The organism is Variovorax stachyos, assembly GCF_051400855.1.
Taxonomy (GTDB): Bacteria; Pseudomonadota; Gammaproteobacteria; order Burkholderiales; family Burkholderiaceae_C; genus Variovorax.
In genome coordinates, this window is the sequence record NZ_JBLFFN010000004.1 from 283,153 (window position 1) to 323,935 (window position 40,783).

Below are 40,783 nucleotides of genomic sequence, written 5' to 3' on the forward strand. Positions count from 1 at the left end.
CAACCCGGCGAACCGGACGGACCCTTCCGGGATGATCGCAAGCCAGACGGCGGCCCTGGCTGCTGGTGTGGGAGGAACCACGTCATCGAACATGCTGGCGGGCGACATCAGCTGGATCGATGGAGGCCGTCCGGCAGTGAATTCGGGAGGCGCTTCATACCAAGTAGCTGCAACGACGCCCCTGGAAATGCTCAATGCCAGGAGAAACAGCCTACTTGAAGGCGGCGGGGGCGGCAATGGAGGCGCAGGGGGAGCCGGTGGTCCAACGTACAGTACCGGAGGAGCAGGAACGAATTACATCGTCACACCCGGCGGAACTGTGTTTCCTGTACCGCGCGGGTCTGTCGGACCCACGCCAAGCACGAATTCGGCGGGACTTCAGACCGGGTCAGCATTCACCGGCGGAGCGGGAGGCGCAAATGGGCAGGTATCTACCATGCGAATAATGGATGCCACCCGAGCAGGGGGAGGAAACCCGGGAAATCCCACTGGATACATAAAATATAAAAACTCCGCCAGACAACCGGTGAATCCATACACCGGTCGCACCATTCCAAACGCTGAAGCGCACCACCCAATCGACAGGTGAAAAATGACAGATATTTCTAGACCGTTGAAAAGGCTTCTTGGAAGAAAAATAGAAAAAATTGACCATGCAGTCGATTACTTAAATGCAAAATTCGCAGGCGGAGGTGATTTGACAATATACAACTCGGTCACCATTATTCAGCCTAAAGATGCTAATTTTGAGGTTATTGAAAATTGCAGAATCATCAAGATCGTGGAAGACCCACAGTCTGTAGAGTTTCACTTTGATAATGGATCAATACTGGGCGTGAGTTTGATATTCGATCCGTCGGTCGGCGTCGAATCAATGCAATTGGTAATGCCGGGAGAGCCAATTGTGGTGTGGAATTAGTCAGAAAAATCGGCATTTTGACTATGTTGATACGTTCTTTTGCGGATGCAAAGTGGAATCTAAGTGTTGTTACGAGACTACATACGTACGACTGCGAGAGGCTTGAGATTCTCTCGCCCGCTATAGGCAGGCCGATCGCGAATGCGGCGGCTTTTGCGGAGGTCACTGCTCGAATCGAGAGGGTCTTTTCTAGCGCGGAATACTGGATGCTCTCCGGGCATGAAGTTCCACAGCCGAAGACCAGAATTGTCAGCTATCGCAAGTTTTGGAGATCGGTGAACATGAATCTGCCGGGCTCTTCAGATGATCTGGCAGAGTGGTGCATCTCAGGGGCAGAAGGTCCCAGATATTTCGTTGTGGCCAAATTGTCTGTGCTCAAAAAGGAAGATTTGTTTTGTTTGTTAAACAACTTCCGGACAAGTTGGCTGGTAGCATTGAATGGTATGCATGTCGCGTCAGATTTGGTGGGAGATATACATGTCGGTTGGGAGAGCTTTCACGCTCAGGTCCCCGATATTCTGCTGAAATTTGCCCAAGACCATGACGCGGTCTTAATTCGAAATTTTGAGAAAACGATGCTTTGGAAAATGGCGTGCTGGCAATAGCAAGAGCGACAACAAACCAACGCCTGCTCCAGGGTGGAGATTAAATTTCAACGACATTACGGGCTCTTGGTGCCAGCTTTCGACGCATCGCTGTTGGAACAATCCGTCAGCGGTGCCATGCCAACCGAAGAGTTTTAGCAAGCTGATTGACTCGGCCCAAGTGCGAGAGGCGTTCACGGCTGATTGAGTGACTGTGCAAACCTGCGATGCACTTTTCTCTCTGTTATCTGGCGGAATCAGCCTGAATATCCAGCAGCTGCAGCACCACCTCCGGTTCCGGCGGCCAGCACGCCGTCCGCGGAATTCCATCATGCGCAGCAGCAAGCGGCCACCACAAGCTGGCCGGCTGCGGCGGCCACGCTTCGGCGGCCTGGAATTCCTCCGTGGCGCGCGGCGGCAGGGCGGCGATTGCCGCCTCGAGCGCTTCGGGCCCTTCAGTTGCCGCGCCCAGCAAAGACGCGAGCCGCGCGGCGCTCTCAGCCGGCGACGCCGGCTCGGTCAACCGTTCCGCCAACGTCAACGGAAACGCACGTCCCACACGATCGTGCGAAGGCACGACGATCCCGCACCAGATCTCGCCGGGCGCCGGCAGCGCCAAGTAGCGCCACGGCGCAAAGGTGCCAAGCCGTTCGCGCAGCGCCGCGCCGTCCAGCCTCGTGGCGGCGAGGGCCAGGCCTCGCTGCAGCCAGCCGTCCCACTCGCTGCGCCAGCGCGCCGGCAGGCCGCGGCCGACGAAGTCTCCGCGGGTGGGCAGCTTGCCGTACCAGCACACGCGACGCGACGGCTGCTTCACCATGTGGCGTGCGGGCAGCGAAACCGTGCCAGCTCCCGGAGGGTCCAGATGTCGGCCTCGGGTGCGCCGGATGCGCTCGCCTCGACGTCGAGGGTGCGACTCTCGACGGCCAGGGCCAGGTGCGCCGGAGCACCTGGCCCGCCCTTCCAGTCGCTGCGCAACAGCACCCGCAGCCAGGCGAAGGCGCCTTCATGGACTTCGGCGCCGACGCCGGTGGGGCCCGGCGGCAGGATGCGCATCAGCACTTTCTGGGTCGAAGCCGGTCCCGGCCAGACCAGCTCTTTCGCGCGCGGCGGGCCGTTCTCGAAGCGCAGCAGCTGACCATCGACATCGACGCTGAACTGCAGCAGCTCGGCATCCATCCGCTGCGGCGTGAGGCGCAGCTTGAGTTCGGGCATCGGCACCCCGCCGGGGAAGAACAGCGCGCCGATCGCCGCCGCCCGCTCGAAGGCGTCCGGCATGCCTGCATCGCCCGGTGCGCTGCGGGCCTTCCATGGCCGGCTCGACGTATCGACGCGTTCGCTCAACTGGTTGCGCCGGAACTCGTCGAACAGGCCGCCGGGTCCGAACAGGCGTGCGAAGTCGGACGGCGCCATGTCGCGCAGCGTTATGGCGCCGAAGGGGAAGCGCTCGCGCGTCAATGCGCTGCAGGTCTGCGCGAGTTCGGCCAGCGCGGCGTCGAAGCCGCGCTTGGCGCCACCGTGCGATCGCATCAAGATTCCGAGCCCGCCGTAGACCTTGCGCAGCGCGGGCGGCGCACGGGCGGCCTCGGCGCGCAAGGTTGCGTCGAGCTCGGCGTTGGCGGCTTCGTCGCGCCTGGCCGCGGCCAGGGCCTGAAGACGGTCGAGGGCTTGCGGCCCAGCTCCCGCGGCGTAGTCACCGAGTGCGCCGAAGCGTGCCCGCAGCGTGCCATCGAAGGCACCCTCGGCCGCGCTGGCGCCCTGGGGCGTCGCGCTGAACTCGTCGGCCAGCCGTGTCAGGAGGCGGCGCAGCGGCGAATCGGGCGCGGTGAGGGCCAAGGCCTGGCGCGAGGCGCTTTCCGCATCGCTGCCGGGCGCCAGCGCGAGCGCATCGAGCTGGCGCGACCAGGCCGCGATCACGCGCTGGGCGTGGCGCTTGCCGACCTGCGTGGCGATTTCGTCGCGCCAGGCGCGGTCTTTCTGGAGGCGCCGTACTTCGCCGCCGGTGTCGCCGAGCACCCAGTCGGCCTCGTTCGCGAGCTCGTCGAGCGTTGTATCGAGCGCCGGCATCAGATTGCGCCGCCAGTCGCTGGCGCTCGAATGTTCCGGCATCGGCCCGGCGTTGGACGCAGCGAACACCAGGGCGCCGGCCGCGCCGAGGCGCGTGGGCAGGTCCTGCGGCGGCTCGGGGTCGGCAACGCGCCGCAGCAGGCGCTCGTGCACGCGCTGCGCCAGCGGCAATGCGGCGAGCGCGCTGCGCGCCGCGCGCACCCCGGCCTCGTCGGAGCGCATCGCTTCGGGCAGCCCGCTGCGTTCGAGCAGGGTCCCGACATGGCGCGCCCATTCCGCGCGTTCCGCAGCGCCGCCCGCATGGGCCAGCGTCTGCTCGGCCCAGGGCCTCAACTCTCCGCGGACCAGCCGCGCCGGGTTGGCGAGCATCAATGAAGCGCGCAAGGCCTCGTAGCGCGTCGCGCTGTCCTCGGCCTCGCGCAGGTCGCGGCGCAAGCGCTCGATGAGCAGCGGCGCCAGGCTGCGATCGAGCATCTCGCGGTACGCCTGTTCCGCCGAGCGCGCCAGCCGCGGCCCCTGGAACAGCCCGAATCCGAAGCCCGCGGGTGCGACGTTCGGATCGATGCCGTCGTTCGCGGCCAGGCGCTCGAGCAGCGAATAGAGCGGCAGCACCTGCTCGAGGCTGGCCGATTCCAGCGAGCCGATGCGCTGGGTCAACTGCTCGACGCGCGTGCGCACGCTGTCGACATAGTCGAGGTTGCGCCGGTAGCTCTGCCACCACAGGGCCGAGGCGGCGAGCAGCGCGGCGCCCGCAAACCCCGCCCCGAAGATGGCGGCGCGCCGGCGCCAACGCATGCGCTGCAGCCGCTGGCCTGCCAGCGGCGCTTCGGCGATCACCAGTCGCTTCAGCAGCGCAGTCAGGAAGAAGGACTTGCCGCCGGCATCGGGCCGCACCAGCGGCTTCAGCGCCAGGCCGTGGCTGCGTGCAAGTTCGCCGATGACCCGGTCGATCGGGTTGCCCTCCTGCGTGCCGCTCGTCAGCGCGATTGCGCGCAGGCGCTGCGCCGGTTCGGCGGCAATGCCGGCGAAGGCCTTGCGCACGAATCTTTCGAGAGGTGCGAGCAGGGCATCGAACTGTGCCGCGAAGGCGTAGATCGGCAGCCGTCGCTGTGGCGTGTGCTCCTGCTGCAGCAGCTCGCGGCTGCGCCGCGCCAGGCGCTGCCCGAGGTCCGACAGGCGCGGCCCGAGATCGGCCGGGATGCCTGCTACGTCGGCGTCGAACACCAGGCCCCAGAGCTGCTCGCGTTGCGCGGCGTCGAGGTCGCCGAAGGTTTCGACGAAGCCCGCCAGCAGGTCGGCCTTGGTCACCAGCAGGTAGACCGGAAAGGCGAGGTCGAGCTCGCGGCGCAGTTCGTCCAGCCGCGCCGCGACCGCTTGCGCCTGGCGCGCGAGTTCCGCGCCGCCGTGCAGCAGGTCGGGCACGCTGACGCTGACGATCACGCCGTTGATCGGCTGCACCGGCCGGTGGCGGCGCAGCAGCGCGAGGAACTCCTGCCATTCGCGGGCGTCGGCCGCGGCGTCGCTGTCCTGGGTGGTGTAGCGTCCTGCCGTGTCGATGAACACGGCGTCCTGGCTGAACCACCAGTCGCATTGACGCGTGCCGCCGGTCCCCGCGAGCGGGTCGCGCCCGAGCTGTTCGGCGAGCGGAAAGCGCAGGCCCGAATGCAGCAGCGCCGTGGTCTTGCCGCCCCCGGGCGCGCCGATGATCAGGTACCAGGGCATCTGCTGCACCTGCCGCCGCCCTTGCCACCAGCGCCGGCGGCCCTTCGCCTCGATGCCCTGGCGCAGCATCGCGAGGGCCTGCCGGAACCGCTGGCTCAGCTCGGGCCCGGCGTCGCCGGCTTCGAGGCCCTTCAGCAGGCGCTCGTTGCGCCGCCGGGCCAGCAGCAGACGCAATGCGCGTACCCCGAGGAGCAGGAGCGCGGCCAGCGCCAGCAAGCCGATGCGCGCGCGCACGTCGTCGAAGGGATGCCAGGTGCCGAAGGCGAGCAGCGGTGCCGCGAACCACAGCAGGACGCCTGCCGCTCCGAGGTTCACGGCGCCTTGCGCGAAGCGGGTCGACGGCTTCATTCCGGGAACAGGACGATCTCGACTCGGCGCGGTGGCTTGCCGCCCGAGGCGTCGACGCGGGCTTCGACCGCCAGCCGCGCATCGCCGAGTTGGGGCCGCAACACATCGGCGGCGCTGCGAGCCCATTCCATCGCCTGGTGCCAGGCCGAGGGCGTGCGCGCCGTGGGCGGATCGCTGCCATCGGTGTAGCCGACGACGACGACCTTGCCCGGCAGCTTCGCCAGCACGGCGCCGAGGCGCGTCAAGGGGCCGGTGGCGTCGCCCAGTGCATCGGCACCGAGCACGGCCACGCTGCGCAGCGCCTCGTCGCGCACCGACAGGCGGCCGGCCGCGATGTCGTCGCGCAGCTTCGAGGCCAGCCGTGGCGGCACTTCCGGCGCGGCCGCCGCGGGCGCCGCCGTGGCGCTGCTGGGCGGGACGATTTTCTGCAAGGACGCCAGCACGCCGTCGACGCGCGCCGCAAGCTGCAGCTGGCTGGCGCTGTAGATGCCCAGGGCCAGCACGCCCAGCAACAGGACCGCCGGCAACGCGACGCGGGGCGCTCGGGGCGGGCTGGCGGCTGCCGCCGCGCATTGCCAAGGAGCCACCAGCGCCGGCACCGGCGCCACCTGCTGCAGCGCAAGGTGCACGCGCGAGCGCAAGGCTTCGTGGTCGCGGTTGCCGAGCACGCTGCGCCCGCGCAGCCCGAGACTGAGGCAGGTATGGAAGAGCTCGAGCAGCGCGCGGTGCTCGCGTGGCTTCTCCGCCAGGCGCGCCAGCAGGCGCAGCAGCTTGTCGCCGGCCTGGGCCTCGCCGTGAAAGCAGCGCAGCAGCCCGGCGCCTTCGCCGCCCCACGGCGCCGCGTCGAACTGCTCGTCGCCCCAGGCGCACAGCACGTAGCTCGCGGCCGCGATGTCGGGCTCGGCGATGCCCGCTGCGCGCGCATCCGCTTCGAAGCGGTTCACCGCTTCGGCCAGCGTGCGGCGCAGCGCGGCCGGGTCGGCGGGCGTCGCATCCCGCAGGCCGGCCATCAATGCGACCAGCGGCAGCGCATGGGCGCGAAGCGCCCGCGCAGTGGCCGGCTCGTCGGCGCCCTCCGGCTGGGCGCAGACCGGCGGCGCGGAGGCGGCGACCGGCCGTTTCACTTGGCCCACCCCAGCTGCAGCTGGCGCGCCTGCGCGTCGACACGCACGCGTGCCAGCGTCCCGACAGGCAAGGGCAGGGTGGCACGCCACTGCGAGCGCTCGATCTCCCGGAACGCGCCGAAAACGGCGAGGGCACGCGCATCGCCGCTCAGCTCCAGGGCCAGCTCGCGCGCTTCGCCGGGGCGCAGGTGCAGGCTTTCGCGCACGAGCACGTTCGAGCCGAGGGTCGCCTCGTCGTCGTCGTAGAGGCTGTCGAAGCTCGCCTTCTCAAATCCGCTCGCATCGCGCAGCACATAGACCCGCAGCGCCAGCGAGGCCGATGCGTTGCGCGCATCGGTGTTCAAACTGCGCTGCGCCTGCACGAGCAGCTGCAGATGGCGCTTGGGGCTGGCCAGTGTCGGCGCCGCGCCGGGGTTGAACATGAAGTTCACGACCATCGAGGTGTTGACCCAGGGGATCTGGCGCTGGCCGGTGTCGCGCAGCACCTTGACGCGGACCGCCTTCATCATTTCCTCGACTTCGACGCCGACCGAACGCAGCTCGGTGGCAAGGTGCCTGGTGTAGACGCTGTTGCCGCCGACCGGGCCGTCTTCCGCCACGCCGCCTGGGGCTGCGGAGAAAGCGATGAGGGCACCCGGCGCCGCCATCTCGGCCAGGCCGTTGGCGTTGCGCGATCGCCCGCGCGCGGCAAAGGGGTCGTTGCGGCAGGCGTCGATGATGAAGATGCGCGCGCGCGGACGGACCCGGTCGACGTGCGCGAGCAGCGCTTCCTGCAGGTCGATCGCCTCGTCGCGCACTTCGGCCTCGTCGCGCAGCGCGATGTCGACCGGCAGCAGGTAGTTGCGCCCGCCGATCTGCACGCCGTGGCCGGCGTAGTAGAAGACCGATGCAACCTGGTCGTCGTCCATGCGGCGCGCGAACTCCCGCAGCACGCGCTTGAAGTCGCGGGCCTTGAGGTTGAGGTGCTCGCCGACTTCGAAGTCGAGGGAGCGCAGGGTCTGGGCGACGAGGCGGGCGTCGTGCTCGGGGTTGTTCAGCGGGATCTCGGGGTAGCGGCCGTTGCCGATGACGAGTGCGATGCGGCGCTGTCTGGAGACTTCGACCTTGGGCTGGGGCTGGGCTAGGGGTGTCGGGGTCCACAGCGCCGGGCTCAAGGCGATGCAGGCGAGGAGGGGGCGGCGGCGCACTCCGATGGGGTCGAGGACCTTGGGGAGGCTCATGGTCTTGCTCCCTTCCCCTCTCTGGCTCCCTCCCCCTCCGGGGGAGGGTTGGGGTGGGGGCACGCTGCTATCGATTCGTACGTTGCTGTTGTGTTGAGCCCGGGGCCGGGAATTCGCCCCGGCGGGCGAGTCACTTTCTTTGTCTCGCCAAAGAAAGTAACCAAAGAAAGGCGACCCCACTGCGCGCGACCCTCCGCTTCGCTGCGGGCAACCTGCGGTGCTCGCTTTTCGCGGGGTCCGCGCAAACTCGCCTTCGGCTCAAACACGCGCGGCCCTTTATCCGCGAAAAGCTGCGCTCCTCGGCACGCGCAGAGGGGACTTGGAGTCCAACGCGCCGTGGCGCGTCCTTGTATGGTGTGCAGGTTGGCATGAGCTCCGGGTCTTCGCTCACATTGGCTCTCGCGCACACGCTCACGCTCGTGCTGGTGCTGGTGCTGGTGCTCGCAGCCATGCTCATGCTCATGTCCGAGCGCACACGCATGCACCTGTTCCAGGCCTCGCGCAGCGAGGCCGCTGTTGGCCGAGCGAAGCAATGGCCCGACCGGTCCCCAATCCCCTCTGCGCGTGCCGAGGAGCGCAGCTTCAGGCGGATTAAGGGCCGCGCGTGTTTGAGCGAAGCGAGTTTGCGCGGACCCCGCCTGAAGCGAGCACCGCAGGTTGCCCGTAGCGAAGCGAAGGGACACGCGCAGTGGGGTCGCCTTTCTTTGGTTACTTTCTTTGGCGAGACAAAGAAAGTAACTCGCCCGCCGGGGCGAATTCCCGGCTCCGCACTCAACACACCAGCAACGTACGAACAGAACGCCCGGTGCCCCCACCCCATCCCTCCCCCGGAGGGAAAGGGAGCAAAACAGAGATGCAAGGTTCGACACAGTCTGAAGCACCTCCACGGACGACCGCATTCCATTCTCCGTGCAGCTCATCCGAGGCACAAGGGGAAGGGTGTCGGCCAGCGCACCCGAGCGCCCGTTCACCCGCCGCGAAACTGCACGCGGCGGTTGACGGCGGCATGCGGATCCGCGTCCTCCACCAGCCGGCCTTCGCCGAACCCGACCGTCTTCAGCCGCGCGCCGTCGATCCCGTGCCGCTGCACCAGGTAGTCACGCACGGCACGCGCGCGGCTGCGCGACAGCTCCAGGTTGTAGGCATCGCTCCCGACCGCATCGGTATGCCCTTCGACCGTGACGACACGCGTCGGCTCGAGCAGCTTGATGCCATCCGCCAGCGCGTCGAGCTGGGTCCGTGCCGCGGGAAGGATGTCCGCGGAGTCGAAGGCGAAGCGCACCGGCAGGGACAAGGCCGAGGCGTCGTCGTCGTTCGAATCGCGGGGCGCAGCGGGCGCGGAGGCCTGGGCACGGGTAGAGGTCTTCGCCAGTGCGACGGCAGCCGCCGCAACGTACTTCGTCGTCGCCGGAGTCGCGGGCGCATCGTCGAGCAGGCGGATCGAGCGGGTCTTGTTGCCGAGCACGGCTGCGACGTCGTGCGGGTTCACGAGCTGCCCCTCGCGATACATGATCACCTTCTCGGCCTTGACCTGGGGGGTCAGGAAGGCGGCGGCAATGGCGAGGGCGAGGGTGCTGAGGTAGCGGGTCATGGCAGGACTCCTTGAGCGTGGCGTTGGATTCGTCGATGCCCATGGGTTGCGAGCGCCGCCTGCGCGGTTCAATCTTTCTCGATCGTCCCGATGCCGCGGATGGAGCGCGTCACCGCCGGGTTGCCGCGATAGCGCACGTGGCCGACCCCGCCGATGCGCACCGCCAGCGTGGTGCTGGCGGCAAGCCGCACCTCGCCGTTGCCGTCGATCGCGACTTCGGCGCGCTCGCTGGCGAGTTGGGGCGCCGAATAGCGGCCCATGCCGGTGATGGCCAGTTGCTGCGCGACCACCTTGCCGCCGCCGACCGCGATGTCGCCGGCACCGGTGATCCGCACGTCCAGGCTGCGTGCATCCTCCAGGCGATCGAGGCGGATCGAGCCGCCGCCCGCCAGCACCAGCGAGAGCGCCTCGCTGCGCAGCGGCCCGATGCTGATCTCGCCGGCCGTGCGCGACTCGAAGGCGCGCAGCGCCCGGACGCCGAGCTTCATCCGGATCGGCTGCTGGGTCTCGACCCGGCCCGGCGCCAGGCCGATGAGCAGGCGCCGACCCTGGACCTCGGTGGTGATCTTGCGCAGCACCGCGGGTTCGGCATCCAGCGTCAGCGTCTCGCTGGAGCCCTGCTCGACGCTGACTTCGCCGGCGACGGCGAACACCACCTGGTCGAAGCCGGCGACGCTGCGGGTCTCGGTGGCCGCCTGGGCCGGCTCTGCCAAGGCCGCGGCGAGTACCGCGGCCGAGCCTGCGGCCAGGGCCGAGGCGCGGAGCGCCCGCCGCGCCGCGAACACACGGCTGAACCAGTTCATGGACAGCTCCTGGGTTGCTCCGGGCCTTGCCTCAACGCGGCAGCGCGAGGTTGGGCTCCGGGGGGTAGGGGCGCGCCTGGCAGGTGGTCCAGCCGGAGTCGGTGACGATCACCGATCCGCCGTTGCGGTCGGTCGCCACCAGCTTCGCGCCCTGCCGCGCCTCGGGGCCCAGGGTGACCGGCCCCTCGTCGAACAACAGGCGGCCGTACTGCCAGCAGCGCAGCCGGTAGGTGCCCTGGCCCTTCTGCCTCGGTGCCGGCGCCGACGCTGGAGGCGGGGGCGCCGACGGTAGCCCGGAGACGCGATCATCGGTGGCAGCGGTGACGGTCGCGACGCCTGCCGTCGCGCCGGAGGGCAGTTGCAGGATCCCGACCACCGCGGCCAGGGCGACCCCGCTCACGGCGGCCAGGCGGATGCCGAGCCACTTCGCACGGCCGGGGAGGGATTCATTTGGCTTGGACACGGAAGTTCTCCTGGGCGAGCGTGCCGCCGCTGGCTTTGACGAAGGCGCCGCGGATCGATTCGAGCGTGGCGCCGGGAAGGGGTTCGAAGTCGGTGCCGACGAGGGCTTGCGGCAGGGAAGCCATCACATCGCGCGGCGTTGCGAAGCAGGAGATGGTTTCGGGCACGCCCTTCGTATTCATCGTGAGCTGGAAGCGCATGGCGCCGGGCAGCGCGAGCGGCTGGGCCGCGGGAATGCGCGAGTCGCGGGAGAAGCGGTTCGGGAAGAAGCGGATGACCTTGGACTCTTCGTCCTGCAGATAGCAGTAGACATGCGCGTCCTGCGAGGGTGCGAGCGAGAGGTTGATCGGCTCCCCGCGGGCGAAGCGGGTCTGCTGCTTGGGAGTCGTCACCGACAGTTTCAGCGGCGCCGGCGCTGAAGCGGCTGGCGCGGCTGATGCGGCTGACGCGGCTGATGCGGACGAGGCGGATGCTGCGCTTGCCACCGCCGGGGTTGCTGCGGGCGCCGCTGCAACCTGGGCCGGCGCGACATAGCGTGCCGGCTGCTCCGGCCGCTTGATCCTGGTGTGGTCGGCGGCGAGAAAAGCGTAGAAGAACTCCTCGTTGAGCACGGCCTCGCGGCTGAGCCCCAGTGCGGCGCGGTAGTTCGCGATCGCCTCGTCGATGGCGGGGTTGAACTCGCCGTCGATCGGGCCGTCGTAGAAGGCGCGCCGGCGCAGCTGGTTCTGGAAGTAGGCGATCAGCTCGATGCGGGTCGCGGCCATCGCGTGGTACCAGTCGAACATCTCGAGCCGCGTTTCGTCGTTCTTCTTCGGATCGGTCACGCCCAGGCAGCTCCAGTAGGGCGTCTTGGTGAGCTTGCCGATGAGTTCGACCGCCGCCAGCTCGACCAGTCCGCGCAGCGCCTGCGTCTGGCCTTCGGCCTTCGCCAGGTTCATGCTGTAGTTGATGCCGAACTTGTGGTACGCGGCATCGCCGTCGATGCCGCTGCCCTGCTTCAGGATCATCACGGAGTTGCGCGAGGTGACGCCCGCGAGCACCGCCATGTCGCTGGTGGTCAGCACGCTCAGGTCGAGCGCCAGCATGCTGGAGCCTGCATCCTTCGCCGCGCCGAGGTTGATGAAGGGCGCGAAGCCGATGCCGATGTCCTTCTGGTTCTTGACCAGGTTCTCGTCGAACTGCGAGACGGAGCCCTTGATGTCGTACAGCGGGATCGCCTGGTAGGCCGCCGCGTTCTGCGCCGACGCGAGATAGCTGATGACGTTGGCGGTGTCCTTGCCGAAGGCGACCAGGCGCACTGCGCGGCTGCGACGCGACATGTCCGACACCGACGAGATCAGCATGTCGCGGGTGCCGGCGTTCAGCTTCTTCGTTTCGTCGGTGATCTCCTCGGTCAGCATCGTGATGTCACGCACGCCGTAGTCGAGCAACAGCGTGTCCATGCAGCGCAGCGCATGCGAGAAGCCGGTGATCGAGCGCTGGGGCCGGTCTTCCGGGCCCTTGCGGATCTCGTTGGTCTGCTCGATGGTGGGTTGCCTGACCTCGAGCGTCTGGCAGCCGGCCAGTGCTGCGAGGGTGGCGGAAAGCGCGAGGAGTCGCGCGATCTTGGGCGTTTTCATGACATCTCCCTTTCTTCGCGAGGCGCTCAGCGGCATCCGCCGCGGCCGACGATGTTGATCGCGTTGGGCGCGAACACGAACACCTCGCGCGGCGAGGCGCCGATGCGTCCGCCGGTGTCGATGTTGCCGATGTTCTGGCTCCCGCAGGTGCTGGAGTCCGAGGAGTTTCCCTGTGACTTTCCCTGCTCGTCGGCCTTGCGCTCCTGGGCGGCAATGCGGATCTTTTCCTTCGCGATCTTCGCGCGGAAGCGCGTGTCGACGCCCATCAGCTCCTGACCCGCGAATGCGTGGGCACCGGCGCCCAGCGTGAGGGCGGCGAGAACGATGCGGGCGGTGAGGGCGAGGCTTGCATTCATGGTGGTCTCCTGGGTGGGGAAGCGCCGGCGGGGAGCCGCCGGCGCGGGGGAAAGAACAAGGACGAGCTCTTACTTCGCGACGCCGACGCTCTGGTCGGCGGTGGACAGGAAGCCGGCGGCGGTGTTGACCTGCGCCGTGGCGAGCACCGTCGAGTTCGTCAGCTTGCCGCTGCCTTGGGCGCCGCCGATCTGCTGGCGCGCCGAAGACAGGAAGCCGCCGGCCACGTTGCTCACGCCGGTGGCGCCGACGAAGCTGCTCTGGACCTTGCCGTCGTCCTTCGCAAAGCCGACTTCCTGGTTCGCGCTGCTCAGGAAGCCGGCGGCGGTGTTGTTCACGCCTTGCGCCACGATGGCCGTCTGGCTGATCTGGCCGTTCTGGGTCGCGCGGGCGATGCTCTGGTTGGCCGTCGACAGGAAACCCGTCGAGGTATTGACCGCGCCGTTGACGATCACGGCGGTGTTCTTGATCTTGCCGTTCTGCTCGGCCACGCCGACGTTCTGCCGTGCGGTGGACAGGAAGCCGGCCGAGGTGTTGACGGCACCGGTCGAGAACACGCCGGAGTCGGCGATCTCGCCGGCCATGGCGGCACCGAAGACGAGGCCGAGCGCGGCGAGGACGGAAAGTTTGGGAGCGGCTTTCATGGTGGATCTCCTGAAGGGTTGGCGGTTGAGGGTGGGCGGCATGCGCTTGCTTGCCTTCCGCTCCATGGGTTGCTGTGCGTTCGGAAACGGTTCAAGCGAATTCGCCTTTGCAGCAGCAGTGCCGGGTGCGGCTTCCGAAATGAAAAGACCCGCCGGCGCAGTGCGCGGGCGGGTCGGGGCCGAGGAGGCCGAAGGAAAGCCGGCAGCGGCTTACTTCGCGACGCCGATGCTCTGGTCGGCGGTGGACAGGAAGCCGGCGGCGGTATTGACCGAGCCGGTGGCGATCACCGTCGAGTTCGTCAGCTTGCCGTTGCCTTGCGCGCCGCCGATCTGCTGGCGTGCCGTGGACAGGAAGCCGGCGGCCGTGTTGCTGGCGCCGTTGGCGATGACCGTCGAGTTCACGACCTCGCCGCTGTCCTTGGCGAAGCCCACTTCCTGCGTGGCGGTGCTGAGGAAGCCGGCAGCCACGTTGTTCAGGCCATTGCCGATGACCGTGCTGTTGGTGATCTTGCCGTTCTGCGTGGCGCGGCCCACGCTCTGTGTCGCCGTCGAGAGGAAGCCGGCTGCGGTGTTGTTGGCGCCGTTGACGATCACGGTGCTGTTCGTGATCTTGCCGTTCTGCTCGGCCACGCCGATGTTCTGGCGCGCGGTGGACAGGAAGCCGGCCGAGGTGTTGACGGCGCCGGTGGACAGTACCGTGGAACCCGTGATTTCGCCGGCCATGGCGCCACCGAAGACGAGACCGAGGGCGACAAGGACGGAAGCTTTGCGGACGATTTGCATGATGATCTCCTGAGAGTGATGGAACGAGGGTGAGTGGTGGGGCTTGCCGATTTGCCTGCCTTCCCGCTCCATGGGTTGCGCCCCTTTCCGATTCGGTTCAAACGAATTTCGCGACGATCAGGCCCAGAAGGGTTCGAGCCGATTTCGGACGGGCTGCACCCCAGCGTAGGATGGCCCGCCATGCTCGACAGGGCTCCGCCAGACCCGCCTCCACAACCGCCACACCCGCCGCGCCTGACGGGCTTGCGCGGCACCTTGAACGCGCTGCGCAACTTCGGGCTGGTGAATCTCGGCACGCCCGCCGCCGGCGAATTCGACAGCTTTACTGCCAGCGATGGCCAGGTCGTTCCCGTGTTCGTGCTCGGCAAGGGCCCGCCGATGGTGCTGGTGCACGGCGTCGGGTGCTCGCATCGAGACTGGATGCCGGTCGCACGGCGGCTGGCGCGGCGCCATTGCGTGCTCGCCTGGGACGCCCGCGGCCATGGCCATTGCCGACCGGTGCGCGGCAGCATCACGCTGGCCCGGCTGGCGACGGACCTGGCCGAGATGCTCGATCACTTCGGGCTGCAGCGAGCGGTGCTGGTCGGGCACTCCATGGGCGCGTTGACGCTGATGCAGTACCTGCATCTGCATGGCACGCAGCGCGTCGCCGCAGTGGCGCTGGTCGACCAGTCGCCGCGCATCGTGACGGACGACAGCTGGCGTCTCGGGCTGTTCGGCGGCTGCAGCGCGGCCATGCTGTCGGGGCTGATCGCGGGCGCGCGCCAGGACCTCGCAGAGGCGCTGCTGAACGAGGTCGGCGCGCTCGGAGGCGCCTGGCTCAGGCGCCAGCTGGGCGCGGACACACCGCTCGGACGGATGCTGCGCCGGCGCCTGGGAAGCATCGACATCCGGCCGCTGCTCGACCTTGCCGAGTCGATGGCGCAGGCCGACTTCCGCGCTTCGCTCTCGCGCCTGGACGCGCCGCTGCTGGTCGTGCTCGGGGCGCGCAGCCCGCACTATGCCGGCCTGCCGCTCGATGCCTGGTATCGCGAGACGGTGAAGCATGCGCAGGTCTCGGTCTATCCGCGTGCCGGCCATTCGCCGCATGTCAGCGAGCCGCTGCGCTTTGCGCGGGAGCTCGAGCGCTTCCTTGACGACCACGCGTGAGTGGCTGGGGTGCGCGGGATGGACTACCCGCACCGCCCCTTGTCATCCGGCCTGAAGCAGAAGTCCGCCGTCAGGCTCGACGACTCCCAGGGCACCTGCACGCGGCCGGTGTCTTCGGCCACGGCGATGCGCACCCGCTTGAAGAGCTGCTCGATCTGCAGCCCCGGCGTCGGCAGGTTGGCCAGCAGGTGACGTGCATAGACGCTGTGCTTGCCGCTGGCGCCGTCGAGCGCCACGCCGTTGGGCGCGGTCGAGAAGGCCACCAGGGTGCCGACGGGCGCATCGAGCGCCGCCAGGCCGCCCGGCGTCGCACCACGGAATTTCAGGCGCCGTCCATCGGGGCCGACGATGACGCCGCCGGCGAACGGGTTCACGCGGCAGGCGTCGAGCACCACGATGTTGATGCCGGTGCGCATGGCGCTGAGCCGGTCGACGAACTCGCCGACGTCCGCGCTTTGCCGCTGGATGTCCTCTTCGGTCAGCGGGTCGGCATCGATCGGCACCAGGTAGTTGCGGCCCTTCACCTGGACGCCGTGGCCTGCATAGAACAGCATGCGGACCGACGCCTTCGTGGCGCGAATCGAGAACTCGCGCAGGGACTCGATCAGCTCCGGCAGCCGCGTGTCCTGGCGCAGGGTCACGTCGTAGCCAAGACCACGCAATGCGGCCGCGACAGCGGCGGCGTCGCCGGGCGGGTTCTTCAGCGGTGCGGCGCGATAGGCGCCGTTGCCGATCACCAGCGCGATGCGCGACTCGGCGCCGCTGGCTTTCGCGTTGGCAGGGCCGCCCATGGCGGGAGCGACAAAAGGCAGCGCCGCGGCACCCAAGGCGCCTTGCAGCAGCGTTCGGCGGGTCAGCAGCGTGGCCATGATGGCTACTCCCGAGGCGGCACGCCGGGCGCCAGCGCGGCGGCCTGGACGATCGGGGCGGCCTGCACCTTGGCGAGCGCCGCCGCTTCGCTGCCGGCCGGCACGCGCAGGTAATAGTCGCCGAGCTGGCCCGGCCCACCGGCCAGCTCGCCTCCGACCTGGACCACCAGCATGCGGATGTCGGCTTCCTTGGCGTCGGGTGCGAAGCTGATCTTCAGCATCGGGCCTTCTTCGACGCGAACCGCGTTCAGGGCGCGGATCTGGTCGGCGTCCTCGCGGGCGTTGCCCAGCAGGTTCAGGATCACGCCGCCTTGCACCATCACCAGCGCCAGCCCGGCCAGCGCATAGCTCGGGCGCATGCCCAGGTTGCCGAAGAAGGCGCCGATGCGCTCGGCCACCGTCGGGCGGTCGCCCTGGATCAGGCGCATGGCGCGGGCCAGGCCGATGGTCGGCGGCACGGCCGGGGCGCTTTCCTGGACCCGTGCCTGCAGCGAGCGGTACCAGTCCAGCTCGCTCTTGGCCTCGGGGTGCTGTTGCAGGTAGGCATCGACCCAGGCACGGTCTTCGGCTCCCAGCGAACCGTTGGCGTACCAGGGGAGCAATTCTTCGAAGCGTTTGTTCATGATGCCGCTGGGTTGCACGAGCCTTGCGGATGGTTCAGTTTATTTTTGCGCGCATGCCGGATGGACCGCAAGCGTCGTTCAGGAGGCGAGGGCGCCCTTGGCTTCGGGGGCGCTCCCCTCGCTGCGCAGCAGGGACTGCAGGCACTTCTTGATCTTCTGGCGGGCGTGGAACAGGCGGGTCTTGACGGTGCCTTCGGGGCAGTTCTGTATCTCCGCCACTTCTGCCAGGCCCATGCCCTCGTAGAACACCAGGTGCAGGCATTCGCGGTGCTCGTCCGACAGCTTGCCCATGCAGTACTGCACGCCTTCGCGCCGCTGCTTGCCCGCCAGCTCCGCGTAGCCGTCGGGCGTGTCCGAAGCGGTGACTTCGGCGATGTCCTCGAGATCGGCATGCACCTCGTCGGGCCGGCGCGCACGGTAGACCATCAGCGCCTTTCTTCGCGCGATCCCGATGAGCCAGGTGGAGAACTGCGAATCGCCCCGAAAGCGGTCGGGGTGGCGCCAGACCTCGTAGAGCGTGTCCACCAGCACTTCCTCGGCCCGGGCGTGGTCGCTCAGCATGTTCAGCGCGTAGGCGTAGACCCGTTGGCTGAACGCCTTGTACAGCTGGCGAAACGCCGCCTGGTCTTCGCGGCCGATGCGTACGAGCAGCTGGTTGACCTCGTCGTTGTCCATGCAGGGTGACGGTGGCGCTGGCGGTGGGGGTGACGCAATATAGCGTCTCTACCCGCCTTTCCGGCGTCCATGTCACGCCTGCTTCGCCAGCGTGCCCTCGATGTCGGCGGCCAGCGCGAGCAGCGCGCCCGAGAGCTCCTGCTCGACGCTGCGCACCGTCTCCGCCGTGGAGACGCTCAGGTTGAGCGCATAGCGGGGCTGCCCCTCCCAGCGCAGCGGCACCGCGAGCGCGACCACCTCGGGCTGCCAGGCAGCGGCGCAGAAGCCGCGCTGCCACACGCTCTGCATCGCGAGCTCGATTTCCTCGGCCAGCGTGGGCCACTGGCCCCTGCGACGTTTCCTGAAGAGCGCGAGCAGCGCCTTGCGCTTCGGCTCCGGCGCGGCGGCCAGGTACGCGCGCCCGAGCGAGGTGAGCTCCATCGGCACGCGCTGGCCCGACACCACGCTGCGCAGCGAGACGCGCCGGTTGTACCGGATCGACTCGAGGTAGACCATCTCGTCCCGGTCCGGGGCCGCCAGGCCGACGTTGATCTTGCGCGCCTCGGCCAGCGCGCGCATCCTGGGCGCGGCGATGCCCAGGATGGTGGAGCCCGAGCGCATCGCGTGCGCCAGGCTCAGCACCGCCGGGGCCAGCCGGTAGGCGCGGCGGCGCGCATCCAGGTGCAGCAGGCCGGTGCCCACCAGCGTCTGCGTGAGCCGGCTCACGGTGGAGCGCGACAGCCCGGTGCGGTCCGCGAGCTCGGCATTGCCCAGCAGCTCGGAGCCGGGCCTGAAGGCGCGCAGGATCTCCACGCCGCGCTCCAGCGAGCGGTTGGCGGGGGAGCGTCCCGGCTTCTCGTCGAGGGCGTCCGTCATGCGCTTCTTCTGCCTTCTGCCTGTTCTAGAGAGAGCGCTTCATCTCGATCTGGCGCATCACCGACACCAGGCCGCGCGCACGCGCCGCGCCGAAGAAGGGGCTGCTGCCGGGCTCGTCGACCAGCCGCCAGCGGGTGCCGGGGCGCGCGGAGGAGAGCACGTCCAGGAGCGAATGCGCGGCCGCCTCGTCCACCGCCGCGGCATCGAGGAGCGTGCCGTCATGCCGGGCCTGCTCGGGCAGCACGGCGTAGCCGACGATGGTGTCGCCGCGCCGCACGCCGATTGCCAAAGCGTTCTCCTGCGTGAGGGCATCCAGCAAGGTCGGCAGCTCGCGGCGCCAGGTCGGCAGCGCGATTGCGCTGCACTGTGCGTGCACGGCGGCGAGATCGGCCGGGCCGAGCGCGACGGGCTCGGCGGTCTGCGCGTCCAGCGTGCCCGACAGAAGCTCCAGCGGCCGGAGCGCCTCGAAACCGGCGTGGCGATAGAGGGTGCGCGCCGGGTTCTGCTCGATGACCTCCAGCACCACCTCGCGCACGCCGGCGGCCGGAAGGGCCGCGAGCTGCACCTCGATCAGCAGGCGGGCGAGTCCGCGGCGCCGTTGCGCGCGGACGATGCCGAAGCCGGCGAGGTAGGCGCGCGTGTCGCGCTGCCCCACCAGCGAGAGGCCGGCCGGCTCGCCGCCGGCCGTCAGCACCCTCGACAGCCCCAGCTCGACGTTGGCCCGCCGGAGATGCCGCGCGAAGCGCTGTTCGTCGAAGGCCACGGGCACGAAGTAGCCCTCGTAAGCCCGGTTCCAGAGCGCGGTCAGCGCCGCGCGCGAGAACTGCCCGGCGGGGAGGATGGCGATGTCGGCACGCTTCATTCCTTGTCTGCACCTCGTCTCATGCACATGCAGGCAATGATGGCACCGCTTCGGGCGGACCGCCGGGCAGGGCTTAGCGGCGAGCGGACGCCAGTGCTTCGGGGTTGACGACGTCCACGAGCGTGCCGTCGGCGAACTGGTTGATGTGATCGAAGGCGATGCCGAAGTAGCGCTCGTAGTTGTCGCGCTCCACATAGCCGATGTGCGGCGTGCACAGCGCATTGGGCAGGTTCAGCAGCGGGTGGCCGCCGCCCTGAAGCGGCTCCTCCTCGAACACGTCGACGGCCGCGAAGCCGGGGCGGCCGCGCCGCAGCGCGGGTTCCAGCGCGCCGGGCGCGATCAGCTCGGCACGGCTGGTGTTCACCAGCAGGGCGTCGCGCTTCATGCGGTCCAGGTCTTCCTCGCGCACGATGCCGGCGGTCTCGGCGTTCAGCCGGACGTGGAGGCTGATCACGTCGCTCTCCGCGAAGAAGGCCTCCCGCGAGGGTGCGCGCTCGAAGCCGTCGGCCAGCGCCGCCTGCGTCGAGGCCTCGCGGCCCCAGACCCACACCTTCATGCCGAAGACGCGGCCATAGGCGGCCACCTGGCGGCCGATGCGGCCGTAGCTCCAGACGCCCAGGCGCTGGCCGCCGAGCTGCTGGCCCAGGTGGCCCTGCCACAGTCCCTGGCGCAGGCGGTTGGCCTCCTCGACCAGGTGGCGGCGGCTGGCGAGCGTCAGCGCCCAGGCCAGCTCGGCCGTGGAGGCGCCCGCGCCGCGGCCCTCGGCCACGACGATGCCGCGCGCAGTGCAGGCGGCCAGGTCCACATGGTCGGCCAGCTTGCCGGTCTGGCTGATCAGGCGCAGCCGGGGCAGGCGGTCCAGGAGGGCGGCGTCGATGCGCGTGCGCTCGCGCGTGAGCACGATGGCCTCGGCATCGGCGAAGCGGGCTGCGAGTTCATCGATGCCCTTCACCGTGTCGTTGAAGATGCGGACCTCGTGGCCCGCGAGCTTGGCGAAGCAGGCCAGGGTGCGAACGCAGTCCTGGTAGTCGTCGGGGATGGCGATGCGCATGGTCGGCTCTTTGCCTATTGGAGCGTGATGCCCAGCTGCTGCACGGTGCGCTTCCACAGCGCCAGGTCGTCGCGGACCAGAGCGGCGAATTCGGCGGGTGGCATGCCGCCGGGTTCGATGCCCTGGGCCTGGAAGATCTCGCGCACCTCCCCCGTATCGAGCGCGCGCCGAACCTCGGCATGGAGCCGCTGCATCACCGGCGCCGGCGTGCCGGCCTTGAGCAGCAGGCCGTACCAGCCATGCACGTCGAAGCCCGGGTAGCCCTGCTCGGCCACCGTCGGCACGTCGGGCAGGCCGGCGAAGCGCGACTTGGGCGCCACTGCCAGTGCGCGCAGCTTGCCGGCCTTGATCTGCGCGAGCGCGGAGCTCATGTCGAGGAACATGAACTGGATCTGCCCGCCCAGCAGGTCCTGCACCGCCGGGCCGGCGCCGCGGTAGGGCACGTGGGTCGCGCGGATGCCCGCGCGCTGCACGAACAGCGCGGCGCCCAGGTGGGCCGAGGTGCCGTTGCCCGATGAGCCGTAGGACAGGCTGTCGGGCCTGGCCTTGCCCATCGCGACCAGCTCGGCCAGCGTCTTGGCCGGGAAGTCGGGCCGCACCACCACCGCATGCGGGATGAAGCCCACCACCGTCAGCGGCGCGAAGTCGCGCAGCGTGTCGAAGGGGTAGTTGGGCATCAGCGCCGGATTGGTGACGGCGAGGATGGAGGGGAAGACCAGCGTGTGGCCATCGGCCGGGCCGCGCACGACCTCGCTCATGCCGATCACGCCGCCGCCGCCCGGCTTGTTGTCGACGATCACCGGCTGTCCCAGGCTCGTGGACATGTTCTTGCCGATGGCGCGCGCCATCAGGTCCGTCGGGCCGCCCGGCGCGAAGGGCACGACGATGCGGATCGGCTTGGACGGAAAGTCCTGTGCGCGCGCCGCAGGTGCCAGGGCTGCGAGCGCAAGGCCCGCGCCCAGCGAGACGTTGAAATGGCGGCGCGAGAGGCGCTTGGGGTTCATGGCTTGTCTCCTGTTGTTGTGAACTGATGCTCAGGCCGCGAGCACGGCCACGCCGTCCGCGGCGATGACGCCCTGGCCCTTCGGCAGCACGAAGAGCGGGTTGATCTCCGCTTCCACCAGCCGCTCGCCCAGCGCCGCCGCCATCTGCGAGAAGGCCACGATGGCCGAGACCAGGGCTTCGACGTCGCACACCGGCCGTCCGCGAAAGCCGTCGAGCAGCGGCCAGGTCTTGAGCTCGCGCACCAGCGCGCCGGCCTGCTCGCGCGTCAGGCCGCCCGGCGGCAGCATGCGCAGCGCGGTGTCCTTCAGCAGCTCGGCCGTGACGCCGCCCATGCCCAGCAGCACGGCGCTGCCCAGCGGGTCGCGGTGCAGGCCCAGGATCAGCTCCACGCCGCCGCTCACCATCTGCTGGACCAGGAAGCGCTGCGGCCGCACGCCGGTGTGCGTCTCGACCTCGACGGCCATGCGCTCGAGGCGGGGGCCGATCTGCTCGGCGCCCAGCCCCACGGCCACGCCGCCCACGTCGCTCTTGTGCGTGATCTCGCTGGAAAGAATCTTCAGCACCGTGGCGCCGCCCAGGTCGCGCGCCGCCTGCTGCGCCTGCTGCGCATCGGCCACCACGATCTCGCGTGCGCACGGTACGCCGAAGCGCGCGAAGAGCTGCTTGGCCTGCTGTTCGTCCAGCGATCCGCCGGGCAGGTCGTCCACGTTCGGCAGGGCGCGGTCTACGGGCTCGGCGCGCGGTGCCGCCCAGCTGGCATGCGCATGCATCGCGGCCAGGGCGCTGGTGCAGCTTTCGGGCGCCATGAAGGCCGGCACGCCGCGCTGATTGAGCTGGCTGGCGATGCCCGGCGCATGCGGGCTCACGTAGACCAGCAGGGGCTTGTCGCTGCCGGGCAGGCTGTCGTGGATCGCGTCGGCCATCAGCTGCGGCATTGCGAGGCCGGAGGAGCCGACGATCACGACCGCCGCGTCGTAGGAAGGACTGGCGAGCAGCGCGCGGATGGCGCCACGCAGCAGCTGCGGCTGCAGGCCTGCCAGCGTGACGTCGATCGGGTTGCGGTCCAGCACGGCCTGTTCGCCCGATTGCAGCGCGCGCAGGGCCGCCGCCGTCTCCGGGTCGGGCGCGGGCGTCTCGAAGCCCGCGCTCCCGAGGCTGTCGGCCACCAGCGTGCCGGCGCCGCCGGTCGATGTCAGCACCGCCACGCGGCGCCCGCGCGGCGCGCGCTTCGTTGCGAGGGCGGCCGGGATGTCGAGCAGGTCCGCGAATGTCTGGGCGCGTATCACGCCCAGCTCGCGGAACAGCGCGTCGTACATGCGGTCTGCGCCCGCCAGGGCCCCGGTGTGCGACACCGCCGCACTCGCGCCCGCCTCGGAGCGGCCGACCTTGAACACCACGATCGGCCTGCCCTTGCGCGCCGCCTTCAGCGCGGCGGCGCGGAATTTGTCGGGGTGGCGCAGGCCCTCCATGTAGAGCGCGATGACGGAGGTGGCCTCGTCGTCCGCGAGGTGGTCCACGAAATCGGCCAGGTCCAGGTCGACCTCGTTGCTGGTCGAGACCAGCTTCGACAACCCGATGCCGCGCGCCGCGGCGCGCGAGAGCAGGGCGCCCAGGATGCCGCCGCTTTGCGAGACCACGCCGATGGGCCCGGCCTCGAAGCCTTCCATTTCCAGCGCGCCGGTCGCCGAGAGGGTGATGCCGTCGGTGAGGTTGACCAGGCCGATGGTGTTGGGCCCGAGGATGCGCATGCGGCCCGCGGCCTCCAGCAGCTGCCGCTGCCGCTGCGCGCCTTCCTCGCCGACCTCCGTGTAGCCGCTGGCCAGCACGATCGCCGCGGCGGTGCCGCGCTCGGCCAGTGCACGCACGGCCTCGTGCGCACGCTCGGCGCCCAGCAGCACGATGCCGACGTCCGGTGCTTCGGGCAGTGATGGCACGTCGGGGTAGCTCTTCAGGCCGGCGATTTCGGGGGTGCGTGGATTGACCGGGTAGATCGCGCCTGGGAAGCCGTGGCGCTGCAGGTAGGCGACCGGGCGGCCGGCGGTCTTTGTGGGATCGGCCGAAGCGCCGATCACCGCCACGCTGCGCGGCTTGAGCAGGCGGGCGATGGGGTTGTCTCCGCTCATGCGGACTTCTCCTTGCCTGGATTCAGGAAGGCCAGCACCGCATCCCGATGCTCCTGCGTCGTGTAGCAGATGCCCTGCGCCTGGCTCCCCTGCGCGAAGACCTGCTCGGCCTGCAGCTCGAAGCTGCGGTCGATGATGGACTTGCCCAGCGCCAGTGCCGCCGCCGAGCCCTGCGAGAGCTCGCGCGCCCAGGCCTGCGCCTCGGGCAGCAGCGTGTCGGCGCGGCAGACGCGGTCGGCGATGCCCAGCTGCAGCGCCTCGGCCGCCTCCACCTTGCGCCCGGTGAAGATCAGCTGCTTGGCGCGCGACAGCCCCACGCGCCGCGGCAGGAAGTACATACCCCCGCCGTCCGGAATGAGGCCGCGCTTGATGTAGCTCCACGCAAAGCTGGCCTCTTCCGAGGCGATCACGAAATCGCAGGCCAGCGCCATGTCGGCGCCCAGGCCGTTGGCCGAACCGTTCACCGCGGCGATCACCGGCTTGGGCATGGTGTGCAGCAGGGCGATGGAGTGGTGCACGCGCTGCTGGCGCGTCCAGCCGTTGAAGCCGACTGCGCCGGCCGGCGCTTCCATGCGCCGCTGCATGCCGGCCACATCCCCACCGGCGCAGAAGCCCTTGCCGGTGCCGGTCAGCACCAGGGCGCGGATGGAAGTGTCGGCAGCGACCTGCTCCAGTGCGGCGATCAGCTCGGTGCGCATGGCGTCGCTGATCGCGTTGCGCTTCTCGGGGCGGTCGAGGGTCAGGGTGGCGATGCCGGCCTCGACATCGAGCCGGATCTGGGAATTGGTATTCATGATGTCCTTCATCAATCCGTGGTGATGTTTCCGTCCTTGACGACCTTGCGCCAGCGCACCTCCTCGGCGCGCACGTAGCGCTCCAGCGCCTCGGGCGTGCTGACGTCGACCGCGAGGCCTTCCGACTGCGTCTGCTTCACGAAGGCCTCGGCCTTCGCCGCCTGGCGCACCGCGTCATTGAGGCGCGCGACCACGTCCTTGGGCGTGCCGGCGGCGGCATAGAGCCCATACCAGCTCTCGGCCGCATAGCCCGCCACGCCGGCCTCGGCCAGGGTGGGCACGCCGGCATAGGCGGGCGAGCGATGCGCCGTGGTGACGGCGAGCGCGCGCATCTTTCCCGCGCTGACGAAGGGGCGGGCCGCCGCCGCCGTGGCGAACATCATGTCCACCTGGCCGCCCAGCAGGTCGGTCATCGCCGGCCCCGCGCCGCGGTAGGGCACATGCGTGATGTCCACCTTGGCAAGGCTCTTGAAGAGCTCGCCCGCGAGATGCGCCGAGGTGCCGTTGCCTTGCGAGGCGAAGGTCAGCTTGCCCGGCTTCGCCTTGGCCGCGGCGATGAGCTCGGCGACGTTCTTGTAGGGCTGGTCGGCGCGAACCACCAGCACGTTGGGCGAGACGCCGACCAGCGCGACCGGCGCGAAAGCCTTGTCGGTGTCGTAGGGCAGCTTGGGCTGCAGGGCCGGGTTGACCGCATGCGCGAAGGTGGCCATCAGCAGCGTGTAGCCATCGGGCGCGCTCTTGGCGACCGCGTCGCTGCCGATGATGGTGCCGGCGCCCGGCTTGTTGTCCACGACCACCGGCTGGCCCAGCGCCTGCGCCAGGCCGACGGCGAGCGTGCGGGTGATGGCATCGGTGCCGCCGCCGGGTGCGAAGGGCACGACGATGCGCAGGGGCTTGTCGGGAAAGGCCGCGAAGGCGGGCGCGGCGGTCAATGCAAGCAGTGCGGCCGTGGTCGCGAGCTTGTGAAAACGCCGGCGGTCCAGCACCGCGAGGCGAGGGGATGCATGCATGGTTGTCTCTCCTTGTTCCTCGTGATCGAGGCATGCACGGAGCTTAGGTCGCATGCGTCGCCGGCGCAGCCACCCAATTCCAAAGCGTGGAATTGGATACCGCTGCAAGGCGGTCGGGAAATAATCGTACGTCCCGTAGGCCGCACGTCCGTCATCAGCGGCGCCTGGGCCACTTGATCGTTCCCTCGGGGGTATCGGTCATGTCCCGGTTGCACACGCTTTTCGAGGCGGCGCTTACATCCCGGCGCCGTCGAAGGAGTGCGCGGTGACGGACGTGAGCGTTGCGCACCGGGTGCGCGATTTTCTCGAGGGACCCGCGACGCGGCCGCTGCTGCTGCAATGGCGGCGCCGCCACTTCCTCTCCCCAGAGGGCTTCGGCTTCTACTTCGGCGTGTTCGACAGCTTCGAGGCTGCGCGCCGTTCGTTGCCGCCGAATCCCGAGTTCGGGAACGAGCGGCTGGCGCAGGAGTACGTGGACCTGCGCAGCAGGAAGATCTTTGCCTACGACTATCCGGTCATGTGGTGGATGGATCGCGCCTTCAGCCGCGGTGCAACCCGCGTGCTCGACATGGGGGGCTCGGTGGGCGTGCATTTCTACGCCTACCGCTCCTACATGGACATGCCGGCCGCGCTGGTGTGGCGCATCGTGGAGGTGCCTGCCATCGTCGGGCTCGGCCGCAGGGTGGCAGAGGAACGGGGCGCCGCGGCCCTGCGCTTTACCGACGACCTCGGCGAAGCGCTGCGCGGCGAGGTCGCCGATGTCTGGATTTCCGCGGGCGCGCTGCAGTACATGGAGGAGGGCCGCCCGGGCGAGCTGCTTCGCCGCTGCGCCGCGCTGCCGGCGCATGTCGTGCTCAACAAGCTGCCGCTCTATCCGGGCGACGATTTCGTCTGCACGCAGAACATCGGCCATGGGTGCTTCGCGCCGCTGTGGGTGTTCAACCGCGAACGCTTCGTCCACGGCATCGAGGCGCTGGGCTATGTGCTGCGCGACGAATGGGACGTGCACGAACGCTCGCTGTACCTGCCCGGCCATCCGGAGCGTTCGTTCCCCGCCTTCAGTGGGTTGTACTTCGCGCGCAGCCTCGCGCCATCCTCCCGCTGACGCGGGAGTTGCGGGCTCAGCCCGCGCCGCCCTCCCAGCGCCGCAGCAGGAGTGCGTTGCCCACCACGCTCACGCTGCTGAAAGCCATGGCGGCACCCGCGATCACCGGGCTCAGCAGGCCGAAGGCGGCCAGCGGAATGCCCACCACGTTGTAGACGAAGGCCCAGAACAGGTTCTGCCGGATCTTGGCGTAGGTGCGGCGCGAGATGTCGATCGCGTCGCTCACCAGCCCAGGGTCTCCGCGCATCAGCGTGATGCCGGCGGCGTGCATGGCCACGTCGGTGCCGGTGGACATCGCGATGCCCACGTCGGCCGCGGCCAGCGCGGGTGCGTCGTTGATGCCGTCGCCCACCATCGCGACGCGCGTGCCCTGGGCCTTGAGCTGCGCAACGATCGCGGCCTTGTCCTCGGGCAGCACTTCCGCGTGGACGATGTCGATTTCCAGCAGCCGGGCCACGGCTTCGGCGCTGCCCCGGTTGTCGCCCGAGATGAGCGCGGTGCGGATGCCCTGCGCGTGCAGCCGGCGAACGGCCGCAGCGGCACCGGGCTTGGCCGCGTCGCCGAAGGCGAGCAGGCCGAGCAGCTTCGGGGCAGCTCCGATCTCGGCCACCCACGAGACGGTGCGGCCCTCCGCCTGCAGTTGTGCGGCGCGTTCGGCGAGCTTTCCGAGCGGCACCGAAAGCTCGCTCATGAATCGGCTGCTGCCCAGGCGCAGCGCGCGGCCTTCGGCGGTGGCCGCCACGCCGCGGCCGGCGTGCGCGCGCACCTCGCTCGCGGCCGGGATCGCCAGGCGCTGCTTGCCGGCCGCGGCGAGCACGGCACGCGCCAACGGATGCTCGCTGCCGGCCTGGATGGCCGCGCTGGCCCGCAGCAGGGCGGCAGTGTCGCCGTCCACGGCATCGAGGGCGACCAGCTCCGGCCGGCCCTCGGTCAGGGTGCCGGTCTTGTCGAAGGCAACGATGCCGACACCGTGTGCGACCTCCAGCGCCTCGGCGTCCTTGATCAGCACGCCATGCCGCGCCGCCACGCCCGTCCCGGCCATGATGGCGGTCGGGGTCGCCAGTCCCAGCGCGCAGGGACAGGCGATGACGAGCACGGCCACGGCGTTGAGGATCGCGGCTTCCCAGTTGCCGCTCGCCAGGCCCCAGCCGATCAGGGTGGCGAAGGCGATGGCGATGACCACCGGCACGAACACGCTGCTCACGCGATCGACCAGCCGCTGGATCGGCGCCTTCTTCGCCTGCGCCGACTCGACCAGCCGCACGATGCGCGCGAGCGTGGATTCCGCGCCCACGGCGGTGGTGCGCACCGCGAGCAGGCCTTCGCCGTTGACCGAGCCGCCGGTGACGGTGTCGTTGACATGCTTGGCGATCGGCAGGCTCTCGCCGGTGATGAGCGACTCGTCGACCTCGCTGGCGCCTTCGAGCACGACGGCGTCCACCGGGATGCGCTCGCCCGGGCGCACGACCACCACGTCACCGACCTTCACCTGCGCCAGCGGCAGCTCCTGCTCCCGCCCAGCGCGCCGCACCCGTGCACGCTCGGGCCGCAGTGCGTTCAGCGCGCGGATCGCCTCGGTGGTCTGGCGCTTGGCTCGCTGCTCCAGCCACTTGCCCAGCAGCACCAGCGTGATCACCACCGCGGAGGCCTCGAAGTACAGGTGCGGCGGCATGCCGTGGCCGCTGTGCGTAAACAGCAGGTAGACGCTCAGGCCATAGCCGGCCGAGCTGCCCAGCGCGACCAGCAGGTCCATGTTGCCGGTGCCCGCCTTCATGGCCTTCCAGCCTGCGCGGTAGAAGCGCGCGCCGAGCCAGAACTGCACCGGTGTCGCCAACGCCAGCTGCAGCCAGCCGTCGAGCATCCACGCGCGGCCGAAGAGCAGGCCGACCATGGGCAGCACCAACGGCAGCGACAGCAGCGCGGCCAGCGCGACCGGCCACCAGTCGGGCGCGTGGCTCGCCGCCGCGGCGGCCTGCGGCTCGTCGGCACGGCGTGCCTCATAGCCCGCCTTGCGCACGGCGGCCAGCAGCACCTCCGTGTCCACGTCGCGGCCGGCGACACGGACCTCCGCCTTCTCGGTTGCCAGGTTCACGGTGGCCGAGGCGACGCCCGGCACGCCGGCCAGCGCCTTCTCCACGCGCGCCACGCAGGAGGCGCAGGTCATGCCCTCGATCTGCAGCGATCGTTCCTGCAGGCCGGCGGCAGGCGCCGGCATCGTCAAGCTGTTGTCCATCGACATCGGTTGTTCCCGGATTCCTTGAAAGGGCTCCACTGTCGACCCTCCCATCATGGGAAGGTCAAGGCCTTTGCACGTTCCCGCCTTTTCAGTGCTCGGCCAGCTCGTCGAGGATGGGGCAGTCGGGGCGCTGGTCGCCGTGGCAGCAATCGGCCAGGCGCTCCAGGGTGCGCTTCATGCTCGCCATTTCCTCGATGCGGCGGCGCAGGTCCGCGGCATGGGCCAGGGCGATGCGCTTCACGTCGGCGCTCGCGCGGCGCTTGTTCTGCCACAGCTTCAGCAGCTCGGCGATCTCGGCCATGCTGAAGCCCAGGTCGCGCGCGCGGCGGATGAAGCGCAGCGTGTGCACGTCCTTGTCGGTGTACTGGCGGTAGCCCGCGTCGGTGCGGCTGATGCGGGGCAGCAGCCCCAGCGACTCGTAGTGCCGCACCATCTTGGCCGAGACGCCGGAGCGTGCCGCCGCCTCGCCGATGTTGAAGGGTTCCCCGCCGGGGAGGGCCTGGTTCATTGCGCTTTCCTTTTTCGCCTCCACAGGATCGAAGGCAAGGGCGAAGCATCGACCCTACCATGATGGGAAGGTCAAGCCCGGCGCTCAGGGGCGCATGATCTGGCTGCGGGTGACCGGCGGCGCGTCGTTGCCCCACGAGCCGCGGATGTAGCTCAGCACGGCCGCGATGCCGTCGTCGTCGAGCACATGGCCGAAGGGCGGCATGCCGTAGGGCCTCGGGTTGCCGGCGGTAGACGGCAGGAAGCCGCCGTGGCGCAGTATCTGCACCAGGTTGACCGCCGAGTCCATGGTGACCACGCGGCTGCCCGCCAGGGCCGGATAGGCGCCCTCTGCACCCTGGCCGGCGTCGCCATGGCAGTAGGCGCATTGCTGGTCGTAGATCTTCGCGCCGCGCGCCATCACGCCGGCATCGCGGCGCACCGGCGATGCGGAAGCGGGTGCGTCCACCGCCTCGGCCTCGGGCAGCTGCTTGAGGAACACCGCCATCGCGTTCAGGTCCGCCTCGCCGAGGTACTGGGTGCTGCGGTAGACCACGTCGGCCATCGGGCCCATGACCGAGCCGCGCGGCGAGGTGCCGTTCTTGAGCAGCGCGACCACGTGCTGCGTGTCCCAGTCGGCGACGCCGGCCTCGCGCTTCGAGTTGAGCGAAGGCGCATACCAGTTCTCGATCGGGATCAGCCCGCCGGACAGGCCCAGCTTCTCTTCGGTGGCCCCCAGCACGTTGCGCGTGCCGTGGCATGCGATGCAATGGCCCAGGCCCTCGACCAGGTAGGCGCCGCGGTTCCACTCGGCGGGCTTGGCCGGATCGGCAACGAAGCTGCCGGGCGTGAAGAAGAGCGCGCGCCACACCGCGAGCGCGGCCTGCGTATCGTAGGGAAAGCGCAGCTTGTGGGCGGCGTTGGGTGTCGGGGCCGGCGGCACGGTGCGCAGGTAGGCGTAGATCGCGTCCGAATCCTCGCGCGTCACGCGCGTGAAGCTCGGATAGGGAAAGGCGGGGTACAGCAGGCGCCCGTCCATCGAGCGCCCGTTGTGCAGGGCGCGCCAGAAATGCGCGGCGCTCCAGCGGCCGATGCCGGCCTCGTCGTGCGGCGTGAGGTTGCCGGCGAAGACCGTGCCGAAAGGCGTCTCGATGCCGAGGCCGCCGGCATAGGGTGCGCCGCCGCGCACGGTGTGGCAGCCGGCGCAGTTGCCGGCCAGCGCGAGATAGCGGCCGCGTTCGACCTGGGCCGGGGTGGAATCGAAAGCGGCCGGCATCGCGGGGAGCGGATCTTCGCCGCGCAGGTTGAGGGCCACGAGCGCGAGTGCGGCCAGCACCAGCAGCACGGCGAGGGCGAGCAGGGCGTAGAGGGTGCGTCGCATTGCCTCAGTTCCCCATGGCGCTGCAGGGCATCGGCAGCGGTCCGGGCGGCGCGGCTACGGGCTTGGGGTCGGCCGGTACCGGCTGCAGGGCAAGCCAGCTCGCGACCGCGTTGATGTCTTGCGCGTTCAGCTTGCGTCCGACCTCCGCCATGCAGTCCGGTGGCAGGGCATGCCGGCCGTTGTTGAGCCAGTCGCCGAGCTGCGAGGCGAGGTACAGGCGCGGCAGGCCGAGCAGCGAAGGGATGGCGGGCGCGATGCCGGTCAGCGCCTGGCCATGGCATTGCGCACAGGCCGGGATGCCGCGCGCCGCGTCGCCCTCGAACGCCAGGGCCTTGCCGCGCGCGAGGCTCTGCTCGGAAGCGTCGCTGCGGGTGGACACGGGTGGATAGGGCAGGTCGAGCCCCGCGAAGTACTGCGAGATCTCGCGCAGGTACGCATCGGAGAGGTGCCGCACCATGTGCACCATGTCGCTGTTGAAGCGGCGCCCGTCGCGGAAGCTCAGCAGCTGGTTGTAGAGATAGCCCTCGGGCTTGCCGGCCAGCCGCGGGAAGTAGCCGGCGTTGGTGCTGGCGCCCTCGCGCCCATGGCAGGCGATGCAGGCGGCGACGCGCTGCTCGATGGTGTCGGGCACGCGCGCGGGGGCGGGAGAAGCGGCATGGGCCGGCGGGATCAGTCCCGTCAGGCCGACCGCGGCGAGCAACACGCCGCGCCAGGGGGATCGGATCTTCTTCATGGTGCGAGCGCGATTGTCGCCGCACGCTAAAGTGCCCCGCATGCGCATGCGATTCACGCGGATGATCGGCTGGCAGCGGCTGCTGTTCGGCGCGGCGGTGGGGCTCGCCGTCGGCCTCCTGCCTTGGCATTTCGGCGGCGTGGCCCGCGGCCTCCTCGGCTGGTGCTGTGGCGCGGCGGCCTACCTGCTGCCCGCCTGGTGGCTGGCCGAGACCTCGGACGCCCAGGGCACGCGAGCGCGCGCGCAGTCGCTGGACCAGCCCAGCGGGCTGATCCTGGCCGTCATGGTGGCGGGGGTCTGCGCGAGCGTGGTGGCAATCGCGCTGTTGCTCAAGCAGGTCGGGCAGATGGGCGAGACTGAGCGGATCGGGCACATCACGCTCGGGCTGCTGGCCCTCGCAGGCTCATGGCTGATGATCCATACGATCTACGGCTTTCACTACGCGCACCGGTACTACCAGGCGGAGCAGGGTGGCGAACCGGGCCTGGACTTCCCGGGCAAGCTCGACCCGGACTACTTCGACTTCCTGTACTACGCGTTTGTGATCGGCATGACTTCCCAGGTCTCGGACGTGCAGGTGCGCTCGCGCGAGATGCGCCGCATCACGCTCGTGCACAGCGTGCTGTCCTTCGCCTTCAACATGCTGGTGCTGGCCTTGTCGATCAATGTGGTGGCCGGCGCCATCTAGGCTGTTGCTTCGCGCTGCATTGCGACAAGTGCGCGCAGCCCCGCCAGGTACGAGTGCGGGCCCAGGCCCTGGATCGTGCCCTTGACCGCCGGCGAGATGATCGAATGCGCTCGCCAGGTCTCCCGCGCGGCGATGTTCGACATGTGCACCTCGAGCACGGGGAAGGGCATGGCCTTGATGGCGTCGTGCAGCGGCACGCCGTGCTGCGTGAGGCCGGCAGGATTGACCAGCGCACCGGATGCGAGGTCGATGTTCCGGTGCAGGAAATCGATCAGCTCGCCTTCGTGGTTCGACTGGATCGTCTCCAGTTCGATGCCGAGCTCTGCAGCGAGCTCGGCCAGCCGGCCATCGATCTCGGCCAGGGTCGTCGTGCCGTAGATATGGGGTTCGCGGCGGCCGAACAAGTTCAGGTTGGGGCCGTGCAGGACAAGGATCTTCATGGTGTTCGACCCGCTCAGGGTGCCGATTTACGGATGCGTGCGAGCTCTTCGTTGTAGAGCTTGACAATGCCGGGGTCATAGCTGGCGGCGAAGCGTTCGACCACCGGCTTGGCGATCTGCCGCATGCGAGCCTGCTCGGCAGCGGCGAGCTCGTTGAACTGGATGCCCTTGGCCTGCAGCTCGCCCACCGACTTCTGCGCGGCAGCCCGGCTGACCTGGCGCTGGTAGGTGCGCGCCTCGTCGGCGGCCTCGCGCATCATCTTCTGCTCGGCCGGGCTCAGCGTGTCCCAGAACTTCTTGCTGACGAGCACGATATTGGCGGCATACACGTGGTTCGTGGCGCTCAGGAACTTCTGCACCTCGAAGAACTTGTTGGACAGGATCACCGAATACGGGTTCTCCTGGCCGTCCACCGCCTTCGCCTCGAGCGCGCCGTACAGCTCGGCGAAGGGCATCGGCACCGGGTTGGCCTTGAAGGCCTTGAAGGTGTCGAGGAACACGGGGTTCGGGATGACGCGGATCTTCAGCCCCTCCAGGTCTTCAGGCTTGGTGATGGGGCGCTTGCTGTTGGTGACGTTGCGGAAACCCAGGTCCCAGTAGCCCAGCGCGACGAGGCCCTTGTCGGGCAGCCTGGCGATCAGCGCCTGCCCGAGCGGACCGTCGAGCAGCGCGTCGGCCTGTGCGAAGGAACTCACCGAGAACGGGAAGTCCACCACGCCGAACTCCTTGACGATGCCGGCCAGCGACGTGGTCGCGGGCGCCGACATCTGCTGCACGCCCCCTTGCAGGGCCGACTGCTGCTGCATCTCGTTGCCAAGTTGCGACGCCGGGAACTCCTGCACCTTCAGCTTGCCGCCGCTCTTTGCCGCGAGCAGCTCGGCGAAGCGCTTGACGCCGAAGCTCACGGGGTGGTCCGCGTTGTTGAGATGGCCGAAGCGGATGACGCGTTCCTGCGCATCCTGGGCTGCGGCGGCCTGCACCAGTGCGAGCGTGATGCCGGCCACGGCGAGCGTGCGAAGAAGGGATTTCAAGACGAACTCCAGCAGTAGGGAATGGGCGCACCGCTTGCGGGGCATCGATGCGAAGGCGGCGCGATCATAGGCTCCAGGTGGAAAAGGTTTCCACTAGTGAAAACACTTGGCATCGTTGGCGTTAAAGTTGCGGCGCGCGCAGCCCAGTGGTTGCGGCCAACCTGTTTTTTCACTGACATGACCGCCATCGTCGAACGCAGTTTCAAGGTCCTCGAGCACCTGGTCGCCCATCCCGAAGGCCGTGCCCTGTCGGCGCTGGCTGCCGATCTTGGCATGCCCCTGAGCGCGACACACCGCCTGCTGTCGGAACTGGTGCGCTGCGGATATGTACGGCAGGACCAGAGCCATGGGCGCTACACGCTCACGATCAAGCTGGTGTCGCTGGGCCTGAGCTTCCTCAGCAACAGCGGCGTGGTCGACGTGGCGCAGCCGCTGCTCGACCGCCTTGCAGTCGAGTCGGGCGAGCTGGTGCGATTGGCGGTGCTCGACGGCGACGCGCTCACCTTCGTGGCCAAGGCCCAGGGCGCCACGCGCGGGCTGCGCTACGACCCCGACATGGGCTTGTCGGTCAACCTGTCGTGCAGCTCCGCGGGCCATGCCTGGCTTTCCACCATGCCCGAGGAAGAGGCGCTGCAGATCGTCGCCAGGCAGGGCTTCGGTACCCCGAAGGAGTTCGGTCCGAAGGCCGTCACGTCGGTCAAGGCCTTGCTGGGCTATCTGCGTGCAGCGCGAAAACAAGGCTTTGCGACGATCAGCGAGGTCTTCGCCCCGGGAATGGCCGCGATGGCGGCGCCGGTTCGCCTCGGCGACGGCACGGTGATCGGCGTCGTCACGATTGCGGGGCCGCTGGTTCGCCTGACGCAGGAACGCATGCAGAGCCTGGCGCCCGCGTTGCTCGCCACGGCGGCAGACGTTGCCAATGCCAGCGGTGCTTCCGCGCTGTTGAAGAAGCGCGCCTAGTCCCTTGGTTCGGCGGACTGGCGCTATGGCTTGCCCGCGGCCGCAGTCCCGGCCGGCTGCCACCGCCCCAGCTTCACCAGCCCGGTCGACAAGGCCACGCCGCACACGATCACCACGGCGCACACCAGCATCCACTGCGTGATCTCTTCGCCGAGGAAGACGGCGCCGTAGAAGAGCGCGAACACCGGCACCAGGAAGGTCACGGTCAGCGCGCGCGCCGGGCCGGCACGCTCGATCAGGCGGAAGAACAGGATGTAGGCCAGCCCGGTGCAGGCCGTGCCCAGCACCACCAGCGCGAGCCAGGCCTTGAGGCTCGGCATCTGCGCCGGCCACAGCCACAGGGCCGGCAGTGCCAGGGCGAGCGTGGCGCCGATCTGGCTGCCGGCAGCCGTGGCGAGCGCCGGCACGCCCGAGAGATGCTTGCGCGTCAGGCTGGCCGAGAAGGCGTAGCAGATGCAGGCTGCGAGGCAGGCGGCGATGGCCCAGCGTGCCGCGGTTTCATCCGCCCCCGATTGCAGTCCCGCGCTGCGTCCGGCCAGCATGGCGACGCCCGCGAAGCCGATGACCAGGCCGAGCGTGCGCGAGCGATCGGGCCGCTCGCCGAAGAAGCCCCAGGCGACCAGCGCACCGAACATCGGCACCGTGGCATTGAGCACGGCACCGAGTCCACTGTTGATGGTGAGCAGCGCAAAGGAGAAGAAGGCAAAGGGCAGACCGGAGTTCAGCACGCCGATGCTCAGCGTCGGTTTCCAGTACTGCTTGAAGCTGGACCACTGGCCGCGCATGAACAACAACGGCAGCAGGAAGAGCATGGCGATCGAGACCCGCACCGCGGCCGTCGGCAGCGCGCCGAACTCCGCCGCGCCGATGCGCATGAACAGGAAGGAGGCGCCCCACAGCATGCCGAGCAGCACCAGGTCGACCAGCCAGCGCTTGCTGGCCGGGCGTGCAGGCGTGACCGGCGCAACGGGCGCAACAGGCGCGACCGGCTTGACTACCGCGCTCGCGGCCGTGCACTCGCCTTCGCTCACAAGGCACCTTCCAGTTCGAGCAGCGCGCTCTTGCGTTCGAGTCCGCCGGCGTAGCCGGTCAGCGAGCCGTTGGTGCCCAGCACGCGATGGCAGGGCACGATCACGCTGATCGGGTTGCGGCCCACCGCTGCGCCTACCGCGCGCACCGCGGCGGGATTGCCGAGGCCCGCGCTGAGCGCGCCGTAGCTCGTGGTGCGGCCCGCGGGAATGGCCAGCAGCGCCTGCCACACCGACTGCTGGAAGGCCGTGCCGTGCGAGAGATCGAGCGGCAGGTCGAAGTGCTGGCGGCGCCCGGCGAAGTAGTCGCCGAGCTGGGCCGCGGCTTCGCGCAGCACCGGATGGGTCGGGTTGTCCTGCCAGCCGCGCGTGTCTGGCCAGTGGCGCTGCTGCGCGAACCAGGCGCCGGCCAGGCCCGCATCGGTAGCGGCCAGCGTGACGGCGCCGAGCGGGGTTTCCATCGTGCAGCTGTGGAGGGTGGCGTTCTTGAATCTCATGATGTCGTCTCTCGATGTTGTATCTCTCGTCCGGGCATCCGGGCGTTGGGCATTCGGGTATTCAGGCGGCAACGCTTTCGAGGGCTGGCGGCGCCGCCGCGGTTTCGCCTGCGGCGGGCAGGGGACTGTGCCATGCGCGCAGCACCGCATAGCTGCGCCACGGCCGCCAGGCCTGCGAAGCCTCCGCCGCTGCGCGCGCGGAACTCACGCGCAGCGCTTTCTGCAGCGCGACGTCGCCGGCCGGGAAGGCATCGGGCCAGCGCAGCGCGCGCATGGCGATGTACTGCGCGGTCCAGTCGCCGATGCCTGGCAACCGTTGCAGGGCGGCGAGAGTGGCGGGCACGTCGGCGCCGGCATGCAGGGCGAGCCGTCCTTCCAGCACTTCCTTCGCGACCGCGATCAGGGCAGACTGCCGCTGCCGCACGATGCCCAGCCGGCCCAGCGCATCGCCGCTTGCGGCCGCGAGCGCCGCGGGGGTCGGGAACAGCCGATCGAGCCCTGCAACCGGCGTGGCGATGGGGTCGCCGAGCGCCTGCACCAGCCGCGTGCCCAGCGTGCGAGCCGCGGCGACGGTGATCTGCTGCCCCAGCACGGCGCGCACCGCGAGCTCGAAGCCGTCGACCGTGCCTGGCACGCGCAACCCGTCGCCTTGCGGGAAGCTGGCGTGCAGCGCGGCGTTGATGGCCATGGGCTCGGCGTCCAGGTCGAGCATTGCGCGCACTCGGCTGATCACCGTCGGCAGCACCGCGGCGAGCGAATCGCCGACCTGCAGCAGCAGTTGCTCGCGCTCGCCGTCGAAGCGCAGCTGCAGCCAGCCCGCATGCACGCGCTCGCCCTGCACCACGCGCAACGTGCGGGCCAGCTGCAGCGTGCCGCGCACGTCATCGATGGCCTCGACGCCGCCCAGCGCGCGACGCGCGAAGAAGCCCAGCATGGCCGCGACGTCGTAAGGCGGCCGATAGCCCAGCCGCACGCCGACCGAGCCGCCGCCGCGCTCGCCGGCCGCGGCGCCCGCCCGCCGCAGCGCGCTCGGGTTGAGCCCGTAATGCGACACGAAGGCCGCGTTGAAGCGGCGCACGCTGGCGAAGCCGCTGGCGAGCGCGACCTGCGTCATCGGCAGGCGCGTGTCCGCAATCAGCTGCTTGGCCGCGAGCAGGCGGCGCGTCTGCAGGTACTGCAGCGGGGAGACGCCGAACTGCGCCTCGAAGATGCGGCGCAGGTGCCGGTCGCTCACGCCCAGGCGCGCTGCGATGCGGGCGGCGCCGGGGCCGTCCTCTGCCCACGCATCGGGCTCGTCGATGAGGCGCGCGGCCTGCAGGGCAAGGATGCGCGATGCGTCTTCGGTGGACCAGCTCGCGGCCCGCGGCGCCAGTTCGGGCCGGCAGCGCAGGCAGGGGCGAAAGCCCGCGGCCTCCGCCTGCGCCGCATGCTGGAAGAAGCGGCAGTTCTCGCGCCGCGGCAGCTTGACGCGGCAGACCGGCCGGCAGTACACGCCGGTGGAGGTCACGCCGGTGAAGAAGGAGCCGTCGAAGCGCGCGTCATGGGCCTTCATGGCCAGGTAACAGGCGTCGCTTTCGAGTCCTGCGGCGAGGGTGGCGGTCGAAGGGGGCATGACTGGGATGATACGGAGCGCCACGCGCAGGAGTAGCCATTTCCGGACATCTGGCATCGAGAGCGCATGCCTACAATGGTCCTCATTTTTCGAACTCATCCAAAGGGAAGCCCATGCAGCTCAGCGCATCGATCTTCAAGGCCTATGACATTCGCGGCGTCGTGCCCACCACGCTCGACGCGGAGGTCGCCGAGGCGCTCGGCAAGGCCTTCGGCAGCGCGGCGCGCGCGGCCGGCGAGAAGGCGGTGGCGATCGGGCGCGACGGGCGCCTGTCGGGCCCGGCGCTGGCGGAGGCGCTGATTCGCGGGCTGATGGCCACCGGCATCGAAGTGATCGACGTCGGCGCGGTCACGACGCCGATGCTGTATTTCGCGGCCCATACGCTGGCCAACAGCGGCATCCAGGTGACCGGCAGCCACAACCCCAAGGACTACAACGGCTTCAAGATGGTGCTTGCCGGCCGCGCCATCTACGGCGAGGAGATCCAGGGCCTGCGCCGCGTGATGGAAGCCGACAGCGCCAAGCTCGCGCCCGGCGGCAGCGTGCGCAAGGCGGATGTCACCGAGGCCTACACGAAGCGCATCGTCGAGGACATCAAGCTCGCGCGGCCCATCAAGATCGTGGTCGATTCGGGCAACGGCATCGCGGGTGCATCGGCGCCCGCCATCCTGCGCGCCATCGGCTGCGAGGTGACCGAGCTCTACAGCGAGGTGGACGGCAATTTTCCCAACCACCACCCCGACCCGAGCAAGCCCGAGAACCTGAAGGACCTGATCGCGGCGCTGGCCGCAGGCGATGCCGAGCTGGGCCTGGCCTTCGACGGCGACGGCGACCGCCTGGGCATCGTCACCAAGGACGGCCAGAACATCTTTCCCGATCGCCAGATGATGCTGTTCGCGCAGGATGTGCTGTCGCGCGTGCCGGGCGGCACCATCGTCTACGACGTGAAATGCACGCAGCGCCTGGCGCCCGCGATCGAGGCCGCGGGCGGCAAGCCGCTGATCTTCAAGACGGGCCACTCGCTGATCAAGGCGAAGATGAAAGAGATCGACTCCCCGCTCGGCGGCGAGATGAGCGGCCACATCTTCTTCAAGGAACGCTGGTTCGGCTTCGACGACGGCACCTACGCCGGTTGCCGGCTGCTGGAAATCCTCAGCAAGACGCCCAACGCGAGCGACACCCTGAATGCACTGCCCACCAGCTTCTCGACGCCCGAGCTCAACGTGAAATGCGCCGAGGGCGAGCCGCACACGCTGGTCGAGCAGCTCGTGAAGACGGCGAAGTTCGATGCACCGGCCAAGGTGTCGACCATCGACGGCCTGCGGGTGGACTGGCCCGACGGCTTCGGCCTGATCCGCGCCTCCAACACCACACCGGTGCTGGTGCTGCGCTTCGAGGGGCAGACGCAGGCCGCGCTCGATCGCATCCAGCACGAGTTCCTCGCGCTGCTCAAGGGCGTGAAGCCCGGCGCGACCTTGGCCGAAGCCGCACACTGAAGCCGGATTCCTCTTGCTGAGCGTGCGTTCGCTGCTGCTGCGCCTCTACGGCGTCTTCACCACCCTCGCGCAACCGCTGGTGCGGCGCAAGCTGCGCCGCCGCGCCGTGGCAGAGCCCGGCTACGCCCACGCGGTCGAGGAGCGTTTCGGCCGGTATGACGAGGCCGCGGCCGGCACCGGCTGGTGCTGGGTCCATGCCGTCTCGCTGGGCGAGGCGCGCGCCGCCGGCATCCTGATCGCCGAGCTGCGGCGCCAGTACCCGGGCATCCCGATCCTGCTCACCCACGGCACCGCCACCGGCCGCGAGGAGGGCGCCAAGCTGCTGGAAGAAGGCGACCTGCAGGTCTGGCAGCCCTGGGACGCACCGGCCGCGGTGGCGAGTTTCCTGGACCGCTTCCAGCCGCGCATCGGCGTGCTGATGGAAACCGAGGTCTGGCCCGAACTCACCGCGGCCTGCGCGGAGCGCGGCATTCCGCTGGTGCTGGCCAATGCGCGCCTGAACGAGAACTCGCTGGCCGCGGCCGAGCGCCTCGGCTGGCTGGCGCGTCCCGCGTACTCGTCACTGGCCGCCGTCTGGGCCCAGACCGAGGCCGATTCGCACCGGCTGGTCTCGCTCGGCGCCAAGGTCGAGGGCGTGTACGGCAACCTCAAGTTCGACGCCACGCCCGATGCACGCCAGCTCGCGACCGCGTCGCGCCTGCGCGGACAGCTGCCGCGCCCGGTGGTCATGCTCGCGAGCTCGCGCGACGGCGAAGAGGCCCAGTTGCTGGACGTGCTCGAGCGCTTCGGCGCGCTCGCGCCGGTGCCGCCGGCGCAGGATGCGGTGCAGTCCATCGCCCGGCGGGTGCACGAGGTGCAGTGGATGATCGTGCCGCGCCACCCGCAGCGCTTCGACGAGGTCGCCGCGCTGATCGAGGCGCGTGGCTTCGCGGTGGCGCGGCGCAGCGCGGCCGGTGCGCCGGCCAAGTCGGAGATCTGGCTCGGCGACTCGCTGGGCGAGATGGCGCTCTACTACGGCTTGGCCGACGTGGCCCTGCTGGGGGGCAGCTTCGAGGCGCTGGGCGGCCAGAACCTGATCGAGGCGGCTGCCTGCGGTTGCCCGGTGATCATGGGGCCTTCCACCTACAACTTCGCCGAGGCCGCGGAGCTCTCGCTCGCGGCCGGCGCTTCGCTGCGTGTGAACGACATGGAACATGCGGTCCTGGCGGCGCTCGAGCTCGTCGAGCAGCAGGATCGCCGCGAAGCCATGGCCGAGGCGGCACAGGCCTTCGCCAATGCCAACCGGGGTGCAGCGCAGCGTACGGCAGCGGCAGTGCTGGCGATTGCAGAAGCCGCATCCGAGACCGCACCCGCGGCGCTGGAGGAGCGGGCCGAGCCCAGCCTCGAATAGGACGGCTCAGCCTGCGACGCAGGACTTCGCAGTGAAGGGCGCCGGGTCGCTGCCGAAGTACGCATTCGTGCAGCTCACCGTGCCTGTGACGGTCTTGGTGATCCAGCGCGTATCGGCCCCGTACTTGACCACCGTGGCCTTGGAGACCGTGAAGCTGCCGCCCTCCGGGGCGAGGACGGTGCCCGGTGCTGGCGCTGGTGCTGGAGCCGGAGCCGGAGCCGGCGCTGGAGCCGGAGCCGGAGCCGGAGCCGGAGCCGGGGCTGGAGCTGGAGCCGGGGCTGGCGCTGGAGCTGGAGCCGGGGCTGGCGCTGGAGCTGGAGCCGGGGCTGGCGCTGGCGCTGGAGCTGGAGCTGGAGCTGGCGCTGGAGCTGGAGCTGGAGCTGGAGCTGGAGCTGGAGCTGGAGCTGGAGCTGGAGCTGGAGCTGGAGCTGGAGCTGGAGCTGGAGC

At 69.5% G+C, this 40,783-nt stretch carries 41 protein-coding genes (1 of these 41 cut by a window edge); 10 read left to right on the forward strand and 31 right to left on the reverse strand.

Going from position 1 to position 40,783, the window contains the following annotated elements; translation table 11 throughout:
- The 3 genes from ACMGEZ_RS09485 to ACMGEZ_RS09495 all read left to right on the forward strand — a co-directional run.
- Window positions 1-589 carry the final stretch of an RHS repeat-associated core domain-containing protein gene (locus ACMGEZ_RS09485; protein WP_436822013.1) on the forward strand. 1,592 nt of this gene lie to the left of the window's left edge, so only the last 589 of its 2,181 coding nucleotides appear in the window; the start codon falls outside the window, past its left edge; its stop codon occupies window positions 587-589.
- Window positions 590-592: 3 nt separating this feature from the next.
- Complete coding sequence (locus tag ACMGEZ_RS09490) at window positions 593-919, forward strand: hypothetical protein (protein ID WP_436822014.1); 327 nt, start codon at window positions 593-595, stop codon at window positions 917-919.
- A 281-nt stretch (window positions 920-1,200) separates the two neighbouring features.
- Window positions 1,201-1,524, forward strand: coding sequence for a hypothetical protein (locus ACMGEZ_RS09495; protein ID WP_436822015.1), 324 nt, complete (start codon window positions 1,201-1,203; stop codon window positions 1,522-1,524).
- A 223-nt stretch (window positions 1,525-1,747) separates the two neighbouring features.
- Here ACMGEZ_RS09495 and tagF read toward each other — a convergent pair whose 3' ends face one another.
- From tagF to ACMGEZ_RS09550, 11 genes are all read right to left on the reverse strand, one after another.
- Complete coding sequence (tagF, locus tag ACMGEZ_RS09500; RefSeq protein WP_436822016.1) at window positions 1,748-2,320, reverse strand: type VI secretion system-associated protein TagF; 573 nt, start codon at window positions 2,318-2,320, stop codon at window positions 1,748-1,750.
- Window positions 2,314-5,637, reverse strand: coding sequence for a type VI secretion system membrane subunit TssM (gene tssM / locus ACMGEZ_RS09505; protein WP_436822017.1), 3,324 nt, complete (start codon window positions 5,635-5,637; stop codon window positions 2,314-2,316). The genes tagF and tssM overlap by 7 nt, the downstream gene beginning before the upstream one ends.
- Window positions 5,634-6,761 (reverse strand): DotU/TssL family secretion system protein, encoded by a 1,128-nt coding sequence (locus tag ACMGEZ_RS09510; RefSeq protein WP_436822018.1) that lies wholly within the window; start codon window positions 6,759-6,761, stop codon window positions 5,634-5,636. The genes tssM and ACMGEZ_RS09510 overlap by 4 nt, the downstream gene beginning before the upstream one ends.
- The gene (gene tssJ, locus ACMGEZ_RS09515) at window positions 6,758-7,981 is read right to left on the reverse strand and encodes a type VI secretion system lipoprotein TssJ (protein WP_436822019.1); all 1,224 of its coding nucleotides are present in this window, start codon (window positions 7,979-7,981) and stop codon (window positions 6,758-6,760) included. The genes ACMGEZ_RS09510 and tssJ overlap by 4 nt, the downstream gene beginning before the upstream one ends.
- Window positions 7,982-8,948: 967 nt before the next feature.
- Window positions 8,949-9,572: an OmpA family protein gene (locus ACMGEZ_RS09520; RefSeq protein WP_436822020.1), complete on the reverse strand. Its 624-nt coding sequence runs from the start codon at window positions 9,570-9,572 to the stop codon at window positions 8,949-8,951.
- A gap of 68 nt (window positions 9,573-9,640) precedes the next feature.
- A complete protein-coding gene (locus ACMGEZ_RS09525) occupies window positions 9,641-10,375 on the reverse strand; it encodes a GIN domain-containing protein (RefSeq protein WP_436822021.1) in 735 nt (244 codons plus the stop codon).
- 31 nt (window positions 10,376-10,406) lie between these two features.
- The gene (locus tag ACMGEZ_RS09530) at window positions 10,407-10,838 is read right to left on the reverse strand and encodes a hypothetical protein (protein WP_436822022.1); all 432 of its coding nucleotides are present in this window, start codon (window positions 10,836-10,838) and stop codon (window positions 10,407-10,409) included.
- Window positions 10,822-12,456, reverse strand: coding sequence for a DUF4384 domain-containing protein (locus ACMGEZ_RS09535; protein WP_436822023.1), 1,635 nt, complete (start codon window positions 12,454-12,456; stop codon window positions 10,822-10,824). The genes ACMGEZ_RS09530 and ACMGEZ_RS09535 overlap by 17 nt, the downstream gene beginning before the upstream one ends.
- A gap of 26 nt (window positions 12,457-12,482) precedes the next feature.
- Window positions 12,483-12,812 carry a hypothetical protein gene (locus ACMGEZ_RS09540; RefSeq protein WP_436822024.1) on the reverse strand — a complete coding sequence of 110 codons (330 nt, stop codon included), beginning with the start codon at window positions 12,810-12,812 and terminating at the stop codon, window positions 12,483-12,485.
- A gap of 69 nt (window positions 12,813-12,881) precedes the next feature.
- The gene (locus ACMGEZ_RS09545; RefSeq protein WP_436822025.1) at window positions 12,882-13,454 is read right to left on the reverse strand and encodes a hypothetical protein; all 573 of its coding nucleotides are present in this window, start codon (window positions 13,452-13,454) and stop codon (window positions 12,882-12,884) included.
- Between the two features lie 210 nt (window positions 13,455-13,664).
- The gene (locus ACMGEZ_RS09550; protein WP_436822026.1) at window positions 13,665-14,237 is read right to left on the reverse strand and encodes a hypothetical protein; all 573 of its coding nucleotides are present in this window, start codon (window positions 14,235-14,237) and stop codon (window positions 13,665-13,667) included.
- Between the two features lie 255 nt (window positions 14,238-14,492).
- On the opposite strand from ACMGEZ_RS09550, the gene ACMGEZ_RS09555 reads away from it, so the two are divergent.
- Window positions 14,493-15,386 carry an alpha/beta fold hydrolase gene (locus ACMGEZ_RS09555; protein ID WP_436822027.1) on the forward strand — a complete coding sequence of 298 codons (894 nt, stop codon included), beginning with the start codon at window positions 14,493-14,495 and terminating at the stop codon, window positions 15,384-15,386.
- A gap of 23 nt (window positions 15,387-15,409) precedes the next feature.
- Here the strand turns inward: ACMGEZ_RS09555 and ACMGEZ_RS09560 are convergent, their stop codons facing one another.
- From ACMGEZ_RS09560 to ACMGEZ_RS09605, 10 genes are all read right to left on the reverse strand, one after another.
- Window positions 15,410-16,255 carry a caspase family protein gene (locus ACMGEZ_RS09560; protein ID WP_436822028.1) on the reverse strand — a complete coding sequence of 282 codons (846 nt, stop codon included), beginning with the start codon at window positions 16,253-16,255 and terminating at the stop codon, window positions 15,410-15,412.
- A gap of 5 nt (window positions 16,256-16,260) precedes the next feature.
- Entirely contained in the window at window positions 16,261-16,878 is a 618-nt protein-coding gene (locus ACMGEZ_RS09565; RefSeq protein ID WP_436822029.1) for an anti-sigma factor family protein, read from the reverse strand.
- 78 nt (window positions 16,879-16,956) lie between these two features.
- A complete protein-coding gene (locus ACMGEZ_RS09570) occupies window positions 16,957-17,553 on the reverse strand; it encodes an RNA polymerase sigma factor (protein ID WP_436822030.1) in 597 nt (198 codons plus the stop codon).
- 72 nt (window positions 17,554-17,625) lie between these two features.
- Window positions 17,626-18,408 (reverse strand): IclR family transcriptional regulator, encoded by a 783-nt coding sequence (locus ACMGEZ_RS09575; RefSeq protein WP_436822031.1) that lies wholly within the window; start codon window positions 18,406-18,408, stop codon window positions 17,626-17,628.
- 25 nt (window positions 18,409-18,433) lie between these two features.
- Window positions 18,434-19,270, reverse strand: coding sequence for a GNAT family N-acetyltransferase (locus ACMGEZ_RS09580; RefSeq protein ID WP_436822032.1), 837 nt, complete (start codon window positions 19,268-19,270; stop codon window positions 18,434-18,436).
- A 73-nt stretch (window positions 19,271-19,343) separates the two neighbouring features.
- A complete protein-coding gene (locus ACMGEZ_RS09585) occupies window positions 19,344-20,321 on the reverse strand; it encodes a D-2-hydroxyacid dehydrogenase family protein (RefSeq protein ID WP_436822033.1) in 978 nt (325 codons plus the stop codon).
- A 14-nt stretch (window positions 20,322-20,335) separates the two neighbouring features.
- Complete coding sequence (locus ACMGEZ_RS09590; RefSeq protein WP_436822034.1) at window positions 20,336-21,325, reverse strand: Bug family tripartite tricarboxylate transporter substrate binding protein; 990 nt, start codon at window positions 21,323-21,325, stop codon at window positions 20,336-20,338.
- A 30-nt stretch (window positions 21,326-21,355) separates the two neighbouring features.
- Window positions 21,356-23,449 (reverse strand): acetate--CoA ligase family protein, encoded by a 2,094-nt coding sequence (locus ACMGEZ_RS09595; RefSeq protein ID WP_436822035.1) that lies wholly within the window; start codon window positions 23,447-23,449, stop codon window positions 21,356-21,358.
- The gene (locus tag ACMGEZ_RS09600; RefSeq protein WP_436822036.1) at window positions 23,446-24,243 is read right to left on the reverse strand and encodes an enoyl-CoA hydratase/isomerase family protein; all 798 of its coding nucleotides are present in this window, start codon (window positions 24,241-24,243) and stop codon (window positions 23,446-23,448) included. Before ACMGEZ_RS09600 ends, ACMGEZ_RS09595 begins: the two co-directional genes overlap by 4 nt.
- A gap of 11 nt (window positions 24,244-24,254) precedes the next feature.
- Entirely contained in the window at window positions 24,255-25,253 is a 999-nt protein-coding gene (locus ACMGEZ_RS09605; protein WP_436822037.1) for a tripartite tricarboxylate transporter substrate binding protein, read from the reverse strand.
- A 265-nt stretch (window positions 25,254-25,518) separates the two neighbouring features.
- Here ACMGEZ_RS09605 and ACMGEZ_RS09610 point away from each other — a divergent pair, with 265 nt between their 5' ends.
- The gene (locus ACMGEZ_RS09610) at window positions 25,519-26,358 is read left to right on the forward strand and encodes a methyltransferase, TIGR04325 family (RefSeq protein ID WP_436822038.1); all 840 of its coding nucleotides are present in this window, start codon (window positions 25,519-25,521) and stop codon (window positions 26,356-26,358) included.
- A 16-nt stretch (window positions 26,359-26,374) separates the two neighbouring features.
- Here ACMGEZ_RS09610 and ACMGEZ_RS09615 read toward each other — a convergent pair whose 3' ends face one another.
- The 4 genes from ACMGEZ_RS09615 to ACMGEZ_RS09630 all read right to left on the reverse strand — a co-directional run bounded on the left by ACMGEZ_RS09615 (window position 26,375) and on the right by ACMGEZ_RS09630 (window position 31,194).
- A complete protein-coding gene (locus ACMGEZ_RS09615; protein WP_436822039.1) occupies window positions 26,375-28,597 on the reverse strand; it encodes a heavy metal translocating P-type ATPase in 2,223 nt (740 codons plus the stop codon).
- 85 nt (window positions 28,598-28,682) lie between these two features.
- Window positions 28,683-29,102: a Cu(I)-responsive transcriptional regulator gene (gene cueR / locus ACMGEZ_RS09620; RefSeq protein WP_436822040.1), complete on the reverse strand. Its 420-nt coding sequence runs from the start codon at window positions 29,100-29,102 to the stop codon at window positions 28,683-28,685.
- 84 nt (window positions 29,103-29,186) lie between these two features.
- Complete coding sequence (locus ACMGEZ_RS09625) at window positions 29,187-30,461, reverse strand: c-type cytochrome (RefSeq protein WP_436822041.1); 1,275 nt, start codon at window positions 30,459-30,461, stop codon at window positions 29,187-29,189.
- Window positions 30,462-30,465: 4 nt separating this feature from the next.
- A complete protein-coding gene (locus ACMGEZ_RS09630) occupies window positions 30,466-31,194 on the reverse strand; it encodes a c-type cytochrome (RefSeq protein ID WP_436822042.1) in 729 nt (242 codons plus the stop codon).
- Between the two features lie 40 nt (window positions 31,195-31,234).
- Here ACMGEZ_RS09630 and ACMGEZ_RS09635 point away from each other — a divergent pair, with 40 nt between their 5' ends.
- Window positions 31,235-31,882, forward strand: a complete 648-nt coding sequence (locus ACMGEZ_RS09635; RefSeq protein ID WP_436822043.1) for a DUF1345 domain-containing protein — start codon at window positions 31,235-31,237, stop codon at window positions 31,880-31,882.
- On the opposite strand, the gene ACMGEZ_RS09640 is transcribed toward ACMGEZ_RS09635, so the two are convergent.
- Together ACMGEZ_RS09640 and ACMGEZ_RS09645 are read right to left on the reverse strand one after the other, a co-directional pair.
- Entirely contained in the window at window positions 31,879-32,322 is a 444-nt protein-coding gene (locus ACMGEZ_RS09640; protein WP_436822044.1) for a type II 3-dehydroquinate dehydratase, read from the reverse strand. The genes ACMGEZ_RS09635 and ACMGEZ_RS09640 overlap by 4 nt on opposite strands.
- Before the next feature lie 14 nt (window positions 32,323-32,336).
- On the reverse strand, window positions 32,337-33,353 hold the full coding sequence (locus ACMGEZ_RS09645; protein ID WP_436822045.1) for a TRAP transporter substrate-binding protein: 1,017 nt from the start codon (window positions 33,351-33,353) through the stop codon (window positions 32,337-32,339).
- Between the two features lie 177 nt (window positions 33,354-33,530).
- On the opposite strand from ACMGEZ_RS09645, the gene ACMGEZ_RS09650 reads away from it, so the two are divergent.
- A complete protein-coding gene (locus tag ACMGEZ_RS09650) occupies window positions 33,531-34,313 on the forward strand; it encodes an IclR family transcriptional regulator (protein WP_436822046.1) in 783 nt (260 codons plus the stop codon).
- Between the two features lie 23 nt (window positions 34,314-34,336).
- Here ACMGEZ_RS09650 and ACMGEZ_RS09655 read toward each other — a convergent pair whose 3' ends face one another.
- The 3 genes from ACMGEZ_RS09655 to ACMGEZ_RS09665 all read right to left on the reverse strand — a co-directional run bounded on the left by ACMGEZ_RS09655 (window position 34,337) and on the right by ACMGEZ_RS09665 (window position 37,450).
- Window positions 34,337-35,239, reverse strand: coding sequence for a DMT family transporter (locus ACMGEZ_RS09655; protein WP_436822188.1), 903 nt, complete (start codon window positions 35,237-35,239; stop codon window positions 34,337-34,339).
- Between the two features lie 101 nt (window positions 35,240-35,340).
- Complete coding sequence (locus ACMGEZ_RS09660) at window positions 35,341-35,838, reverse strand: methylated-DNA--[protein]-cysteine S-methyltransferase (RefSeq protein ID WP_436822047.1); 498 nt, start codon at window positions 35,836-35,838, stop codon at window positions 35,341-35,343.
- Window positions 35,839-35,899: 61 nt separating this feature from the next.
- Complete coding sequence (locus ACMGEZ_RS09665) at window positions 35,900-37,450, reverse strand: DNA-3-methyladenine glycosylase 2 family protein (protein ID WP_436822048.1); 1,551 nt, start codon at window positions 37,448-37,450, stop codon at window positions 35,900-35,902.
- Window positions 37,451-37,563: 113 nt separating this feature from the next.
- Here ACMGEZ_RS09665 and ACMGEZ_RS09670 point away from each other — a divergent pair, with 113 nt between their 5' ends.
- Both ACMGEZ_RS09670 and ACMGEZ_RS09675 read left to right on the forward strand, forming a co-directional pair.
- Window positions 37,564-38,946: a phosphomannomutase/phosphoglucomutase gene (locus ACMGEZ_RS09670; RefSeq protein ID WP_436822049.1), complete on the forward strand. Its 1,383-nt coding sequence runs from the start codon at window positions 37,564-37,566 to the stop codon at window positions 38,944-38,946.
- Window positions 38,947-38,968: 22 nt separating this feature from the next.
- On the forward strand, window positions 38,969-40,336 hold the full coding sequence (locus ACMGEZ_RS09675) for a 3-deoxy-D-manno-octulosonic acid transferase (protein WP_436822189.1): 1,368 nt from the start codon (window positions 38,969-38,971) through the stop codon (window positions 40,334-40,336).
- Window positions 40,337-40,342: 6 nt separating this feature from the next.
- Here the strand turns inward: ACMGEZ_RS09675 and ACMGEZ_RS09680 are convergent, their stop codons facing one another.
- Window positions 40,343-40,468 carry a hypothetical protein gene (locus tag ACMGEZ_RS09680; protein WP_436822050.1) on the reverse strand — a complete coding sequence of 42 codons (126 nt, stop codon included), beginning with the start codon at window positions 40,466-40,468 and terminating at the stop codon, window positions 40,343-40,345.
- 53 nt (window positions 40,469-40,521) lie between these two features.
- Here ACMGEZ_RS09680 and ACMGEZ_RS09685 point away from each other — a divergent pair.
- On the forward strand, window positions 40,522-40,783 hold a 262-nt coding region (locus ACMGEZ_RS09685; RefSeq protein ID WP_436822051.1), incomplete at its 3' end, for a hypothetical protein.

What these genes read in the sequence shown, in the direction of transcription:
- ACMGEZ_RS09580 (WP_436822032.1), bottom strand. Translation starts at nt 19,270, where the DNA reads ATGAAGCGTGCCGACATCGCCATCCTCCCCGCCGGGCAGTTCTCGCGC.
- ACMGEZ_RS09625 (WP_436822041.1), bottom strand. Translation starts at nt 30,461, where the DNA reads ATGCGACGCACCCTCTACGCCCTGCTCGCCCTCGCCGTGCTGCTGGTG.
- tagF (WP_436822016.1), bottom strand. Translation starts at nt 2,320, where the DNA reads ATGGTGAAGCAGCCGTCGCGTCGCGTGTGCTGGTACGGCAAGCTGCCC.
- ACMGEZ_RS09635 (WP_436822043.1), top strand. Translation starts at nt 31,235, where the DNA reads ATGCGCATGCGATTCACGCGGATGATCGGCTGGCAGCGGCTGCTGTTC.
- ACMGEZ_RS09650 (WP_436822046.1), top strand. Translation starts at nt 33,531, where the DNA reads ATGACCGCCATCGTCGAACGCAGTTTCAAGGTCCTCGAGCACCTGGTC.
- ACMGEZ_RS09545 (WP_436822025.1), bottom strand. Translation starts at nt 13,454, where the DNA reads ATGAAAGCCGCTCCCAAACTTTCCGTCCTCGCCGCGCTCGGCCTCGTC.
- ACMGEZ_RS09520 (WP_436822020.1), bottom strand. Translation starts at nt 9,572, where the DNA reads ATGACCCGCTACCTCAGCACCCTCGCCCTCGCCATTGCCGCCGCCTTC.
- ACMGEZ_RS09615 (WP_436822039.1), bottom strand. Translation starts at nt 28,597, where the DNA reads ATGTCGATGGACAACAGCTTGACGATGCCGGCGCCTGCCGCCGGCCTG.
- ACMGEZ_RS09525 (WP_436822021.1), bottom strand. Translation starts at nt 10,375, where the DNA reads ATGAACTGGTTCAGCCGTGTGTTCGCGGCGCGGCGGGCGCTCCGCGCC.
- ACMGEZ_RS09585 (WP_436822033.1), bottom strand. Translation starts at nt 20,321, where the DNA reads ATGCGCATCGCCATCCCCGACGACTACCAGGACTGCGTTCGCACCCTG.
- ACMGEZ_RS09600 (WP_436822036.1), bottom strand. Translation starts at nt 24,243, where the DNA reads ATGAATACCAATTCCCAGATCCGGCTCGATGTCGAGGCCGGCATCGCC.
- ACMGEZ_RS09665 (WP_436822048.1), bottom strand. Translation starts at nt 37,450, where the DNA reads ATGCCCCCTTCGACCGCCACCCTCGCCGCAGGACTCGAAAGCGACGCC.
- cueR (WP_436822040.1), bottom strand. Translation starts at nt 29,102, where the DNA reads ATGAACCAGGCCCTCCCCGGCGGGGAACCCTTCAACATCGGCGAGGCG.
- tssJ (WP_436822019.1), bottom strand. Translation starts at nt 7,981, where the DNA reads ATGAGCCTCCCCAAGGTCCTCGACCCCATCGGAGTGCGCCGCCGCCCC.
- ACMGEZ_RS09605 (WP_436822037.1), bottom strand. Translation starts at nt 25,253, where the DNA reads ATGCATGCATCCCCTCGCCTCGCGGTGCTGGACCGCCGGCGTTTTCAC.
- ACMGEZ_RS09630 (WP_436822042.1), bottom strand. Translation starts at nt 31,194, where the DNA reads ATGAAGAAGATCCGATCCCCCTGGCGCGGCGTGTTGCTCGCCGCGGTC.
- ACMGEZ_RS09640 (WP_436822044.1), bottom strand. Translation starts at nt 32,322, where the DNA reads ATGAAGATCCTTGTCCTGCACGGCCCCAACCTGAACTTGTTCGGCCGC.
- tssM (WP_436822017.1), bottom strand. Translation starts at nt 5,637, where the DNA reads ATGAAGCCGTCGACCCGCTTCGCGCAAGGCGCCGTGAACCTCGGAGCG.
- ACMGEZ_RS09570 (WP_436822030.1), bottom strand. Translation starts at nt 17,553, where the DNA reads ATGGACAACGACGAGGTCAACCAGCTGCTCGTACGCATCGGCCGCGAA.
- ACMGEZ_RS09595 (WP_436822035.1), bottom strand. Translation starts at nt 23,449, where the DNA reads ATGAGCGGAGACAACCCCATCGCCCGCCTGCTCAAGCCGCGCAGCGTG.
- ACMGEZ_RS09560 (WP_436822028.1), bottom strand. Translation starts at nt 16,255, where the DNA reads ATGGCCACGCTGCTGACCCGCCGAACGCTGCTGCAAGGCGCCTTGGGT.
- ACMGEZ_RS09490 (WP_436822014.1), top strand. Translation starts at nt 593, where the DNA reads ATGACAGATATTTCTAGACCGTTGAAAAGGCTTCTTGGAAGAAAAATA.
- ACMGEZ_RS09550 (WP_436822026.1), bottom strand. Translation starts at nt 14,237, where the DNA reads ATGCAAATCGTCCGCAAAGCTTCCGTCCTTGTCGCCCTCGGTCTCGTC.
- ACMGEZ_RS09535 (WP_436822023.1), bottom strand. Translation starts at nt 12,456, where the DNA reads ATGAAAACGCCCAAGATCGCGCGACTCCTCGCGCTTTCCGCCACCCTC.
- ACMGEZ_RS09565 (WP_436822029.1), bottom strand. Translation starts at nt 16,878, where the DNA reads ATGAACAAACGCTTCGAAGAATTGCTCCCCTGGTACGCCAACGGTTCG.
- ACMGEZ_RS09495 (WP_436822015.1), top strand. Translation starts at nt 1,201, where the DNA reads ATGAATCTGCCGGGCTCTTCAGATGATCTGGCAGAGTGGTGCATCTCA.
- ACMGEZ_RS09590 (WP_436822034.1), bottom strand. Translation starts at nt 21,325, where the DNA reads ATGAACCCCAAGCGCCTCTCGCGCCGCCATTTCAACGTCTCGCTGGGC.
- ACMGEZ_RS09540 (WP_436822024.1), bottom strand. Translation starts at nt 12,812, where the DNA reads ATGAATGCAAGCCTCGCCCTCACCGCCCGCATCGTTCTCGCCGCCCTC.
- ACMGEZ_RS09575 (WP_436822031.1), bottom strand. Translation starts at nt 18,408, where the DNA reads ATGACGGACGCCCTCGACGAGAAGCCGGGACGCTCCCCCGCCAACCGC.
- ACMGEZ_RS09670 (WP_436822049.1), top strand. Translation starts at nt 37,564, where the DNA reads ATGCAGCTCAGCGCATCGATCTTCAAGGCCTATGACATTCGCGGCGTC.
- ACMGEZ_RS09660 (WP_436822047.1), bottom strand. Translation starts at nt 35,838, where the DNA reads ATGAGATTCAAGAACGCCACCCTCCACAGCTGCACGATGGAAACCCCG.